At 62.4% G+C, this 57671-nt stretch carries 41 protein-coding genes (2 of these 41 only partly in view); 20 read left to right on the top strand and 21 right to left on the bottom strand.

Features of this window, described 5'->3' with window-relative positions; genetic code table 11:
* From gspD to AACU78_RS28610, 8 genes are all read left to right on the top strand, one after another.
* Positions 1 to 1817 carry the 3' portion of a type II secretion system secretin GspD gene (gene gspD / locus AACU78_RS28645; protein ID WP_106578955.1) on the top strand. It extends 307 nt beyond the left edge of the window, so the window shows 1817 of its 2124 coding nt (coding positions 308-2124); its start codon lies beyond the left edge, outside the window; the stop codon is at positions 1815 to 1817.
* A 1053-nt stretch (positions 1818 to 2870) separates the two neighbouring features.
* On the top strand, positions 2871 to 5264 hold the full coding sequence (locus AACU78_RS28640; RefSeq protein ID WP_106578953.1) for a TonB-dependent receptor plug domain-containing protein: 2394 nt from the start codon (positions 2871 to 2873) through the stop codon (positions 5262 to 5264).
* A gap of 25 nt (positions 5265 to 5289) precedes the next feature.
* Positions 5290 to 6261, top strand: coding sequence for an amino acid ABC transporter permease (locus tag AACU78_RS28635; protein ID WP_106578952.1), 972 nt, complete (start codon positions 5290 to 5292; stop codon positions 6259 to 6261).
* The gene (locus AACU78_RS28630; protein ID WP_106578951.1) at positions 6254 to 7027 is read left to right on the top strand and encodes an amino acid ABC transporter ATP-binding protein; all 774 of its coding nucleotides are present in this window, start codon (positions 6254 to 6256) and stop codon (positions 7025 to 7027) included. The genes AACU78_RS28635 and AACU78_RS28630 overlap by 8 nt, the downstream gene beginning before the upstream one ends.
* Before the next feature lie 17 nt (positions 7028 to 7044).
* Positions 7045 to 7968, top strand: a complete 924-nt coding sequence (locus AACU78_RS28625) for an ABC transporter substrate-binding protein (RefSeq protein WP_106578950.1) — start codon at positions 7045 to 7047, stop codon at positions 7966 to 7968.
* Between the two features lie 11 nt (positions 7969 to 7979).
* Positions 7980 to 9563, top strand: a complete 1584-nt coding sequence (locus tag AACU78_RS28620; protein ID WP_106578949.1) for a flavin monoamine oxidase family protein — start codon at positions 7980 to 7982, stop codon at positions 9561 to 9563.
* A gap of 11 nt (positions 9564 to 9574) precedes the next feature.
* Positions 9575 to 10009 (top strand): RidA family protein, encoded by a 435-nt coding sequence (locus tag AACU78_RS28615; protein ID WP_106578948.1) that lies wholly within the window; start codon positions 9575 to 9577, stop codon positions 10007 to 10009.
* Positions 10010 to 10234: 225 nt separating this feature from the next.
* Positions 10235 to 11593 carry an LLM class flavin-dependent oxidoreductase gene (locus AACU78_RS28610; protein ID WP_106578947.1) on the top strand — a complete coding sequence of 453 codons (1359 nt, stop codon included), beginning with the start codon at positions 10235 to 10237 and terminating at the stop codon, positions 11591 to 11593.
* A gap of 4 nt (positions 11594 to 11597) precedes the next feature.
* On the opposite strand, the gene AACU78_RS28605 is transcribed toward AACU78_RS28610, so the two are convergent.
* Both AACU78_RS28605 and AACU78_RS28600 read right to left on the bottom strand, forming a co-directional pair.
* Complete coding sequence (locus tag AACU78_RS28605; RefSeq protein ID WP_256586995.1) at positions 11598 to 12167, bottom strand: hypothetical protein; 570 nt, start codon at positions 12165 to 12167, stop codon at positions 11598 to 11600.
* On the bottom strand, positions 12164 to 13078 hold the full coding sequence (locus AACU78_RS28600) for an NAD synthetase (RefSeq protein ID WP_106578946.1): 915 nt from the start codon (positions 13076 to 13078) through the stop codon (positions 12164 to 12166). Before AACU78_RS28600 ends, AACU78_RS28605 begins: the two co-directional genes overlap by 4 nt.
* A 185-nt stretch (positions 13079 to 13263) precedes the next feature.
* On the opposite strand from AACU78_RS28600, the gene AACU78_RS28595 reads away from it, so the two are divergent.
* The gene (locus tag AACU78_RS28595) at positions 13264 to 13752 is read left to right on the top strand and encodes an Hcp family type VI secretion system effector (RefSeq protein WP_106578945.1); all 489 of its coding nucleotides are present in this window, start codon (positions 13264 to 13266) and stop codon (positions 13750 to 13752) included.
* Between the two features lie 21 nt (positions 13753 to 13773).
* On the opposite strand, the gene AACU78_RS28590 is transcribed toward AACU78_RS28595, so the two are convergent.
* The 10 genes from AACU78_RS28590 to AACU78_RS28545 all read right to left on the bottom strand — a co-directional run bounded on the left by AACU78_RS28590 (position 13774) and on the right by AACU78_RS28545 (position 28662).
* On the bottom strand, positions 13774 to 14604 hold the full coding sequence (locus tag AACU78_RS28590) for a 5'-nucleotidase, lipoprotein e(P4) family (RefSeq protein WP_106578944.1): 831 nt from the start codon (positions 14602 to 14604) through the stop codon (positions 13774 to 13776).
* A gap of 210 nt (positions 14605 to 14814) precedes the next feature.
* Entirely contained in the window at positions 14815 to 17325 is a 2511-nt protein-coding gene (locus AACU78_RS28585; protein ID WP_106578942.1) for a fimbria/pilus outer membrane usher protein, read from the bottom strand.
* 85 nt (positions 17326 to 17410) lie between these two features.
* Entirely contained in the window at positions 17411 to 18142 is a 732-nt protein-coding gene (locus AACU78_RS28580; RefSeq protein WP_106578941.1) for a fimbrial biogenesis chaperone, read from the bottom strand.
* A 78-nt stretch (positions 18143 to 18220) separates the two neighbouring features.
* Positions 18221 to 18823, bottom strand: coding sequence for a fimbrial protein (locus tag AACU78_RS28575; RefSeq protein ID WP_106578940.1), 603 nt, complete (start codon positions 18821 to 18823; stop codon positions 18221 to 18223).
* Positions 18824 to 19017: 194 nt separating this feature from the next.
* Positions 19018 to 19665 (bottom strand): response regulator, encoded by a 648-nt coding sequence (locus tag AACU78_RS28570; RefSeq protein WP_053257033.1) that lies wholly within the window; start codon positions 19663 to 19665, stop codon positions 19018 to 19020.
* A gap of 23 nt (positions 19666 to 19688) precedes the next feature.
* Complete coding sequence (locus AACU78_RS28565; protein ID WP_106578939.1) at positions 19689 to 22862, bottom strand: hybrid sensor histidine kinase/response regulator; 3174 nt, start codon at positions 22860 to 22862, stop codon at positions 19689 to 19691.
* 83 nt (positions 22863 to 22945) lie between these two features.
* On the bottom strand, positions 22946 to 24139 hold the full coding sequence (locus tag AACU78_RS28560) for an EAL domain-containing response regulator (RefSeq protein ID WP_106578938.1): 1194 nt from the start codon (positions 24137 to 24139) through the stop codon (positions 22946 to 22948).
* Positions 24126 to 26924 carry an ATP-binding protein gene (locus tag AACU78_RS28555; protein ID WP_106578937.1) on the bottom strand — a complete coding sequence of 933 codons (2799 nt, stop codon included), beginning with the start codon at positions 26922 to 26924 and terminating at the stop codon, positions 24126 to 24128. The genes AACU78_RS28560 and AACU78_RS28555 overlap by 14 nt, the downstream gene beginning before the upstream one ends.
* A 59-nt stretch (positions 26925 to 26983) precedes the next feature.
* Positions 26984 to 27940: a fimbrial protein gene (locus tag AACU78_RS28550; RefSeq protein WP_256586994.1), complete on the bottom strand. Its 957-nt coding sequence runs from the start codon at positions 27938 to 27940 to the stop codon at positions 26984 to 26986.
* 50 nt (positions 27941 to 27990) lie between these two features.
* Complete coding sequence (locus AACU78_RS28545) at positions 27991 to 28662, bottom strand: fimbrial biogenesis chaperone (RefSeq protein ID WP_218876596.1); 672 nt, start codon at positions 28660 to 28662, stop codon at positions 27991 to 27993.
* Between the two features lie 221 nt (positions 28663 to 28883).
* On the opposite strand from AACU78_RS28545, the gene AACU78_RS28540 reads away from it, so the two are divergent.
* Positions 28884 to 29405 (top strand): chemotaxis protein CheY, encoded by a 522-nt coding sequence (locus tag AACU78_RS28540; protein WP_106578968.1) that lies wholly within the window; start codon positions 28884 to 28886, stop codon positions 29403 to 29405.
* On the opposite strand, the gene AACU78_RS28535 is transcribed toward AACU78_RS28540, so the two are convergent.
* Entirely contained in the window at positions 29351 to 31705 is a 2355-nt protein-coding gene (locus AACU78_RS28535; RefSeq protein ID WP_106578934.1) for an FdhF/YdeP family oxidoreductase, read from the bottom strand. The genes AACU78_RS28540 and AACU78_RS28535 overlap by 55 nt on opposite strands.
* Positions 31706 to 31939: 234 nt before the next feature.
* On the opposite strand from AACU78_RS28535, the gene AACU78_RS28530 reads away from it, so the two are divergent.
* Complete coding sequence (locus AACU78_RS28530) at positions 31940 to 33055, top strand: catalase family protein (protein ID WP_371924161.1); 1116 nt, start codon at positions 31940 to 31942, stop codon at positions 33053 to 33055.
* Here AACU78_RS28530 and AACU78_RS28525 read toward each other — a convergent pair.
* Together AACU78_RS28525 and AACU78_RS28520 are read right to left on the bottom strand one after the other, a co-directional pair.
* A complete protein-coding gene (locus tag AACU78_RS28525) occupies positions 33041 to 34246 on the bottom strand; it encodes a DUF1835 domain-containing protein (RefSeq protein ID WP_106578932.1) in 1206 nt (401 codons plus the stop codon). The genes AACU78_RS28530 and AACU78_RS28525 overlap by 15 nt on opposite strands.
* Positions 34247 to 34512: 266 nt before the next feature.
* Entirely contained in the window at positions 34513 to 35589 is a 1077-nt protein-coding gene (locus AACU78_RS28520) for an aldo/keto reductase (RefSeq protein WP_106578931.1), read from the bottom strand.
* 132 nt (positions 35590 to 35721) lie between these two features.
* Here AACU78_RS28520 and AACU78_RS28515 point away from each other — a divergent pair, with 132 nt between their 5' ends.
* A complete protein-coding gene (locus AACU78_RS28515) occupies positions 35722 to 36399 on the top strand; it encodes an ABC transporter ATP-binding protein (RefSeq protein WP_106578930.1) in 678 nt (225 codons plus the stop codon).
* A complete protein-coding gene (locus tag AACU78_RS28510; RefSeq protein ID WP_106578929.1) occupies positions 36396 to 37190 on the top strand; it encodes an ABC transporter permease in 795 nt (264 codons plus the stop codon). The genes AACU78_RS28515 and AACU78_RS28510 overlap by 4 nt, the downstream gene beginning before the upstream one ends.
* Positions 37191 to 37446: 256 nt before the next feature.
* Here AACU78_RS28510 and AACU78_RS28505 read toward each other — a convergent pair whose 3' ends face one another.
* Genes AACU78_RS28505 through AACU78_RS28495 form a run of 3 tightly spaced genes read right to left on the bottom strand, consistent with a single transcriptional unit; the run spans position 37447 to position 40660 of the window.
* Complete coding sequence (locus tag AACU78_RS28505; protein WP_106578928.1) at positions 37447 to 38499, bottom strand: L-idonate 5-dehydrogenase; 1053 nt, start codon at positions 38497 to 38499, stop codon at positions 37447 to 37449.
* A gap of 14 nt (positions 38500 to 38513) precedes the next feature.
* Positions 38514 to 39287, bottom strand: coding sequence for a glucose 1-dehydrogenase (locus AACU78_RS28500; protein ID WP_106578927.1), 774 nt, complete (start codon positions 39285 to 39287; stop codon positions 38514 to 38516).
* A 20-nt stretch (positions 39288 to 39307) separates the two neighbouring features.
* On the bottom strand, positions 39308 to 40660 hold the full coding sequence (locus AACU78_RS28495) for a GntP family permease (RefSeq protein ID WP_106578926.1): 1353 nt from the start codon (positions 40658 to 40660) through the stop codon (positions 39308 to 39310).
* Positions 40661 to 40801: 141 nt separating this feature from the next.
* Between AACU78_RS28495 and AACU78_RS28490 the strand changes: the two genes are divergently transcribed.
* From AACU78_RS28490 to AACU78_RS28465, 6 genes are all read left to right on the top strand, one after another.
* Positions 40802 to 41674, top strand: a complete 873-nt coding sequence (locus tag AACU78_RS28490; protein ID WP_106578925.1) for a LysR family transcriptional regulator — start codon at positions 40802 to 40804, stop codon at positions 41672 to 41674.
* Positions 41675 to 41777: 103 nt separating this feature from the next.
* Positions 41778 to 42410, top strand: a complete 633-nt coding sequence (locus AACU78_RS28485; RefSeq protein ID WP_106578924.1) for a glutathione S-transferase family protein — start codon at positions 41778 to 41780, stop codon at positions 42408 to 42410.
* Between the two features lie 29 nt (positions 42411 to 42439).
* Positions 42440 to 43360 carry a LysR family transcriptional regulator gene (locus AACU78_RS28480; RefSeq protein ID WP_106578923.1) on the top strand — a complete coding sequence of 307 codons (921 nt, stop codon included), beginning with the start codon at positions 42440 to 42442 and terminating at the stop codon, positions 43358 to 43360.
* Positions 43360 to 44244 (top strand): LysR family transcriptional regulator, encoded by an 885-nt coding sequence (locus AACU78_RS28475; RefSeq protein WP_106578922.1) that lies wholly within the window; start codon positions 43360 to 43362, stop codon positions 44242 to 44244. Before AACU78_RS28480 ends, AACU78_RS28475 begins: the two co-directional genes overlap by 1 nt.
* A 79-nt stretch (positions 44245 to 44323) precedes the next feature.
* Positions 44324 to 45259 (top strand): pyridoxamine 5'-phosphate oxidase family protein, encoded by a 936-nt coding sequence (locus tag AACU78_RS28470; protein ID WP_106578921.1) that lies wholly within the window; start codon positions 44324 to 44326, stop codon positions 45257 to 45259.
* Between the two features lie 153 nt (positions 45260 to 45412).
* On the top strand, positions 45413 to 46753 hold the full coding sequence (locus AACU78_RS28465; RefSeq protein ID WP_106578920.1) for a PQQ-dependent sugar dehydrogenase: 1341 nt from the start codon (positions 45413 to 45415) through the stop codon (positions 46751 to 46753).
* Between the two features lie 42 nt (positions 46754 to 46795).
* On the opposite strand, the gene AACU78_RS28460 is transcribed toward AACU78_RS28465, so the two are convergent.
* Both AACU78_RS28460 and AACU78_RS28455 read right to left on the bottom strand, forming a co-directional pair.
* Positions 46796 to 48220 (bottom strand): efflux transporter outer membrane subunit, encoded by a 1425-nt coding sequence (locus AACU78_RS28460; RefSeq protein WP_106578967.1) that lies wholly within the window; start codon positions 48218 to 48220, stop codon positions 46796 to 46798.
* Positions 48220 to 49014, bottom strand: coding sequence for a helix-turn-helix transcriptional regulator (locus tag AACU78_RS28455; RefSeq protein ID WP_106578919.1), 795 nt, complete (start codon positions 49012 to 49014; stop codon positions 48220 to 48222). The genes AACU78_RS28460 and AACU78_RS28455 overlap by 1 nt, the downstream gene beginning before the upstream one ends.
* 490 nt (positions 49015 to 49504) lie before the next feature.
* Here AACU78_RS28455 and AACU78_RS28450 point away from each other — a divergent pair, with 490 nt between their 5' ends.
* Entirely contained in the window at positions 49505 to 55774 is a 6270-nt protein-coding gene (locus AACU78_RS28450) for a non-ribosomal peptide synthetase (RefSeq protein WP_106578918.1), read from the top strand.
* A gap of 1398 nt (positions 55775 to 57172) precedes the next feature.
* On the opposite strand, the gene AACU78_RS28445 is transcribed toward AACU78_RS28450, so the two are convergent.
* On the bottom strand, positions 57173 to 57671 hold the end of the coding sequence (locus AACU78_RS28445; protein WP_106578917.1) for an LLM class flavin-dependent oxidoreductase. 674 nt of this gene lie beyond the right edge of the window; only the last 499 of its 1173 coding nucleotides appear in the window; its start codon lies off the right edge, out of view; the stop codon is at positions 57173 to 57175.

Below are 57671 nucleotides of genomic sequence, written 5' to 3'. Positions count from 1 at the left end.
ACAGCGTGATGGGCGACCTGCTGCACGAAAACTACAGCATCGCCCAGGGCGTGAAGGGCAACGTCAGCTTCTCCACCTCCAAACCGGTGGATAAGCAGCAGGCGTTGTCGATTCTGGAAACCCTGCTGTCCTGGACCGACAACGCGATGATCCGCCAGGGCCAGCGCTATGTGATCCTGCCCGCCGACCAGGCCGTGGCCGGTAAGCTGGTGCCGCAAATGCACGTGGCGGCGCCGTCCAGCGGCCTCTCTGCGCGGTTGTTCCCACTGCGGTATATCTCCGCCACCGAGATGCAGAAGCTGCTCAAGCCGTTTGCGCGCGAGAACGCGTTTTTGCTGGTGGACCCGGCGCGCAATATCCTCAGCCTGGCCGGCACCCCGGAGGAGCTGGCCAACTATCAGGAGACCATCGACACCTTTGATGTGGACTGGCTCAGGGGCATGTCGGTGGGCGTGTTCGGCCTGCAACGCGCGTCAGTCGCCGAATTGATGCCCGAGCTGCAAGCCATGTTCGGCCCGGACAGTGGCATGCCGTTGGCGGGCATGCTGCGGTTTTTGCCGATTGAGCGCACCAATTCGGTGGTGGCGATTTCTTCACAGCCGCAGTACCTCAGCGAGGTGGGTGACTGGATCCGCACCATCGATGAGGGCGGCGGTAACGAGCCGCAGATGTATGTCTACGATGTGCGCAATATGAAGGCGTCGGACCTGGCCAAGTACCTGCGCCAGATCTATGGCAATGACGCGATCAAGGACGACGCGCCGGCGAAGGTTGCGCCGGGCTTGCGCACGGCGACGTTGTCGTCGCTCAACAGCAATGCCGGCGGGTTGCAAGATGCGCCGCCGCCCGCCGACGAGCCTGAGCAAGCACCGGACGTTGCTGCGCCTGCGCCGGATAAAAGTCTTGAAGCCGGTACTCGGATTACGGCGCAGAAGAGCAGTAATCAGCTGTTGGTGCGCACGCGTCCGGCGCAGTGGAAGGAGATCGAAGCGGCGATCAAACGCCTCGACAATCCGCCGCTTCAGGTGCAGATCGAGACGCGCATTCTTGAGGTCAAGTTGACCGGGGGGCTGGACCTTGGGGTGCAGTGGTATCTGGGACGCCTGGCGGGGAATTCGGGAAGCAAGACGGTGGCGAATGCCTCGGGTAGCCAGGGGGCGCTAGGGGGCGGCGGCGCAGGGCTGGGGGCGTCGGATTCGTTGTTTTACTCGTTTGTCAGCGCCAATTTGCAGGTGGCGTTGCATGCATTGGAGACCAATGGGCGCACTCAGGTGCTGTCGGCGCCGTCGTTGGTGGTGATGAATAACCAGCCGGCGCAGATTCAGGTGGGGGATAACATTCCTATCAGTCAGACCACGGTGAATACCGGCAACGCCGATTCCACTTTGAGCAGCGTCGAATACGTGCAGACCGGGGTGATTCTGGATGTGGTGCCGCGCATTAATCCGGGCGGGTTGGTGTACATGGATATTCAGCAGCAGGTCAGTGATGCCCAGACTCAGAGTGGTACCAGTGATACGCCGGTGAATCCGCGGATATCGACGCGGTCGGTGTCGACGCAGGTGGCGGTGCAAAGTGGGCAGACGGTGTTGCTGGGCGGGTTGATCAAGCAGGACAACGCGCAGAGTGTCAGTGCTGTGCCGTATTTGGGCAAGATTCCTGGGTTGCGGTGGTTGTTTGGTAACACCAGCAAATCCAAGGATCGCACGGAGTTGATTGTGTTGATTACGCCTCGGGTGATTACCAGCAGCAGCCAGGCGCGGCAGGTGACGGATGATTATCGCCAGCAGATGCAGTTGCTGCGGCCGGCGAGATGAAGTGAGGGGGGCGGTAGAGAATGTGGGAGCAGGGTCGCCTGCGATGGCGGTCTTTGGGCTTGCGCTTTTTTAGGTCGATTGGGTGCATATCCGTTGCTGTGGTAACGGCTGCTATTGGTTCCGCTCTTACAGCGGGTCACTTTTGGAGGGACCCAAAAGTAACCAAAAGGTCCTCGCCCCACCACTCGGCACCTCGCCTGGGCTCGGTGTGCCCTCACGCAGGCTTTGGAGCGTGGGCCGCCGCGATGGGCCATCCATGGCCCAACACGGCTAAACCGGCGTCCTGCCGGTTTACCCACGCTCCAAAACCTGCGTTCGGCCAGCGTGGTTTAACGGGGCGCCTGAGATCGAAGTCAAAAGCAGATCAAGATCAAGATCAAAAGCAGATCAAGATCAAGATCAAAAGCAGATCAAGATCAAAAGCAGAGCACGGCGGCCTGGTAGCCGACCTGAGTGGTAGAAGCAAAAGCATAGCAACCCATCTTTGTCTGATGCACAGAGATCCAAGTGTGGGAGCTGGCTTGCCTGCGATGGCATCAACCGGGTATGGCTGATACACCGGGTTGTCTGCATCGCAGGCCAGCCAGGTCCCACATTTGATCGAGTGCAGCCTCCAGGGTCAGGTCGGCTGTCAGGTTGCCGTGCTGTAGATTTTGATCTTGGGCGCTCCGTTAAACCACGCTGGCAACCTGCGCCTGATCTCAAGAAGACATTACCAATACGAATAAAATTATTAATAAATAATGAAAGTAGAGAATATTAGCTTATACCCAAATAGCATTATATTTTTGAAATCCATTCCGTTATGTTTGATCGCAACAGCCTACCCCTGACCTCGGATGGTACCCAGCGTGATTCAGATTCTGCGCGCCATAACCGGGTAAAGACCCTGCGGCAGAATCGTTGGAACGGAGTTCAACGTATGTTGCCCATTCAAACCCCTCGCTCGCCCCACACCTAGTTTCCAATCGCCGAAACACCCTCGAAAAATCCGAGCACCGCGCACGACCGCGCGAGCGCCCGACTTCGCGATCTGGAAAGTCTGGAGTGGCCATGAAGCACGTTTTACACCCCACCGCTGCACTGGCGCTGGCCTTACTGACACACACGGCCCAGGCCCAGGACGACAGCACCCTGTCCACCGTGGTGGTCACCGGCAACCGTGGCGCCGAGCAGCGCACCGTCACCAGCAGCCCGGTGCCAATCGATGTCGTCAGCGCCAAGCAACTGCAAGGCACCGGCAAGCCCGGTTTGATGGAAGCCCTGAGCGCGGTGATCCCGTCGCTGACCCTGCCGGAAAAAACCGGTTGGGACGCCAGCGGCATTGCCCGCGCTCCGAACCTGCGCGGCCTGAGTGCCGCCGAAGTGCTGGTGCTGGTCAACGGCAAACGCCGTCACACCAGCGCCACCTTGAACATCAACGGCATCAACACCGGCGCCGCACCGGCCGACCTCGACCTGATCCCGATCAGCGCCATCGACCACGTTGAAGTGCTGCGTGACGGCGCTGCCGCCCAATACGGCTCGGACGCCATCGCCGGGGTGATCAACGTGATCCTCAAGGCCGACACCAGCGGCACCGCTGTGACCAACATCGGCCAGGGCTACGACGGCAAAAAACAGACCGTGCAGCAAAGCCTCAACAAGGGTTTCGAAATCGGCGACGGCGGCATCGTGCAGTTGGCCCTGGATGCACGCAGCCAGAATGACGACAACAAGGCCAGCGCCAACGGCTACACCTACGAGCAAGCCTACGGCCTGGCGGGCACGTCCACTTATGGCGGCTACGGCACGCCCAAGACCAACCTGCTGACCCTGGGCTACAACGCCGAGCTGCCGATTGATGACAGTTTGAGCCTGTATTCCTTCACCACTTACTCGCGACGCAAGGCCGAGCAAGGCCAGAACTTCCGCTTGCCGACCATCACCAACACCATCACCACCGGGCCAAATGGTTACCCGGCCGGCTACACGCCGACCTGGTACATCGACGAGGATGATTTCCAGGCCGCGTTCGGCGGCAAGGGCACGGTCGGCGCGTGGGACTGGGATTTGTCCACCACCTACGGGCGCAACGAAGCGGAGCAGGGCACCACCCACAACCAGAACCCGTCGCTGGGCGAGTACACGCCCAACAGCTTCACCTCCGGCACCTGGATTTCCACCGAGCTGACCACCAACCTCGACTTCAAGCGCGGCTTCGACATTGGCCTGCAAAAGCCGCTGGACCTGTCTTATGGCTTCGAGCATCGGCGCGACACCTATGAGGTGCAGGCCGGTGACTACGCCTCGTATGCCAATGGTGGCTACTGCGTGGCGCCGGGCAATTGCGCGTCGTCCGGGGCGCAGGTCACCAACGGCATTTCACCGGCTGAAGAAAGCAGTGCCTCGCGCAACAGCCTCGCCAGCTATGTGGATGTTGGGTTCAACCCGCTGCCGGACTGGTACGTGGGCACCGCGTTTCGCTATGAGCATTACAACGAAGGCGTCGGCGCGACCCGCAGCGGCAAGCTGACCACGCGCTACGATTTCACCCCGCAGTTCGCCGTGCGCGCTACGGTCAGCAATGGCTTTCGCGCGCCGTCCCTGGCCAACAGCCTGTTCAGCGCGCGCTCCACGACCTATGGCGTGGTCGACGGCGTGTATCAATCGATCAACTACGGCGTGTTGCCCGTGGGGTCGGCGGCGGCCAAGGCCTTGGGCGCCGAGGGCTTGAAACCCGAGCGCTCGACCAACTTCAGCCTCGGTTTCACCCTCACGCCCACCGACCGCTTGAAACTCACCGCCGACGCCTACGTGATCAACCTGCGTGACCGCATCACCCTGACCGGCACCCTGCTGGGCCCGGAAGTCACCCAGGTCTTGCAGAACAACGGCATCAACTCCACCTCCGGCGGCCAGTACTTCATCAACGGCGCCGACACCCGCACCAAAGGCGTGGACCTGGTCAGCAACTACAACCAGGACATCGGCCCGTACGGCTCGCTGAAGTGGACGGCGGCGTTCAACTGGAACCAGACCAAGATCCTCAACTACAAGGCGTCCACCGACATCCTTGGCACCTCCTATGACCTGATGGACCGCCAGGCCCGCGGCCTGATCACCGATGTGCAGCCCAAGACCAAGCTGATCCTGGGCGGTGACTGGAGCATCGACCGCTTCAACCTCAACCTGGCCCTGACCCGTTACGGCTCGTACAAAGAGGTCAACGTCTCCGCCGACCGCAGCCTCGACCGGGTCTACAGCGCCAAGTGGATCACCGACCTCGACCTTGGCTACAACCTCACCAAAGACCTGAACGTCGCCGTCGGCGCCAAGAACCTGTTCGACCAATACCCCAAAAAACAAGGCGTGCCGAGCAGCACCATGCTCGCCAGCTACGGCACGTATTCGCCCTACGGTTTTACCGGCGGGTACTACTACACCCGGCTGACTTACGCCTTCTAAGGCCGCAACTCGCGAGGAATAGACCATGCCCATTGTCGCCAAAACCTATGACCTGATCGATGAGGTCACCGACTACCCGGTTCGCCAGGCGCGTGTCGCAACGCCGATCAAAGCCTTGCACGTAGTGCCGGCCCGACACCCGTGGCGTTGGGCCGGGTCGATTTTCGCCGCGCTGGTGCTGCTCGCCATCGTGCATTCGCTGGCCACCAACCCGCGTTGGGAGTGGGGCGTATTCGGCCAGTGGTTCTTCTCGCCGTCGGTGCTGCGCGGCCTGGGCCAGACGCTGTTGCTGACATTGCTCAGCACCGTGTTCAGCATCATCCTCGGCACTGCGTTGGCCCTGGCGCGGCTGTCGGGCTCGCCGCTGCTGGCGGCGTTGGCCTGGGGCTATATCTGGTTTTTCCGCTCGATGCCGGCGCTGTTGGTGCTGATCATCCTCTACAACTTTGCCTACCTGTATGACCACATCGTGCTCGGCGTGCCGTTCACCGGCGTGGTGTTTGCCGAATGGTCGACGGTGGATGTGCTCAGTCAATTCACCGTGGCGGTGTTGGGCCTGAGCCTGATGCAAGCGGCCTACGCGGCAGAGATCATTCGCGGCGGCCTGATCGGCGTAGATGCCGGCCAGCATGAAGCGGCGGCGGCCTTGGGCTTGCCGGCCTCGCGCCGTATCTTCCGCATCATTCTGCCCCAGGCCTTGCGCTCGATTCTGCCCTCGGGTTTCAACGAAATCATCGGCCTGGTCAAGGGCACCTCAATCGTCTACGTGCTGGCCTTGCCGGAGCTGTTCTACACCGTGCAGGTCATCTACAACCGCACCCAGGCGGTGATCCCGCTGCTGATCGTGGCCACCGTGTGGTACCTGATCATCACCACCGTGCTGACCAGCGCCCAGTACTACGTCGAGCGCCACTTCGCGCGTGGCACCGCACGCGTGTTGCCGCCGACACCGCTGCAACGCATCCGCCGCTGGCTCAAGGAGAAAACCCATGAGTGACGCACGCGCGGGGCGCATCCAGATCCAGGGCGTGGGCAAGCGCTTTGGCAACCAGCAGGTGCTCAAAGACATCGACCTGACCATCGACCCGGGCAAGGTCACGGTGATTCTCGGGCCGTCCGGCTCGGGCAAATCCACCTTGCTGCGCACCATCAACCACCTGGAGAAGATCGACAGCGGGCACATCACCATCGACGGTGAATACGTCGGTTACCGCCGCAAGGGTGACCTGCTCTACGAATTGAAAGAGCGCGAGATTCTTAAACGCCGTATCGACGTGGGCTTCGTGTTCCAGAACTTCAACCTGTTCCCGCACCTCACCGCCTGGGAAAACATCGCCGAAGCGCCGCTGGCGCACAAGCGCTGGAGCAGGGCCGAGGCGCAGGCCAAGGCGTCCGAGCTGCTGGCCAAGGTCGGCCTGGCAGACAAGGTCGATGCCTACCCACGCCAGCTCTCCGGCGGCCAGCAACAGCGCGTGGCCATCGCCCGTGCCCTGGCGCTGGACCCCAAGGTGCTGCTGTTTGACGAACCCACTTCAGCCCTCGACCCGGAACTGGTGGGCGAGGTGCTCGATGTGATCAAGGGCCTGACCCAACTGGGCGTGACCCTGGTGATCGTCACCCACGAGATCGGTTTCGCCCGCGAGGTGGCCGACCACGTGGTGTTTCTGTGCGACGGCCAATTGATCGAAGAGGGCCCGCCCGAACAGATTTTCCGCCAACCCCGACATCCCCGCACCGTGGCCTTTCTCGGCAAGGTGCTTTAGTTCAAGGAGTGACTGCCATGTTCATCCATACCGCTCGCGTGGCCTTGCTGGCGCTAGCCGTCAGCACCGCGCAAACCGCTTTCGCCGTGCAACAGGTCGACCTCAGCCCCGACCGCGTGCGCATTCATGTGCCGCGCAACGAAGCGGCCATCGCGCAGATTCCGCCGGGCTTCAAGTTTGCCCAGCCGGGCAAGTTCACCGTGGCCGTGTCCGGCGTGGCCGGACCACCGCTGGCGCTGCTGGCCAATGACGACAAGACCACCATCGGCAGCGAGGCCGACACCGCACAGCTGGTCGCCGACAGTCTTGGCCTGCAACTCAACGTGGTGCAGACCAGCTGGGAAGATTGGCCGCTGGGTGTCAGCTCGGGCAAATACGACGCGGTGATCAGCAACGTCACCGTGACCGAAGCACGCAAGAAGCGTTTTGACTTCGCCACGTATCGCCAGGATGTGCTGGGGTTTTACGTCAAGAGCACCAGCAAGATCACCGAGATCAAACAAGCCTCCGACATTGCCGGGCTGAAGATCATCGTCGGCTCCGGCACCAACCAGGAAAAAGTCCTGCTGGCGTGGAACGAGGCGAATGAAAAGGCTGGCATCAAGCCTGCGCTGTTGCAGTACTTCGACGACCAGGCCGCCGCGCAGCTGGCGGTGCAATCGGGGCGCAGCGATGCGCTGTTCGGGCCCAACTCGGTGTACGCCTATTCGGCGGCCATCACCGGCGGCATCAAGCTGGTCGGCACGGTGAATGGTGGCTGGCCGTTGAAGGCGGATATCGCCGTGACCACGCGCAAGGACAACGGCCTGGTCCAGCCGATTCACACGGCACTTGAAGGCGCGATTGCCGGTGGCCAATACGAACAGGTGCTGCAGCGTTGGGGCCTGGACATCGAGCGCGTCGACACGTCGCTGATCAACCCACCGGGCCTGCCGGACTAGGAGCATCGATCATGGGACTGACACGACGTGAAGCGCTGTCGAGCATCGCCGCAGTCGGCGGCGAGCCGGCCGTCAAGGATGCACTCGCGGCATTGGGCCTGGGGCCGTCGTCGCACCGGCGCCCACAGCCGCTGAAACTCAAGCCCGGCCTGGGGCAGGGCACCCGCGTGCTGGTGCTGGGCGCCGGCATTGCCGGGCTGGTCACTGCGTTGGAACTGACCCGCGCCGGGTTCAGTGTGCAAGTGCTGGAGGCGCGCGATCGCGTCGGCGGGCGCACCTGGACCCTGCGCCATGGCGACCGCGTGGACTACAAGGACGGCCGCACGCAAACCGTGGCATTCGATCAGGGCCTGTATTTCAACGCCGGCCCGGCCAGGATTCCCAGCCAGCACCGTACGATTCTCGACTATTGCAGCGAGCTGGGCGTACGGCTCGAAGTGCTGGTCAACAGCAGCCATGGCGCCCAGGTGCGCCCGGACCTGCAACAGCCGGCATTCACCGTTGGCCAGGCGATCAACGATACGCGCGGGCACTTGTCCGGCTTGCTGGCCAAGGCCGTGCAGCGCGATGCGCTCGATGATGTGTTGAGCAGCGAAGAGCGCACGCGCTTGCTGGCGTTTTTGCAGGTGTACGGCGACCTGTCGCAAGCGCTGGCCTATGAAGGCAGCCTGCGCGCCGGTCACCTGGAATCGCCTGCGCACCCCGGCGCATTGCCCGCCACGCGAAGCCCGCTGGCACTGGATCGGCTGCTGCATCCCGAGCTGTGGGGCGCGTTATTGCACACGGAATTCCCTGAGTTTTCGGCGACCATGTTCCAACCGGTGGGCGGCATGGACCGCATCACCGATGCCTTTTACCAGCGCGTCAGCGAACACGTGCAATTGGGCGCGCAGGTCAGGCAGATCCGCCAGCTGGAACACGGCGTGGCAGTGACTTATCACGACCAGCACAGTGGCCGCGAACAGGTGGTGCGCGCCGACTATCTGGTCTCGACGTTGCCGCTGCCGCTGCTGGCCAAACTCGATACTGATTTCAGCGACCCGATCAAGGCCGCGTTGCTCAGCACGCGCAGCGACCAGGCCACCAAAGTGGCGTGGCAATCGCCGCGCTTCTGGGAAACCGACTACCGCACCTACGGCGGCCTGTCCTGGATCGAACACCCGGCGCGCCTGCTCTGGTACCCGAGCAACGACCTCAACACCCGCGAAGGGTTGCTGGTGGCCGGTTACGTGACCGGGGAGGGCGCCGACGTGTTTGGCGCGCAGCCGTTCGATCAGCAGTACGCCACCTCCAGTGAGGCCGTGGAGCTGTTGCATCCGGGTTACTCAAAACACCTGCGCAACCCGCTGGCCGTGTCCTGGGAACAAATCCCCTACAGCGAAGGCCCGTGGCTGCAACGCGAACACTTCCCCGCCGACGCCAGCGCCTTGCTCGAACAGGCCCATGGCCGCGTGTATTTCGCCGGGGACGGTCTGGTGCAAAGCGGCGTGGGTATCTGGCAGGAATCGGCGGCCAACTCGGCGCGCCATGTGGTTGCGCAACTGGCGGACCGCGTGACGCAACAAACACAGCGTGCGGCATTGGCCGCGTCTTAAGGAGCCTCCTCATGAGCGACAGCATCCAACGTACCAGCGTCGGTGATTTTCCGATCTCGCAAACCGTGACTGTGCCGGCGTCTGCCGGCCTGATTTTCGTCAGCGGCACCTTGCCGGATCTTGCCGACGCCCAGGCCCCGGCGGGCACGTCAGCCGCGTACGGCAGCACCGAAGTGCAGACGGTGTCGGTGTTCAACAAACTGCGCAAGATCCTTCAACAACAAGACCTGGACCTGGGCGATATCGTGCAGTTGCGGGTTTTTCTGGTCGGTGCTGAAGAAACCGGTGGCAAGCTCGACTTTGCCGGGTTGCAGCGTGGTTATACGCAGTTCTTTGGCACGACCGAACAGCCGAACAAGCCGGCTCGCACTGCGTTGCAAGTGGTGGCGTTGCCCTTGCCGGGAGCGCTGGTGGAAGTTGAAGCCATTGCCGCCCGTACGGCCTGATTTTTGGGGTCTGCGCGGGTGTCGTGGCGAGCGCGCTGGCCACGCGTTGGGCTGCGTAGCGGCCCACTACAGGCACCGAGTTCATCCAGAAAGAACTGGGGCGTGAGGTGTTGGGGCCGCTTCGCAGCCCAACGCGGGGCAAGCCCGCTCGCCACAACAAGCCTGTTCGTCACAACAAGCGCGCTCGCCACAGTGATTCATGTTTATCCACGGAGGAGCATCAAAATGTCCACATCCCCCCGGCAACTCAAGTTCGGCGCCATTCTCACGGGCGTCGGCACGGCGCAAAACGAATGGCTGCACCCGCAAATCCCCGGCGATGCCAGTGTCGACATCGACTGGTATCGCGCCCAGGCGCAGCAGGCCGAAGCGGCGAAGTTCGACCTGGTGTTCATCGTCGACAGCCCCTACATCACCGCGGATTCGGCGCCGCACTTTCTCAACCGCCTGGAGCCGTTGACCCTGCTTTCGGCGGTGGCCGGTGCCACCTCGAAAATCGGCTTGGTCGCCACACTGACCACGTCCTACACCGAACCTTTCAACGTGGCGCGGCAGTTCGCCTCCCTGGACTTGATCAGTGGCGGCCGCGCCGGCTGGAACGTGGTGACCACCGGCCTGGAGGGCGCTGCCGGTAACTTTGGCCGTGAGCAGCATATCGACCACACCGAGCGCTATCGCCGTGCGGCTGAGCACTTGGAAGTGGTGCAAGGGCTGTGGGATTCCTACGAGGACGACGCCTTCGTGCGCGACAAAATCAGCAAGGTGTTCCTCGACCCCCAACGTCAGCATCGCCTGGACCACCACGGTGAGTTTTTCTCAGTCACCGGGCCGCTGAATATTGCCCGTTCGGCCCAAGGCCAACCGGTGATCTTCCAGGCCGGGATCTCCGAGTCCGGGCGCAGCCTGGCGGCGAACTACGCCGAAGGAGTTTTCGCCGGCGTGGGCAATTTTGAAGACGCCCAGGCCTACTACCGCGACATCAAACAACGCACTGCCGCCGCCGGGCGCAACCCCGACCACGTGACCATCCTGCCCGGCATCTCGCCGATCATTGCCGACACCGACGAACAGGCCCAGGCCATCGACCGTGAGCGCAACGGCGAGCTGGACTTGCACAAGGCGCTGGTGCAACTGGGTCGGCCGTTCAACTACCACGACTTCACCCAGTACGCACTGGATGAGCCGTTCCCTGACCTGGGTGACCTGGGCAGCAATGGCTATCGCGGGCATGCCGAGAACATCAAGCAAGTCGCCCGCGATCAAGGGCTGACCTTGCGCCAGGCGGCGCTGCGCTTCGCCAAGCCGTTCTCCAGTTTTGTCGGTTCACCCAAAACCGTGGCGGACGAGATCGAACGCTGGTTTGTCGAAGAGGCGGTGGACGGTTTTAATATCCACGTGGGCGCGCCGGAGGACTTTGCGCGCTTCACCGATCAAGTGTTGCCGTTGTTGCGTGATCGCGGGTTGTTTCGCACTGAGTACCGCCACAGCACCTTGCGCGGGCACTTGGGCTTGCCGGTGCCGGTAAATCGGCACACCGCGGCGCGCGCCAAGCCTGCGCCTGAGGTGTTGCAGGCAGTCGGATAGGGGATTACCACCATTTCCAGCGACCCTGTTTTTTCAGGGTCGCGATGATGGCTTCGCGTTTATGGCGGAGTTCTACCATCTTGTGACGGAGTTCGCGGCAGCGGTGGCTGTTGAGGATCAGTAGGCCGATCAAGGGGCAGAGGAGGGCTGTGGAGTAGAGGTAAATATTGGGGGCGTAGATGATTGAGGCCAGTGAGACCATAAAACAGATGCTGTATACGCCGACATGAATCCAGATCCAATGAATGTGACCGTACAACACTCGAGCTTTGGCGATACCAAACACTACAGTGATTGCCAGCCAGGAAAAAAACCAATTTCGCAACGTTGTATCGTCCGGTGCACCGGAAAGATAGGTGACCAATACCAGCAAACCGGTCAGTGCAATTGAGAATCCGCCGGCAAGCATCCATCCAGCAATGACGGGTGTGTAGCGTTTGCGCAGTAAACGAGGGTCTTCTAAGTAGAAAACTGAACAATAGAAGTTTTCTGCGCTCATGTTTTTCCAGTCAAGAGCGGGTTGATTGCTGTAACCCATTTTTTCCAGGGCTTTTTGAGCTCGCTGCTTTTTCACGGTCTGACTTCCTCGTAGATACCAATAGCGAGGGTCTTGACGTTCCCTGACATTGCGCTGCTGGTTATCCCCAGTATTCCCGCGCATGCATCCCTTATGTGAGTGGCTGTGGCACGTTGCATGTGTGTCGCACTGATGCGCTTGGAAGCGGTGCCAGCAGCTTGTTTCAATTTGAGTAGTTTCGTCGTCAATCGCGGGTCGTTGATTCTGAGCAATTCATCGTTGAGTTTTACCCGCTCTTGTCGCGTAAGCCCTTTGAGTATTTGTCTGAGGGGTTTACCCGTTACCCTGGTAGTCACATTAATGGCTTTGACTGTCGTCAGGGCTGATATTCCAATTCCAAGTAAAGCGACGCCATCCAGCACAGAGGTAGCGGCCTCATACCAAACCTCGTTGTCGAGACGATCAAGAATTTGCGGAGCAATCAACTCAGCGCCGGTTCTACCAACGCCGATAAAACATTGGGCAAGACTGGCTGCCAAGGCAGCCTGGCCAATAAACGTAATAGCCGTACTCGCTCCCGCTGAAAACGGTATTAACGCAATTCCACTCGAAACTACCATCCAGCTCAACAACGCACCCGTACAAGTGACTGCCGTATTCAGCGCCTCCGCCACCAACCTCGACTCCCGAGGTTCATGCTCCAACATCCGCTTGAACTCCGCAGGCCCGACATAGCGAGGCGCCTCGCGCAACACCAGCTTCTTCGGCACCACGCTGCATACCGCCTGAAACTCACGCAGTGTCACCACGTTGTACGCCTCATCGATGTACACCACGCCCGCGCCAATCAGCCCCGGGTCGGTATCAATGGCAAAAAACAGCCGACGCAAATCAATACTGCTTTCAATCCGCTGACGCGTGGTGCGGTGAGCCGAGGGGAAACCGTCTTTCAACAGGGACGCAGTCATCCTGAACGCCTGGTTTTTGTGGGAGTCGAGAGCGTAAAGACCAGCAGGCACCTATGAATGTCGGAAGGTTCGCCAATTCAAGTGGGGTGCGTCTCTATCCCGCTTTGGCGTCTTGCGTGCAGCGTGGTGGCTAAGAAAAAGTGCGCCCACGTCACTACCAACGCACACCAAGGCAGGGAGCAAACATGGCCGTCGATATGTTTTTGAAGCTGGGCGACATCAAGGGTGAGTCAAGGGATCAAGCCCATCGCGACGAGATCGATATCACCCACTGGGCGTGGGGAATGTCGCAGTCAGGTTCGATGCACAGCGGTACGGGCGGCGGTGCGGGCAAGGTCACTATTGCCAACTTGAACCTGACAAAGCCGCTGGATAAATCCAGCCCTAACCTGATGATGGCCTGCGCCAGCGGCAAGCATTATCCGGAGGCGAAACTGGTGGTGCGCAAGGCGGGAGGCGCGAGCCCGGTGGCGTATCTGGTGATCACCCTGAAGGAGGTCATGGTGGTGTCCTACAGCACGAGTGCTGAAAACGGCGCCGATGTACTGCACGACAGTTTCGCCTTGAATTTCGCCACCGTCGACGTCAGTTACCAACCGCAGAAAGCCGATGGCGGCAAGGACGGTGGGCCGGTGAAGTTTGGCTGGAACATCCGGCAGAACGTGAAGGCCTGAGGCCCAGCCAGCCCTTTATTCCTACAACTGCAACGCCTGCTGCTTAAGTTGGCGTTTACGTTCAAACGGCAACTTCTCATCATCGCCATACGGCGCGCTGTACCAGTTGCCATAGCTCGGGTTCGGCAGCAAAAACCAGCGCTGCCCCAGCCAATTCACATACGGTGCGACGGCCTTGCGCTGGTCCGCGAGGGTGTTGTGTTCGGCCTGCACGAAGTCCCCCAGCGAATCGCCCGCCATCAATAAAACGCGGGCGTGGCTGGCGACCCACTGGCGGCGGCAATTTTTGCCATAACCGGCGCTTTCGCAATGGCCGGTCGGCGTGCTGGCGGCCAGCACTTGCTCGTCGCTGTCCACCGGGAAGCCGCGCAGGCGCAGGTTGGCGACCGTGGCCGCGACCTGGCTGTGTTCGCGGTTGGTGAGGTAGTAAACCTTGATGCCTTTTTGCTCGGCCGCTTGCAGGAACGCCACTGCACCCGGCAATGCCTGGGCTTTGGCCTGGTCTACCCAGGTGTTCCAGCGGTCGTAGGAGTAGACCTGATTATTGATGATGTCGCGGGCGTTGAGTGGCACGTTGTCGAGCAGGGTTTCGTCGATATCGACGACCACGGCCGGGGGCAGACCAGTCAGGTTGCGCGGCGGGAACGGCAGGGCGTCCCAGGTAGGGTCGGCAAGGGCCACGTCGAGCTGACGGGTGGCGTTGGCGAACAGCTGGCGGTAGATCAACTCGTGCTCGATGGAGGTCTGGGTCCAGAGCACGGCGTCGAGTTGGTCGTTGGCCGGTGGGGTTTGCTGGCAGCCCGCCAGGGCGGTGGTCAGCAGGCAAACGCCGGCGAAAATCAGGTTACGCATGGGCAAGTCTCGAAGAGGAGGGCGCATCGGCAGCACCTTAGCCTAAACACTGACCTTAAGCTGTACCTCACCCAAATGTGGGAGCGCGCTTGCCCGCGAAGGCGGAGTGTCAGTTGATGTATCTGGTGACTGACGCACTGCGTTCGCGCGCAAGCCCGCTCCCACATTTGGATCTTCGTGAATCAGACAGCAAGGATGTGGATTGCCCCTTTAAGGCCCACACACCAACGCCTGGCGCTCATAGTTCAGCGCCTTGTTCTGCGGCGCCAACGCATAGCTTGCGCTGCATTGCTGATCGCCCCACTTGATGACCAGCGTGCCTTGATCCTTTTCCACCAACGCCAGCGCATTGCCATTCGGGTCCGCAATCGCCAGTTGCTTGCCGGCCGAGTCTTCCAGCGAAGCGCCGAACGACAGAGGCTTGTGCTGCGCATCAAACAACTCGAACAACACCCGGCGCCCGGTGGTGCCGCTGTAGTGCGCCACCACGATCGCGCCACGGCGCGGCACCACTTGCTGGGTGGCGTTGGTGATTTCCACATTGCCGCCCAGGTCGCGGGTGTCCAGGCTCACCCAGTTCACGCGGTAAGGCTGGGCATTCGGGATCACTGCGTAGCCGTTGTAGCCGGTCTCGACGCCGCTGTAGCTGCTGATTTTCGCCCCGGAGATGCCGGGCACTTCGGCTAAGGCGAAGGTCTCGCTGACGGTCTGGCCCAAGTTGATGCCACCGGCGTGCGCCACCACGGAGCCGGCGAGGTTGAGGTTTTGCGAGTTGTAACCCTGGCCCTGGCTGTAGCCGAGGCTGACGTCCGCCACCGACGTCCGGCTGTTGATGTTCACCGAACCGGAATCCCCGCTGGTGTCGCTGTGGCCGGCCTGCACCGAATAGAACGTGTCGCTGGTATCGGCGACGTAGCCATTGATGCCCGCCTGCGTGGTGGTGTCGCCGTGCTGCCGGCTGGTGGTGACAAACGCACGCGGCGCGCGGGCCTGGCTGCCCAGAGGGAACGAAATCGACAGGTTCAACTGCGTGTCGCTGCTCGGCTGGCCCCAGGTGACGATCTGCTTGGTGCGCGTTACGCCGAGGTTGTAGCTCAGCTCGCCCCAGTTGCTGGTGTAGCCGGCCGAAAAGCTCTGCGAGCCGCCGCGGTTCCAGTAGCGCTGGTCACTGGCATTCACGTACACGCTGCCAAATTCGTTGTTGCGCCCGATGCTCTGGTTGATGGTCAGGTCGGTGCGGGTTTTTGAGTGGCCGGTGCGCACACGCACATCCTGGCTGCTGTCTTCGACATGGTCGCTGAGGGTGCGATAGCCCTCGGTGGAGTAGCGGTAGGCGGCCAGGGTGAAGTTGGTGTCGGTGCCGGTGAAGGTTTTTGCATACAGCGCCCGCACGCTGCTGCCCTGGGTGGTTTTCCCCAGGGCCTTGCTGGAGGAGTGCGTCGTGTCCAGCGAGAAGGCGCCGAACGAGGTGTTCCTGCCGGCGCCAATGGACAGTGCGTTGTAGTCCTCGCTGGCCTGCAACCCGACAATCCCGCTGAGGTTGCTGGTCAGGCCGTACGCCAGGGTGCCGCTGAGAAAACGCGGGCTCGCCAGGCCATCGGCGTTGCTCTTGAAGGTACCCGCCGAGAGGCTGTACTTGACCTGGCCTTCCCGCACCATGATCGGCAAGCTGGAAAACGCCTGCATCGTCACGCGGCGCGTCCCGTCGGCTTCGATCACGGTGATTTGCAGGTCGCCGTTGGAGCCGCTGGGGTAGATGTCGCTGATCTCGAACGGCCCCGGCGCAACGTTGGCGGTGTAGAGGATGTAGTCGTTCTGGCGGATTTCCACCGTCGCATTGGTCTGCGCCACGCCACGGATCACCGGTGCATAACCGCGCTCGCTGTCGGCACGCATGCCGTCATCGGATGCCAGCTTGAGGCCGCGATAACGCACGCTGTCGAACAGGTCGGTGTCGGAGAAGATCTCACCGGCGCTGAACTGGCCCTTGATCGCGGTCACGTCGTGCTGCAGGTAAGTACGGTTGCTGGTGTAGGTGTTCGAGCGCCCGGTGCCGCCGCTCAGGTTCGATTCATTGCGCAGGCGCCACGCGCCCAGGTTGATGCCGTTGCGCAGGCCGAGGTTATTCGAGACGCGCGTTTTGTAGTCGCCGGCGGTGCGGCTGCTGTTGAGCTGGTAGTTGATAAACGCTGCGGGCACGCCGTCATCCCATAATTGCGGGTCGACGTAACCGCGCATGCCGCGCTGCATGGCCACCTGCGGAATGCTCGCCATCAGGCGCAGGCGGCTGCTGTCGTAACGCACGCTGGCCTCCTCGATCATCTCGGCCAGGGCGTAGCATTCCTGCGGGTGCTGCGGGTCGATTTTGCCCTCGGCCTGGAGGCGATGCATGTCGATGCCCAGCTGCTTGAGCAGATCGAGGGTCAGGCAGGCTTCGACTCGGTCGTTTTTCGGGTTGCGCTTGAAGTCGATGTCGCGCCGGCCCACCAGCACTTCGTTGCTGTACAGGTCGACGCGGTAATTGCCCGGCAGCACGCTGTTGGCCGAGAGCAATTGCTGCAGGTCGACCGTCGACTGCGAGCCTTGCAGGAACGTGGTGTTGAAGGTTTGCGCAGTGTCCTCGGCCATCGCCCAGGCCGGCAGGCTGGCGGCAATCGCGAACGACAGCGTCTTCAACTTCAGTGCGCCACGCGCGGGCCTGTTACTGGAAAGAAAAGACATGCGAAGACCTGTGACATCCCTGATTGGCGAACAGGCGGGCACGCGAACACGCACGCAACGTGAGCCTGTGGGTTAGAGAAAGTGCTTAGGGGTTGAGGCGTGATTCGGTCGCGTGTGCAGCGATGCCCGAAAGTGGCGCGGTGTAATGATTCTGTGCGCCGTAGTCATTGATGCTGGAAAACGACAGTTGCACCGGGCCGGGCGCTGGCGCCGTCTTGAGCGCGAACTGTCTTTGCTCGCCGGGCGCGATCATGGTCGAGTCGCTCGCCAGTTGTGCCTGCACTTTAACGTCGGCCATGGACACGTGGTACAGCGTCGGGTTTTTTACCTGCAACAGCGTTTGCGCGCCGTGGTTGACCAATGCCCACTCCAGCTGCGCAGGCGCCTGCAACGCACTGCCGGTCAGGCCGGCAGGGCGGAAAAAAATCTTGATGCGTTGGCGAATCGCCAACTGCAAGGTGTTCTCGGTCTCGCTGGCCTTGGGAATTTCCTGCACGTTCAACCACACCACCGACTCGCGGTCCGTGGGCATGCCCGTGCCTTCATACAGGATGCGCAGCAGTTGCTGTTCCTTGGCGAACACCCGGGCCAGTGGCGGGGTGACGGCAAACGGAGCACGGCTGCCGCTGGAATCATTCATGTCGACCCAGGACTGAATCAACACATCCTGGTTACCGTTGCGCACGGTGATATTGGCTTCTTTATGGTCGCCATCGAACACGATACGGGTGGCATTCAATGAAATGCTGGCGGCGGCCTGGGTAGCCATAAGCATGCCCAGCAGCCCCAGGCATGCGGCAATAGAACGAGGCAGCATGAGGGTTATCCGGTGTAATCAAAAAAGAGAATGGCGAGGCCGTGTGGCCTCGCGCGTTCGGTGCACGGGGCGCCGGGGTTACTCGTATTGCAGGATGAACGGCAGGGTGGCATCACCGCGACCGGCGGTGGATGCGCCAGCGGCACCGGTGGTGACGTAGGCAGCTGCAAAGCTCAGGGTGGCGTCGCCGCCGGCAGTGCCGGTGCCGTGCATGGTGCTTTCGATGCGCGCAGTGGCCTGCGAGCTGAGGTCGATCAAGCTGCCATTGCTGTCGAGCAGGGCGATACCGACGTTTTTAGCCGAAGCGGAACCGGCGTTCAGCGCCAGTACGTTCTTGCCGGTCACCAGGCCCGAACCGCCGTTGTTGGCGTCAAAGATCATCGCGACTTTGGTGCCCTGGTTGCAGTTGACGTTCAGGTTGAAGTCTTTGGCAGTCACGCGGCCGGCGGTTGGGTTTTCCGCGGTGCCCATGTCTTTGATCGAAACGTTGCCCATGTCCACCGAAATAGTGCGATCGGAGTTGGCGCCGTCTACCGAGCAGGCGTCGTTGTTGATCACGCCGGTGAAGGTAATTTTACCGCTGCCGCCCAGGGTAGGCGTCGGTGCCGGATCATCGGCAAATGCACTGCCGGAGGCGGCGATAATGGCCGAGGCGATAACAGCCAGGGAAAACTTCTTCATGATGATGTCCGTAAGTGTTAGTTGGAAAATGCGGTTGTTGAACTGCGAGGAAAGAATAAGAGGGCAGGCGCTGCGAGCGAATAAGACGATTCTTATAAGCCGCGCAATAGACGGGTTAGTTGCACCGCAAGGCAGTTGTTGAGCCCGCAAACAGGGGGCCAAGCCATCGCCTGGGAATGGCTTGCACGGTGTGCTTAGTTGAAGATATTGCGCGCCAGGCAATAGGCGAGAAGGTCCTGGTCGCTGCTCACTTCAAGTTTGCGCATGGCCGATATTTTTTGTGCACTGATGGTCTTTGAACTACGGTTCTGGCTGCGCGCAATATCACTCACGCTCATGCCGGAAATAAACAACCGCAAGATCTCGAACTCTTTGGGCGACAAGCTGGTAAAGCGCTCGTCGATGGCCGTGAGGGTCTCGATCACCGAGGTCTTGGGCGGCTCCAGGCTGCGGTAGGCGCTCTGTTGCGCAATCGCCTTGAGCGCCAGTTGAATCTCGGTGTGCAACTGGCTTTTCTGGATGATGCCGACCACGCCCAGCTCCTGCAGACGCGTGAGGATCAGGTGGTTGGAAATCATGGTCAGGATCAAAATCTGCACCTGCGGAAAATGCCGCTTCAGGTATTCCACCAACTTCAGGCCATCGCCGTAGGGCGAGTCGCCGGGCATGTTGTAATCGGTGATCACGATATCGGCGCCCTGGCGCTGCAACAGTTCGATCAGGCCCGCCGAACACACCGCTTCACCCACGACTTGAAAGCGCGTGTCGCGCTCCACCAGTTCGCGTACCCCGAGCAGCACGATCGGGTGATCGTCCGCGATAACCACGTTGAATTTTTTCATAAAGGGCCGTCCGTAGTGCCAGTTCAAGTGAGGGAAGTGTGCCCGGGCTGGAGAGTGTCCAGGACGGCCGACAGTCGTTGCATCACCGCCTTCACCTTGAGCTCAAGCGTCGTGTCGAGGCTGCCGCGGTTCAGTGCGTTTTCCAGTTCGATGCAGGCCTGGGCCAGGGGAAGCGCCTGCACGGCGCCTAGCGCGCCTGAGGCCGAATGCAGCAGTTGGGCGAGCGCGCGCGCATCACGCTGCGCCAGTGCCGCGCCGAGTCGCTGCAAATCTTGCTGCACGCTGCTGATGAACAGCGGGCGCATCTTGTCCGACAGCTGCACGTGGTCGTCGAACGGCTCGGGCGGCGGTTCGACCGGCGCCTTGACCTTGCATAGCTTGACCAACTGCGCGCGCAGGGTTTGCAGGCTCAGGGGTTTGACGATCCAGGCGTTCATGCCGACCGCCAGACAGCGCACGCCTTCCTCGCGCATGGCGTTGGCGGTCACGCCGATGATCGGCAATTGCGGGTCATGCGCCCTGAGCGTGCGGGCCAGCTCATAACCATTCATCAAGGGCATGTTCACGTCGGTCAACACCAGGTCGAAGGCTTGCGGTTGCCACAACTGCAGCGCCTGCTCGCCATTGGCAGCCAAGGTCACCGAGCAGCCGAGCGCCTCCAGTTGTTCCTTGATGATCGCCTGATTGATCGGGTTGTCCTCGGCCACCAGGATGCGCAACCCAAGCTGCCCGGCACTTTGTGGCAGGGCCGCCGGCGGTTGCTCATGCTTGCCGTGCTGGGCCAGCGACACGGTGGTGGCGATAGCCCGTACGTCGTGCATGTCCACGACCCAGCCCTGTGCCGTGTGCAGCGGCGGGCTGTGCGCGCCGGGCAGGCACAGCACGCGTTGCCCGGCCCAGTGGCGGGCCGGCTCGCTGGGCAGCAGATCGACCAGCACCGCCTGGCGGCTGTCCTGTTCCGGCGTGGGCGCCGCCAGGGCCGCGGCAATGCCCAGGCGATTGAGCCAGTCACACAGCGACTGCGCCAGCTCGCGTACCGGCGCCTGCACATACACAGGCGTCGCGCTGGGTTCGATCAGCGGCGGGTTGGTCAACGCACCGCTGCACAGCGGCAGGCGTATTTTCAGGGTGAAGCTGCTGCCCAGGCCGGGCTCGCTGACCACTTTGATCTCGCCGTCCATCATTTGCGCCAGCCAGCGGCAAATCGGCAGCCCCAGCCCGGCGCCGCCTTCGCTGGCGGTGTCGGGTGCCTGGTAAAACACATCGAACAGCTTGGCCTGCTGCGCCTCGGGGATGCCCACGCCAGAGTCGGTGACCTGCCATTCCAGGTTGACGTACTCGGCGTCGTGCGCCGTGACCCGGGCGCGGATCACCACGCGCCCGATGTCGGTGAATTTGAGCGCGTTGCTCACCAGGTTGTTGAGAATCTGGCGAATGCGCATCGGGTCGCCCAGTACGCTGTCGGGCAGCTGCGGGTCGATGCAACTGTAAAGCTGCAAGCCCTTGCGCTGGGCGAAGGCGGCGTACGTGTGCAGGGTGTCTTCGAGCATGTCCAGCGGGCAGAACTCCACGGCTTCAATTGCCATTTGCCCGGACTCGATTTTCGACACGTCGAGCACGTCGCTGATCAGCTGGAACAGCGTCGCGGATGAGCGCTGTATGGTCTGCAGGTAGGTTTTCTGGTGCGGGTCCAGGTCGGTCAGGCCGAGCAGTTCCAGAGTGCCGAGCACGCCATACAACGGCGTGCGAATTTCATGGCTCATGGTCGCCAGGAACAGCGTCTTGGCCTCGTTGGCGGCATCGGCGGCGTGACGGGCGTCCTCCAACGCCTGGGCATCTTCGATATGCCGGGTGATGTCGTTGAATGCATACAGGCGTACGTCTTCGGCCTGGTAACGGGTGGAGACGAAGCCGATCTGCAGGTGGCGGCCTTCGATCTCCAGGTGCGTCTCGCCGCTCTCGGCGCTGTCATGCACACCGGCCAGCGCGGATACCAGCCGCGCGGTGCCTGGCCATTGCTGGGCACGCTGGTTTTCGATCAACACCTTAGCGTCACTGCGCCGCACCACGCACAGGCCGGTGGGCGCGGTGTCGATGATCACGCGGCTGAACGCCACGCTTTCGGCGATGCGTTCGTGCGCCAGGCGTGCGGGGTTGATCACCTGGCGTCGGTACCAGCGGCTACCGCCCCAGCACAGCGTAATCAGGGTGCCCAGCAACAGGGCCAGGCTGCTCAGCGGCCACAAGGCCGAATGGAAAAAGTGTGAGTAGTTCAGCCCATAGATTGCGCTCCAGGGCTGGTCGCCGCGTTGGGTGATCTTGAATTCGAAGCCGTCGGCCCTGAAGTGCACGCCATCGCTGAGCGGCACACCGACGTCTGGCCCGACCAGTCGGCTGCCGTCGGGGCCAATCAGGGTGAAACGGTCAAAGGCCGAGTGGTCCAGGGCGCGCTGCACATCGTCGACCTGCGCCACGTCGAGCAAGGTACCGACCACCGCCTGGCCCTGGCCGTCGAGGGGCAGGCCGATATAAGCCAGCAGGTGCGCAGGCGCAGGACCGGCCTGCCAGTACACGCGGTTCTGTTCCAGCGGCTGCGGCGTCTGGTCGAGGGTCTGTTGCACCGCGTTGACCAGCGCCACCAGGTTGCCAGTTTCCTCGGTACTTTCTCGACGCTGGTAGCCCACCGACGGAACGGTGATGGTGTAAGGCGTCTGGCGATTGAGCAGAAAGGTTTGTGGCGCTTCATAGGGCGAGGACGACCAGAAGGCGCTGTAATAGCTGGTGAGATGCGCGCCCAGGGCAAAAATCTGCGGGCGCGCGGCAGCGCTGATCTGCTGCTCGTCAAACTTGACGCTGAACGGCACCGAAAACGAATATTTCTGGCCTTCGTACAGCGTGCGGTGGTTGTCGACCATGCGGCTTTTGAGGCTGACCTGAACGTTGGTGGCACGCAACAGTTCGGCCTGGATGCCAGGGTGCGTCAGACTCTTGAGGTACGACTCCTGCTCCGCCAGGTTCTCCATCAGGCGCGCAAAATGAAAGCGCGTGGCGCCGTAACGGGTTTCGACCCCGCGCTGCAGTGACCAGTAATTGGTCAGCACCAACAGCAACGCGATCCCGAGCAGCACCATCAGGCCTTTGTTCAGGCGCGACGAGCTGCGGGTGAAGGCTTCGAGGACCGCGTTGTTGTGCTTCATCAGAGGTTTCCGCAGACGCAGGATAAATCGGCACAGGATGGAGCTTACTCCTTACTATCGAACAGATAATCCGCGGCCGCCAGCTAGTGAGATGTCGCGGGGCCATCATTGTTCAGAAGTTGTTGAAATTGTTCGGAAGAGACCGCGTGAGAAATCAGGAAACCCTGCACCTGATTGCAGTCGACCTTGCGCAGCAGCGCCAGTTGCTGCGGGGTTTCCACCCCTTCGGCCACCACGGTGAGACCCAGTTTGCGGCCCAGCGCGATGATGCTTGCCAGGGCCTGGGCCATGCCTTCGTTGTCGTGGCAGCCCTGCACCAGTGCCTGATCGATCTTCAATTCGGTAAACGGTGTGGAGACCAGGTTCAGGTACGAGCTGTAGCCCTTGCCGAAATCGTCCTGGGACAGGCCGAAGCCCTTGATGCGCAGGCGGCAGGCGCCGGCGTAGAAGTTGCTGATGTCCTGGGGCACCGAGCATTCCATCAGCTCGAAGCAGATCATTCCGGGAATGCCGTCGTGGTGCAGCACGAATTCCAGCAAGCGGTCGGCCAGGTCATGGCTATTGAGCAGGTGCGTGGGCAAGTTGATCGACACCGGTATTTCGTAGCCACGCTGGCGCCAGCGTTCCTGGGCGTGGATCGCCTGTTTGAGCACCACCCACAACAATCGCTCCTCCAGCTCGAATGCCTTGATCGCCGGCAGGAACGCGGCGGGCAGCATCACGCCTTGCTCGGGATGCATCCAGCGCACCAGGGCTTCGGCGGCGACGATGCGGCCGTTGGCGAGGGATTTTTTCGGTTGGAACCAGGCCTGCAGTTGGCCGCTGCTCATGGCGTGCACCAGGGTGTGGCGGTCGATGTCCAGGTGTTCGGGCAATTCGGGGGAGGGCTTGCGCACGGTGTTCCTGAGTTGGTCGACGAGGCTGCGCAGGGCGTCGGCGGCGACCGGTTTGGAGATCAGCCCGATCACTTCCACATCGAGGTTTTTCGCCACCAGGCTGGCCGCCATCAGCATGCGCCGCGACGCCGCGCTCATGATCGCCAGCGCCGGCTTGCAGCGCAGGCTGGCCAGGCACTGGATAAACTGCACGCCGTCCATGCCGGGCATCAGCAGGTCGGTCAGTACCAGGTCGAAATCGCGCTGGCGCAGACGCTCCAGCGCTTCTTTACCGTCCTCGGCGGTTTCGAGCATGAAATCCCCCAACTCACTGAGCAGGTGCTGCAGGTAGATGTGCTGCAGGGGATGGTCCTCAACAATCAAAATACTAAGGGGCTTCATGGGTGATCCGTGCATAAGGCGCCAGGGAGTTGAATAGAGCCCGCAACGCAAAGGGTTTGACCAGGCAATGGTTCATGCCGGCGGCCAGGCACAGGTCGGCCTCGCCGCGCATGGCGTTGGCGGTGGCCCCGATAATCGGCAACGGGCAGCCCTGACGACGCAGTTCGCGCGCCAGTTCGTAGCCGTTGATGTGGGGCATGTTCACATCCGTCAGCACCACGTCGAAGTTGCCGGCGGTGTACAGCTGCAACGCTTCCTGACCATCGGCCGCCAGCTCCACGGTGCAGCCGAGCTCTTCGAGTTGGTCACGCAAAATCAGCTGGTTGATGATGTTGTCCTCGGCCACCAGCAGGTGCAGGTTGAGTTTGTTCAAGTCACGCTGACGCGTCTGCTCACCGGCGCGGGCCACCCACAGCCCCTGGGCCTGGCTCACGGCCTGATGAACAGCGCCCAAGTGGTTGAGGTTGACGTGCCAGGCGCCGGCCTCGGCCTCCAGCGCGGTGCAGGCATGGCTGCTGACGTGAATCACCGGGCCCGGCCACTCGGGCGCCAGCAATGGATCGACGCTGCCGGGATGCACTTGCAGCAGCAGATGGCTTTCCGGCAGCGTCGGCAGCCCGGTCTGAGCGCGTGCACCCCAGCGGCGCAGCCAGCCGCTGATCGAGTGCGCCAGTTCCGGGATGGGCGACACCACGTAGATCGTCTCGGCCAGCAACGGTGTCATCGGTGGCGTCGGCGCTTCTTCCAGCGGCAGGATCAGGCTGAAGCTGCTGCCCAGGCCCAGTTCGCTGACCATGCGGATATTGCCGTTCATCAATTCGGTGAGGCGCTGGCAGATCGGCAGGCCCAGGCCGGTGCCGGCAACCACGTTAGTGTTGCCTTCGCTCTGGTAGAAGGGCTCGAAAATCAACGCCTGGTCTTCCTGGGCGATGCCTTTGCCGGTGTCCGAGACTTGCCACAACACACTGGAGCGCTCGCCATCACGGCCAAGCACTTTGACGCGCAGCACCACGCGCCCGTAGTCGGTGAACTTCACGGCGTTGTTGAGCAGGTTGTTGAGGATCTGGCGGATGCGTGTCACGTCGCCGATCAGCCGTTCCGGCAACTTCGGGTCGAAGCAGGCATACAGCTGCAAACCTTTGCCCTGGGCGGCCGCGGCGTAGCCCTGGATGATTTCGTGGACCAGGTCCAGCGGCGAAAACTCGCTCATTTCCAAAGCCAGCTGCCCGGCCTCGATCTTCGACACGTCGAGCACGTCGCAGATCAGTTGCAGCAAGGTCGAAGACGAACCTTCGATGGCGTGCAGATAGTCTTTCTGCTGGGCGTCCAGTTGTGTGCGCGCCAGCAATTCCAGGGTGCCGAGCACGCCGTACAGCGGCGTGCGGATTTCATGGCTCATGGTCGCCAGGAACAAGGTCTTGGCGGCGTTGGCGGCGTCCGCCGACTGCCGCGCTTCTTCCAGCGCCGCTTCCACTTGTTTGCGTGCGCTGATATCGCTGAAGGCGCAAAACAACACGTCCTCGCCCCTGTAACGGGTCGGCGCGCTGCTCAGGTACAGGTGACGGCCGTCGATGGTTTCAAAGTAATCGCTGCGTTCGGACGGTTCACCGGCGTAGGCCTGCGCGATCCAACCGGCGCGCAACGCCTCGCGCTCCGGGCCGTGGCCCAGCCATTGCTGGGCGAGGGTGTTTTCCAGCACCACCTGGCCGTCGGTGCGGCGCAGTACGCACAGGGCGACAGGCGCGGTCTGGATTACGTCGCGGCCAAACGCCTCGCTTTCGATCAGTGCCTGGATGCGGTGAATCGAGGGAATGATGAAGCGCTGGTCGACGCGGCGCATCACCAGCCAGATCAGCGTCAGACTGAACAGGCAGAACAGCAGCGAACCCAGTAGCTGTTTCCACAAGCCGGTGACCACGGCGCGCAAGTCGATGGAATACATCAACTGCCAGTCCGAGGATTTCAGGTGCTTGCGAATCACCAGGTGATCGGGCAGCAAGCCGTTGCCGACAAAGCCGAAGAAGCTGTCTTCCTTGGGCTTGAGGTGTTGCTGGCGCATCTGCGTGTCGTCGCTGTTGGTAAATACCAGCATGCCCTGGGAGTTGAGCATCATGAACTCGCCGGCGCTCTGGTCGCTGAGAGCCTGGGACACTTCTCGGCTTTCCATTTCCAGTCCCAGCCAGCCGGAAGTGGGGTCTTGGCGATCCAGACGGATGAATATGTAAAGGTGCGAATGGTGTTCGGTGCGGTCGCTCAGCCACAACTCGTTGAGGGTGGACGGGTCGCTGTGCTGCAAGGCCTTGAGGCGGGTGAGCATGCACTTGGAAATCGGCAGGACTTGCGCGGTCGCGTCATATACCCGTGTCACCTGCGGGGTAGGGCCGGCGTTTACATACAGCAGGTTGAGTTGCTTGGCCTTGAGGTAGTCGCGCAGGCGTGCCGTCAGCCAGATGCTCCACTGGTTGCCCGGCGTGTCGCCCAGCTGCACATGCTCTTCTTCGGGAGAGGAGGGGTAAATCCTTGACTGCTTGCGCACCGCCGAGAGGCTGAGACTTTCAAGCAGCGCCTCGCGGTTGGTGAAAAACGTATGGGCTTCGGCGATGGCGCTGCTCATGTATCCACGGCGCTGGGAAATATCGTTATTGAAGGTGGACAGCAGAAAGGTGTACACGCCGCTGAGGATGCCGATGAGCAGCACGGTCGCGAAAATACGAAGCAGCCTTCTGGCTGCTTCGGGTCGGGAGAGGACGGGGTTGATCTGGAGCAGATAACTTTTCAATCGCATCGGCGGACTTTAAGCGTCGGCCGTGCCGCGTGGCATAAGACGATCCTTAAAAAAATCAGCTATTTGTAATACATATCCACCACCACTGCGGCGTCGAATGCGCCGGGAATCGGCAGGGTGCGCCATTTCAAATCGGCGCGGAATTCGTCGTGGCTCTGGCCCAGGCCCATCAGTTCCTGCAGCGTGAACCAATTGTCGAACGGCAATTGCTGTTGGCTTTCGGCGCGGGACAGGGCGATGCCCACCGATTTATTGTTGTCCGGTACCAGTAACCCGTTAATCACACTGCCGCCACCCGGCGTGGTGGCGAAGCGAGCGCTGACGGTATAAGGCGTGTCGCAACCTTTGCGCAGGTTCAAGCTGAAGTTTGCGGTGCTGGCGACTTCGCCGATGGCAAATTTGCGCGAGGGCATCGGGAAGCTGACCACGCTGGGGCTGATGGTCAGCTCGGGGGTACAGGGCACAAAGCGGATGCCGTTCATGCCGGTGACCACGTAGTTGAAGTTGCTGTTGGGCCTTGAGTTCAGCCCGCGTACGCCGTCCAGCTGGAACACCCGATACTCGGTCAGGGTACTGGCCTGGCCACTGGGAGGCGTAGGGTCGTATTTCTCGATGAACACGCTGAAGTTGAGGGTGAAGCGCGCCTTGTCCCAGCCCTTGCAGTTGGCCAGGTTGCAGCCGCGGTCGGAAAAGAACCCGGTGCCGACCTTGCCGGTACTTTGGGTGATCGGCTGGTTGTTATAGCGAATACCCACGCGGATGCCCGTGCCAATGCTGACGTTGGCCGGGTTGACGTAGAAGTAGATTTCCTCGCGGCCGTAGTAGTAGTCATCTTTGCAAATCACATCGGTGGAGCGTGGGCCGGACTCCCAGATAATGCTGCCGTTTGGCGCGTCGGCCGCCACCGCCAGGGCGGTGCCCAAGGCTTCCTTGGTAATGATCGAGTCGCTGCCATCCTCACGGCAGGCCAGCGCATGGCCGGTGGCGGGCAGGACTGCGCAAGCCCACAGCAGCATGGGTAGAAATCGTTTGGTGAGTGACATTGGTGCAAATACCCCGCGAACCATCAGTTGAGCGCCGCGCTGTGGCGGGCCTGCAAACCGATATCGGTGATTTCGGTGAAGTGGAGGGTGGTGCCTTTGGGCAACGGGCCGGGCGCGGTCAGGGTTTTGTGCTCAAAAGGCTTGAGCAGCAGGTAATCACTGAGCACCTGGCCGTCGGTTTGCAGGTTCACCAGCGACAGGTGAAAGGCGCTGGGGTTGCTGACCGTGACGGTGCGCCCATCGTTGCTGCGCCATTGCAGTTGCTGCACCGCGTCGGCCGAGCCGCCTTTGAGCGCGGGTGGCCGATAGAACAGCTTGAGCCGCTGGCGTATCGCAAATTGCACGCTGTTGGGGTCTTCCGGCTTGAGCGGGATCTCCATGATATTCAGCCAGAACAGCGATTCACGGTCGCTGGGCAACCCTTCACCGGCATACAGGATGCGCAACTGATGATGCTCGCCGGCGCCCAGCTGCACCAACGGCTCGGTGGCGGCAAACGGCACGCTGTGGCTGCTGGCTTCGTCCTGGCCGCTGATCCAGGTTTGCACCACCACTTCCCGTGCAGCCTGGTTGACCACACTGATGTTGGCTTCGCGGTCATGGCCGAAATAGATCAGGCGCGTGCCTTCGACCTTCAGCGCGGCGCTGGCGGGCGGCGGTGCAAGGGCCAGCAATCCGCAGGCTAAAATCATCATTCTGAGTAAAAACATGAGCACAGACGAATCCATGGGAGCGTGTGGGAACGCGGCCCATGGTAGGGGCAGGGCACAGTGGGGGCTTTCAGGCGATTCTTAAAAGTGCGGGGCTGTACCCGGTTACCGTTTCAGAATCGCCTTAAAGTCAGGTTTCACCCCCGACGGGTAACGTGGTCAGCGTTGAATGATCGACGCGGATGCCCACCTGCCAGGTTTACCCTATGTCCAATAAAGCGTTACGCCTTCTGATTGCCGATGCAGACCTTCTGCAACGGATCAAGATCGAGAAAATGCTCAACCAGCTGGGCTATCACCGTATCGTCCCCTTGAGCTCGTTCGACGAGCTGCAGGCACTGACACGTTCAGGCGTTGTGGCGTTCGACCTGTTGATCATCAACACGGCGCTGGTGCACTCGCGGCAGGTCAACCTGTTGAAGTATTGCCATGACAACCCGCTGATTCGCCACACGCTGATCTATGACGGGCAATGTGCGCAGAGCTCGGTGGTGTCGGTGTCGGTCAGCCAGACCCTGCATTTGTCGCTGTCGCAATCGCCGGATTTCAACTCGCTGCGTCGCTGCATGGAAGTGGTCGATCCCGACCATAGCCTGCCCACGGTCGAACGCCCGGTGCTGCGCGCCGTTGACAGCCGGACCAGCGTGCCGTCAGCGGCGCCACGCGCGATCTATCAGGGCGATCCGGCGGTGGTGGCCTGCGCGGTCGGGCTCTCGCCCAAGCGTTGATCAACCGGCACGCTCAAGCGTATCGGCACCGATTTGGCCGCCGGCACCTTGCTGCGTTCGGCGTGGTGCCAGAGCGGCACCAGTGGGTTGCATTCAGGGTAATACGCCGCGGCGCAGCCTTCGGGGATGTCATACGCAACGATTTCCAGCGGACCGACCTGGCGCTTGACCTCAGGCTCTATGGCGGTGGTCAACATCACCCCCTGACCGTTCTCGAAACCCAGCCGCGCGATATCGTTGCGGTGCATGAAGATCACCTCGCGCGTGCCACTGATGCCGCGAAAGCGATCCTCGTAGCCGTAGATCGTGGTATTGAACTGGTCGTTGCTGCGCAGCGTCATCAGTTGCAGCACATCACGCGCCAGCACCTGGGTGTTGACGTCATCGTCTTCATTGAGCGTGGCGGGCAGCACGAACTGTGCCTTGCCGCTGTCGGTCAGCCATTCGCGGTGCGCAACGGCGATGGGGCGGTGAAATCCTCCCGGTTCGGCCATGCGGGTTTCCATGTCGTGGAAGATCTGCGGGTAGATGCGGCTGATGGCGCTGCGCACTTTTGAGTAGTCCGCGCTCCAGCCCTGCCAATCAATCGAGCCGCCCGCTGGCAACGTGGCCTGGGCCAGGCCGGCGACGATGCTGGCCTCGGCGCGCACGTGGGCGCTGACCGGTTCGGCGCTGCCATGCCAGCCGTGGATGCAGCCGGTGCTGTCCTCGGTGGCCCAGGTTTGCTCGACCCCCTGCTGCCGGTCGATTTCGATACGCCCCAGGCACGGCAGCAGCCATTGGTGTTGCGCGGGCAACAAGTGCGTGCGATTGAGTTTGGTCGCGATCTGCACGTTGAGTTGCAAGGTTTGCCAGGCCGGCTCCATGCGCGACGTGTCGGGAATCGCACGCAGGAAGTTGCCGCCCAAGCCGATAAAGCCGCGCACGCGCCCGGCCAGAATGCCTTCGCAGGCGTCCACCGTGCACAGGCCCATTTGCTCCGGCACCTTGAAGCCGAACTGCTGCTCGATCAGTTCGACCGGGACTTTTTTCGGGTCTTCGGTAATGCCCACCGTGCGCTGGCCCTGCACATTGGAGTGGCCGCGCACCGGGCAGATACCTGCACCCGGCTTGCCGAAATTGCCGCGCATCAACAACAGGTTCACCAGCATTTGCACGTTTTGCACCCCGTGCCGATGCTGAGTCAGGCCCATGCCGTAGATCATCATGACCCGGTTACTGCGCGCGTACACCTGCGCGGCCGCCTCCAGGGCGCTGCGGCTCAGGCCGGAGCGGCGCTCGATGGTCGGCCACTGCGCGGCGCGAACCATCGCCGCAAACGCGTCGAAGCCTTCGGTGTGTTCGGCGATAAAGGCGTAGTCGAGTACCGGCGCACGCCCGTCGCGCTGTGCCTGGTCGTCCAGCTCCAGCAGCACTTTAGCCAGGCCGAGCACGGCGGCCGTGTCGCCACCGATCGCCACCTGGTGATACTGGGTACTGATCACGGTGGATTCGGGGGTGAGCATTTCCACCGGTGATTGCGGATTGACGAAGCGTTCCAACCCACGTTCGCGCAAGGGGTTGAAGGTGATGATCGGCACGTCGCGTTTGCGCGCATCCTGCAACTGGTGAAGCATGCGCGGGGCATTACTGCCGACATTCTGGCCGAAGAAAAACAGGCAGTCGGTGTGCTCGAAATCTTCCAGCGTCACGCTCCCGACGGGGATGCCGATACTCTCCTGCAAGCCGACCGAGGTGCTTTCGTGGCACATGTTCGAACTGTCGGGCAGGTTGTTGGTGCCATAGGCCCGGGCGAACAGCTGGTACATGAACGAAGTTTCCAGCGAGGCGCGGCCCGAGGCGTAAAACACCACGCTGTCGGGTTGCAGCGTTTGCAATTGCGCGCCGATCTCGCGGTAAGCCTCCTCCCATGACGTTTCGCGGTAGCGGTCGGTGGCCGCGTCGTAGCGCATCGGATGGGTCAGTCGCCCGTGTTGCTCCAGTGCGTAGTCCGACCATTGGCGCAGTTCACTGAGCGAGTGTTCGGCGAAGAACGCAGGTGAGGTCTTGAGCGAGGTCAGTTCCCAGGCCGTGGCCTTGGCGCCGTTTTCACAGAATTCCAGAGCATGCGGCTTGCCGGGTTTGGCCCAGGCGCAACTGACGCAGGCGAAGCCATCGGGCTTGTTCTGTTTGAGCAGCGCTTTGGTGGCCTTGGCAAAGGCCTGTTCGCGCCAGAGAATTTTCATCACCGACTGCGCCGAGCCCCAGCCGCCGCTCGCGTGGGTGTAGGGGTGAAAGTGGGCTTTTGGATAGATGAGCATGGGCTGCACCTGAGGGCTTTATCGGTGAGGGATAACGTTACGACGAGTACGCTTGGCAAAAGGTTCGAGCGGGCTTCCGGGCGGCAGGCTAACCGCTCGTCCGACGCCGTGCGGATTTGTTGAACATCCGTTTCTCTGCCTCGGCCCTATCAATCAAGACGGCCGCATTTATTCAGTCGTCGCTGCCTATTAGAAAAAAGCCTGCCGTGAATACCTTGCCGAGCGGAGAGACGCCTGATGAACGACCTACCTGCAGTCAACCCATCGATTCAACCTTTGGCTTTTGAGCCGTCATTCGAACAGATTCCCGATGATGAAGCGCAGACCAGCAAGGAGCTGGCTGAAGCGCTGCACGGCATCATGGAAACTACCTTTCGCGACAATGGCCACGCCACTCGCAGCGTCCACGCCAAGGCCCATGGCTTGCTGCGCGGGCACATCAGCGTGCTGGAAAACCTGCCCGCCACACTGGCCCAGGGCGCCTTCGCCAAACCGGTGCGCTTGCCGGTGTACCTGCGCTTTTCGACCAACCCAGGCGATATTCTCGATGACAAGGTGTCCACGCCCCGCGGGTTGGCAATCAAGATCGTCGGCGTGGACGGCCCGCGATTGCCGGGCAGTGAGGGCGAGGTCACCCAGGATTTCGTCATGCAAAACGCCAAGGCCTTCACGGCCGCGACGCCCAAGGCTTTTTTGAAGACGCTGAAATTGTTGGCCAAGACCACTGACAAGGCGCCGGGCATGAAAAAAGCCTTCTCGGCGCTGTTGCGAGGCGTGGAAGCCACACTCGAATCCATGGGCGGCGAAAGCGGCACGCTGAAGAGCCTCGGCGGCCATCCGCAGACCCATATCCTCGGCGAGAGCTTTTCCAGCGTGGTGCCGATGCTCTATGGCCCTTACTACGCCAAAATCGCTGTGGTGCCGGTGTCGTCCAACCTGACGGCATTGACCGACTTGCACGTGGACTTTGGCGATAACCCCGACGGCCTGCGCGCAGCCGTTGAGGCTTACTTTGCCCAGAGCGGCGGCACTTGGGAGGTGCGCGTGCAATTGGCCACTGACCTGGAAAAAATGCCCATCGAGGATGCTTCCGTGCAATGGCCCGAGGACCTCAGCCCGTACGTGACCGTGGCGCGCATTGACCTTGAGCCCCAAGCGGCCTGGAGCCCTGAAAACGTCCAGAAAATCGACGACGGCATGGCCTTCAGCCCGTGGCACGGGCTGGCGGCGCATCGCCCGTTGGGCGGAGTAATGCGCGTGCGTAAACCGGCTTACGAGATGTCGTCGGGGTTCAGGGCCGAGCACAACGGGTGCCCGATCCACGAACCGCGGCCGTCAATCACGCCATAAAGGCTGGTGGTCGTCATCCAGCGTCCAGTGGGGTTGGCGGGGTTCCAGGCACACCCCGCCAACCCAACGCACCTGGTTGGCGTGGTCCAGCCAATAAGCGTCGGCGTTCAGCACCGCGTGCCCCAGGGGGGTCAGCGCGAGTAAGCGACGTGGCCATTCGGGCTCGGTTGCAGTCTCGACCAGTAACGGCTCGTCACCATCGATCAACGGCCGCAACAACGCATGAAACGTCATGTCGCCCAGAAACGGCAGCGGCTCGCGCTTGCCCATCAGTTCTGCGAACACTCGACCAAACGGCACGGGCCCGGCTTCGGCGATGTACTGCAGGGACAAGCGTTCGGTGAGTGACAAACCATCGCGCCTGCCTGGCAATTCCTGCAATTGACGCGTCAGCGCGGGCGCGAGCAAGGGCAGGGCGCGGTGGTTGCCCTGCGCCAGTTGCGCCCAGTTGACCGGCGAGGGGTTGCAGTAAGCTGACCAGGCCTGCTTGGCCAGTTGCACGGCCTCATCGTCGATCAACCGGCGCTGTGGCCATAACCACGCGAGGACATCGGGTGCCAGTTGGCCAATGCCGATAAACCGCTCGACGCCGGGAATGCGGTCCACTTCGATCAGCTCAAGCTTGCGCGGTGCCTGCTCAAGCCCGGCCAGCGCGCGGATCAGGAACAGTTGGTCGTAGGCATCCGCCTCGCACCACAGCACGCTGTGATCGGCGTCGGCCAAGGCTCCAAGCTGGTGGTATTCATCGTTGATGCGCCGCGCGACTTCGGTGGGGTCCAGGGCGAAGGCCTGGCTGATAAACGCGCTGCGCATCGCGCGGAATGCGTCGCCGGGAAGGTCACGCACCGGCCCCATGCACAGCGGATCGGTGAGCATCTGGAACCGGCCTTTGAACCCAGCCACCTGCAGGCTATGGGCAATGTCGCTGCCGCAACGCCAGTGGCTGGTACGGGCTTCATCGCTGGCCTCAAACGCGGGATGGCGGGCGGCGAAGTCGAGGGCGTCGACGTGCGCCTTGAGCTTGGGCCAACTGCTGAACCCCAGTTGCCGGGCGACGTGCCATTGGGCCTGGGACAACGTGGCGGTGGGGTCCTGGCTTTTCAGGCGCGGCAACAGTTCCTTGGCGCGCTTGCGCTGCTGCTCAAGGTTAAGACGGCCATCGGTGTTGGAGGATAAAGGGCGTTGCGACATACGATCTCCTTGCACAGACCTTTTCCGCTTTAAGGTTGGGAGTCGTAAAAATGAAATGCAGCTTGAGTGTCTTGGGCGCAGCCCTTTCCGCGGAAGGTGGCGTAGAGAGCGCCAGGCGGGAAATATAGGCAGCATTGGCGCTCAGTGCAACCCTGCCAGTGTGGGAACGGGCCTGGCCGCGATGGCGCGGTGTCAGTCAGCCAATGCGCTGACGGAACCATCGCCTCCGCGGGCAGGCCCGCTCCCACCTTTTTGTCGTGTTGCTCTTACTTGTCCTTGCGCGCATCCATGGTCTTTTGATGCTCGGCCAGGAACGGCTGCTCCGCCGGATCAAAACGGTCAATCCCGGCAGTGAAGCGATGCCAGTACGGGTACAACGGCTGGCGCCGTGTCACCGCCTCGATGCGTGAAGACTGTTCTTCGGTGAGTTTGAGTTCGGTCGCCGCAAGGTTGTCGCGCAAGTGTGCTTCGGTGCGGGCGCCGACGATCAGCGAGGTAATGCCCGGGCGATCCTTGAGCCACGCCAGGCAAGTGCGCGCCACCGACACACCGTGTTCGTCGCCCACGGCGGCGAGGGTTTCGATGATGTCCAGCGCGCGTTCCTGGTCATGCACATAGGGTTCCGGCCAGCCACTGCCTTGGCGGGTAGTGGCCGGTGGTGTGTGCCCGCGCCGCGTCGAACCGGTCAGCAGGCCTTCGCCCATCGGGCCCCACACCAGCGTGCCGACGGACTGGTCGAGTGCCAGCGGCAGCAGTTCATATTCGGCTTCGCGCGATTCCGGCGTGTAGTAAATCTGCTGGGTGATGGGCTTGAGCATGCCGTGCAGCTCGGCCTTGCCCAGGGTTTTCATCATTTGCCAGGCTGTGAAGTTGCTGGTGCCGAAGTAGCGGATCTTCCCCGAACCGACCAACAGTCGCAGCGCTTCGAGGGTTTCCTCGATGGGCGTCATGCCGTCCCAATTGTGCAATTGGTACAGGTCGATGTGGTCGGTGCCCAGGCGCTTCAAGCTGGCTTCGCAGGCGCGAATCAAGTGGTAGCGCGAGGACCCGGAGTTGTTCGGGTTCTTGTCCACCGGGCTGCGGCCCTTGGTGGCCAGCAGGATGTCGTGACGCTTGGCGCCCAAGGCCTTGCCCACCACTTCTTCGGCCAGGCCGTGGGAGTAGAGGTCGGCGGTGTCGACCATATTCACGCCGGCGTCGAACGCGATGTCGAACATGCGCTTGGCCTGAGGTACGTCCACCGCGCCGCACTTTTCAAACTCGGCGCGACCGCCGAAGGGCACGGTGCCCAGGATGATTTCGGATACCAGCAGGCCTGAATGGCCCAGTTGTCGGTATTGCATGTCGCCTCCTGTTTTACGTTGCACGTGAAGGTGTGAACGACATGAATGGCGATAGTTTGAATTTTTTCATGAAATCTTCGTGCACCTGCCGCACCATTGCGCCCAACAGGATTTAAGAGGAACACCGCGTCCATGAGCGCACTGATAGAAACCCGCGCCCTCACGCGCGTGGACGAGCGTCGCCAAGTGACCTTGCTTGAACCGACGGACTTCACCCTCAACAGCGCCGATCGCGTGTCGATCACCGGTTCTTCCGGCTCCGGCAAAAGCGTGTTCCTGCGCGCGCTGGCGCTGCTGGATGCGCCCACCTCGGGGCAGATTCTGTGGAACGACCAGCCGGTTGCCAATGCCGACATTCCCCATTACCGCAGCCACATCAGCTACCTGTCGCAACGCCCTGCGCTGCTTGAGGGCACGGTGCAGGACAACCTGCGTTTTCCGTTCAGCCTCAAGACGTTGCGCAAGCGCCGCTTTGACCAGCAGGCGGTCACCACGCTGCTGGGGCATGCCGGGAAAACTGCGGACTTTCTGCACAAAAATGCCGGTGACCTGTCGGGCGGTGAAGCCCAGGTGGTCGCGCTGATCCGCACGCTGCAACTCAACCCCGAAGTGCTGTTGCTCGACGAACCCACAGCGGCCCTCGATCCCACGTGCTCCCGTGATGTGGAAGCGCTGATCGACGCCTGGTTTGCCGGCGACAACTCGCGTGCTTTCATCTGGGTGTCCCACGACCTCGACCAGGCCCAACGCATGAGCGCCATCCACCTGCAGATGAGCGCCGGCGTGCTGAGCGCAGTGGCCCAACCATGAATTATCAAAACCTCACAGCGCTGGACATGGGCATCGCCGCCTCGCTGATCCTGATCAACGGCGCGCTGTCGTTGCTCTTGCGCCTGGGCCTGGGTCGCCAGTTGCTGTGGGCGGCGGTGCGCACGGTGGTGCAATTGTTGGCCATTGGTTATCTGCTGGGCTGGGTGTTCGAGTTTGCCTACTGGTACGTGGTGCTGCCGCTGATGTGCGCGATGACTTTGATCGCCGGCCTGTCGGCGGCCGGACGTGGGCGCAGGACCTATCGCGGGCAACGGGCCGACAGCATCCTGTCGGTGTGGGGCAGCTCCTGGCTGGTCACGGCGGTGGGGTTGTTTGCGGTGATCCGCATCCACCCGTGGTACGAGCCGCAGTATGCGATTCCGATTCTGGGGATGATCCTTGGCAATACCCTGACCGGCGTGTCACTGGGCATCGAGCGCATGACCCAGGAATTGACCTCGGGGCGCAACACCATCGAGATGATCCTGGCGTTGGGCGGTTCGCGCTGGGAAGCCGCGCAGGAAGCCATCCGCCAGGCAGTACGCGCCGGGATGATCCCGACGCTGAACCAGATGACCGTGGTTGGCATCGTCAGCCTGCCCGGCATGATGACCGGCCAGGTGCTTGCGGGAGAGAGCCCGGTGGACGCGGTGCGGTATCAGATCGTGATCATGTTTCTGATCGCCGCCTCGTCGGCGTTGGGCACGGTAGGTGCGGTACTGCTCACCTACCGGCGGTTGTTTTCCAAGAGCCATCGTTTTTTGCGCTTCAGGCTTGAAGAGCGCGCCTGAGCCTTACGTGTTGTTGCAACCCTTGGCGATGGAGGGTTCCACTCGGTGGTGAGCGTAGACAGACACTCGGCACTGGTCCAGTCGGCCCAGCGACCTGCGCAGCCTTCAGCACTGATGTCGATCAAATGTGGGAGCGGGCTTGCTCGCGAATGCGGTGGGGCAGCCAGCTCATGTGTAACTGAGCCACCGCTTTCGCAGGCAAGCCCGCTCCCACAGGGATCAACTTTGCTGGGGAGATTGCATTCCAGGCCAGGCGTCAATCCAGATCCGGCACACCAAAATCCAACACCACTTTCATCGCCTGGGTCTTGTCCGCCGCCAGTTCAAATGCCTGCACCGCATCACCGAACGGCACGGTGTGAGAGATCACCGGGCGTACATCGACGATCTGGCGATTGAGCAAATCCACCGCCTGGGCAAACTCCGCGTGGAACCGGAAGGTGCCGCGCAAGTCGATCTCACGACTGACCAGCAAATTCAGCGGCAGCGATACATCACCGCCCAGGCCCACCGTCACCAACACCCCGCGCGGGGCGATGCAATCCAGGCCGCTGCGCAGGGCCTGGGCGCTGCCGGAGACTTCGAACATCACTTCGAAGTAGCCCTTTTCGGCGGTGTAGCGCTTGAGCGCATCGGCGCCGTCGGCGATGTTGTGGGTGCGTGTGGCGCCCATCTTTTCGGCGCAGGCGAGGGCGCTGGCGGACACGTCCACGGCCACGATTTCACCGGCACCGGCAGCACGCAGGCTGCCGATCAGCAAGTTGCCAATCGGGCCGCAGCCGGTCACCAGCACGCGTTTACCGAACACCGCGCCAGCACGCTGAATCGCATGCAAGCCTACTGACAACGGCTCGGCCAGTGCGCCCTCGGCGAGGCTGACGTGGTCGGCCAGGCGATGCGCCTGATGGGCCTCGATCACCAGGCTCTGGCGAAACGCACCCTGGATGTGGGGAAAGGGCATTGCGCTGCCGTAGAAGCGCATGTTCAGGCAGTGATTGGGCAAGCCCTGATGGCAATAGCGGCAGCCGCCGCAGGGGCGCGATGGCGACACCGCAATGCGCTCGCCAACCTTGAATACCCCGGCGTCGCTGCCTACCGCGTCGATCACCGCCGACACTTCGTGGCCGAGCACCATCGGCTCGCGCAGCCGCACGGTGCCGAAGCCGCCGTGCTGGTAGTAGTGCAAATCCGAACCGCAGATACCGCCCCGCGCGATGCGCACGCGCAGCTGGTCGGGGGCGAGGGTTTGCGGTTCATCCTGGGGATCGACCCGCAGGTCCTTTGAAGCGTGACAGACGATAGCGTGCATAAAATTCTCCAGGATTACAGCGACGCGGTGATGCCACCGTCGACGTAGAGGATATGGCCGTTGACGAAGCTGGCGGCGTCGCTGGCGAGGAATACCGCGGCACCGGCCAGCTCGGCCACGTCGCCCCAACGGCGGCTCGGCGTGCGCTGCACCAGCCAGTCGCTGAAGTCGGGGTTGGCCACCAGGTTGGCGTTCAGTTCGGTCTTGAAGTAGCCGGGCCCGATGCCGTTGACGGTCAGCCCGTGCGGGCCCCAGTCGATGGCCATGCCCTTGGTGAGCATTTTCAACGCGCCCTTGCTCGCCGCGTACGGCGCGATGCCAGGGCGGCCCAGCTCGCTTTGTACCGAGCAGATATTGATGATGCGCCCACGCTTGCGCGGGATCATCGCTCGGGCCACGGCCTGGCCGACCAGGAAGGCGCTGTCGAGGTTGGTGCTGATCAGCTCGCGCCAGTGTTGCTCGCTGTAGTCTTCCAGCGGGCCACGGCGTTGCATGCCGGCGTTGTTGACGAGGATTTCCAGTGGCCCCAGGCGCGCCTCGATGTCGGCCACGGCGGCCTGGATCGCCGCGCTGTCGGTCACGTCGAATGCCTGGGTGTGCACCTCCAGGCCCTCGAGCGTCAGCAGTGCGGCCGCATCGCGCAAGGTGGCGCGGTTGCGCCCGTTGAGCACCACCCGCGCACCGGCCTGGGCCAGACCACGGGCAATCGCCAGGCCGATACCGGCACTGGAACCGGTGACCAGCGCGAGCCGGCCATCGAGGCGGAAGTTGTCTAAAACGCTTTGCATGGGCTACCTCTCCTAACGCTTCACACCACCAACGACAGCAGCATGATGAACCCCAGGGCGGCGAAGGAGAGCACGGTCTCCATCAGCGTCCAGGTCTTGAAAGTTTCGACGACGGTCATGTTGAAATACTGCTTCACCAACCAGAACCCGGCATCGTTGACATGTGACAGCACCAGCGAACCGGCACCGGTGGCGAGCACCAGCAGCTCACGGTTCACGCCGGGCATCAGCCCGATCACTGGCGCGACAATCCCCGCCCCGGTGATCGTCGCCACGGTGGCGGAACCGGTGGCCACGCGAATCACCGCCGCCACCAGCCACGCCAGCAGGATCGGCGAGATCTCGGCGCGCACCGCCATGTGCCCGATCACGTCGCCGACGCCGCTGGCCACCAGCATCTGCTTGAAGCCGCCGCCCGCGCCGACGATCAGCACAATCGCGGCAGTCGGGGCCAAGCTTGAATCCAATAGCTTGCTCAGCTGTTCACGCGAGAAACCGCGGGCCGCCCCAAAGGTATAGAACGCCAGCAGCAGCGCCGCGAGCAACGCGGTGATCGGGTGGCCGATAAAGTCCATCCACACGCGGAACACGCTGTCGGCAGCGAAGGCCACGTCGGCGAAAGTCTTGAGCAACATGAGCACCACCGGCAACAGGATGGTGGTGACCGTGATGCCAAAGCCCGGCAGGTTTTCCCCCGTGGACTCTTTCGCCAGTTGCTCCATCAGTTCCGGCGATGCGTGGCCGGGGACGTAGCGTGAAATCAGGTTGCCGAACAGCGGGCCTGCGATCACCGCCGTGGGCAGGCCGACAATCAGCCCGTAGAAAATCGTTTTGCCGATGTCCGCGCCAAAAATCCCGATGGCCAGCAGCGGCCCCGGGTGCGGCGGCACCAGCCCGTGCACCACCGACAACCCGGCGAGCAGCGGCATGCCGACCTTGATCAGCGACAGCCCGGTGCGGCGTGCCACGATGAACACCAGAGGGATCAGCAGCACAAACCCGATCTCGAAAAACAGCGGAATGCCCACCAGGAACGCCGAGAACATCATTGCCCAGTGCACGCGCTGTTTGCCAAATGCGCGAATCAACGTGCGCGCGATCTGATCGGCGCCGCCGGAGTCGGCCATCAGTTTGCCGAGCATGGTGCCCAGGCCAAGAATGATGCCGACAAACCCGAGTACGCCGCCAAAACCGTCCTGGAAAGACTTCATCACCTTGTCCACCGGCATGCCGGAGGTCAGGCCAAGAAAGCCTGCGGCGACGGTGAGCGCGACAAACGGATGGACCTTCAAATGGGTGATCAACAATATCAATCCGATAATCGTGACCAGCGCATCCACCAGCAGATAAGTGTCGTTAGCCATGCCGAGCATGGTGCCTCCTTGTTCTCATTGTTATAGGCCAAGCCCTGTCATATCGTGTATGACGGTGTGTTACTTCACCGCAGGCGCGGGTCAGCGTCCAATTTTCATTTGTGATCGGTTGATCATGGTTTTTGATAACCGGGAGATTTTGTGGAGTTAAAGCACTTGCGCGCCTTCGTGGTGCTTGCCCAGCAACTGCACTTCGGCCGGGCGGCGGCGCAGTTATCGATTGTGCAGCCGGCGCTGAGCATGCAGATCAAGTTGCTGGAAAGCGGCCTGGGTGTGCGCCTGCTGGATCGCAATCGCCACGCGGTGACGCTGACCGAAGCAGGGCGCGCATTTTTGCCCGAAGCCCAGGCCACCTTGCACCAGGCCGCGCGCGCCGCAGACGCCGCGCGGGCGTCTCATCGTGGCGAAATCGGCCGAGTGCGTCTGGGGTTTGTGTCGTCGGTATTGCCGCAATTGTTGCCGCAGCTGATCCGCGCCGTGCACCTGCGCTACCCGCGTATCGAGCTGGAACTCAAGGACATGCCCGGCCCCGATCAAGCCGCCGCCTTGAAAAACGGCCTGTTGGATTTCGGCCTGATGCGCCTGCCGGCCGCCCATCCCGGCGTGCAGACTCGCGCGGTATTGCATGAAAGTTTTTGCGTGGCATTGCCGGTCGATCATCCTTTGGCGGCCCAGACCACCCTCCAGCCCCAGGACTTGCTCAACGTGCCGGTGTACATCCTCGCGCGTCGTTATGCGCCGGGGTTCTACGACGAGTTCATCAATGCCTTGGGCATCACGCTGGACATCGCCTCGGAACTGGGTGAGTTCACCACCATGCTCGCGCTGGTGTCTGCCGGGTTGGGCGTCGGGGTGTTGCCGCAACAGGCGGCGCGCGCGCTGCCGGCCAATTGCGTGTCGCGTCACCTTGAGCTGGGGGCGTATGAGGCCAGTACCGGACTGGCCTGGACCGAGCTGGACAGCGCGGTGAAGATCACCCTGTTCAGCCTGATCATGGAATTATTCGCGCAGTGATTGTTTCGTCCGGTGAAATGCTCGATTGTAAATCCTGATGATTCTCTCGATCAGTGCAGCGGCGGAAGATGCGGGCGTCGATCCCCCATCCTTGGAGCCTTTCATGTCTCAGTCTGCGATCAAACTGTATGGTTTCCCACTGTCTGGCCACTCTCACCGCGTGGAGCTGATGTTGTCGCTGTTGCGGCTGCCCCGCGAATTTATTCTGGTTGACCTCAAGCACGGCGCGCAGAAAGCCCCGGACTTTATGGCCCGCCTCAACCCCTTCGGCCAGGTGCCGGTGATCGATGACAACGGCACGGTGTTGGCCGATTCCAATGCGATCCTGGTCTACCTCGCGAACACCTACGGCGACGGCCAATGGCTGCCGAGTGATCCTGTCGGCCAGGCGCGCGTGCAGCGCTGGCTGTCGGCCGCTGCCGGTCAACTTCACGCCGGGCCGGCGGCCGCGCGACTGGCCGTGGTGTTTGGCGCCGAGGTCGATACCGTCACCGCCATCAGTCGCTCGCACGCGCTGCTGACGCTGGTGGAGCAGCAACTGGGCCAAAGCCGCTTCCTGGCCAGCGAACAGCCGAGTATTGCCGATATTGCCTTTTACACCTACGTCGCCCACGCGCCGGAAGGCAATGTGTCGCTGGCCGACTACCCTCAGGTGCGGGCCTGGCTTGCCAGCATCGAGGCCTTGCCGGGCTTTGTCGGCATGCCGCGCACGGCAGTGGGGCTGCAAGCGCAATAAATGATCTGTGGCTAGAAGAGTGAGCGCCGATGGACCGATTTCATGAAATGCAGGTATTTCTCGCGGTCGCCGAGGAGGCGGGCTTCGCCGCTGCCGCACGCCGCCTGAAAACCTCGCCGCCCAGCGTGACCCGGGCCATTGCCGCCATGGAGCAACGCATCGGCACGCAACTGCTGTCGCGCACCACGCGCAGCCTGCACCTGACCGAAGCCGGCCAGCGTTACCTGGAAGATTGCCGACGCATCCTCGCCGAACTGAACGAGGCCGAGGCAGCGGCGGCAGGCAGTTATTCCATCCCGAGCGGTCAACTGACGCTGACCGCGCCCGTGCTGTTTGGCGAGTTGTATGTGGCGCCGGTGCTGGGCGATTACCTGGACCGCTTTCCGCGGGTGAGCATCAACGCCTTGCTGGTCGATCGCGTGGTGAACATGGTCGATGAAGGCGTGGAGGTGGCCGTGCGCATCGGCCATCTGCAAGAGCCGGGGCAGCAGGCGATCAAGGTGGGTGAAGTGCGCCGCGTAGTGTGTGCTGCGCCAGGGTATCTCGACCAGCACGCAAGGCCGGCGCGGCCAGAGCAACTGCGTGAAGCGAAGATCGTCACGTCGTCCTCCAGCCAGTTGGTGAGCGAGTGGCGGTTTGTCGACGGCGGCCAGCCGCTGACCGTGCCTATCGAGCCGCGTCTGGTGGTCACGGCCAATAACGCGGCGATCCACCTGGCGCGGTTGGGCTGGGGCATGACGCGGGTGCTGTCCTATCAAGTCGCAGCGGCGGTGGCGGCGGGCGAGCTGGAGATTGTGCTGGAGAATTTCGAGCCGGCGCCACTGCCGATCCAGGTGGTGTTCCAGAAGAGCGGCCGGGTACCGGCCAAAATCCATACCTTTGTCGACTTTCTCACCCATCGCCTCGGACAGGACGCGGCCCTGAACCCGGCGTTGAAGCGGCGCAGTTGATGGAACGTTATCGCGACATGCAGCTGTTTACGGCGCTCGCCGGGCAACCGAGCCTGGCCTCGGCGGCCCGTCACGCACACGTCTCCAGCCCGACCCTGATGCGTGCGATTGCGCGTGTGGAGGCGCGCCTGCACGCGCAGTTGCTGCAACGCAGTACGCGAGGTGTGAGCCTGACCGACGCGGGCAGCGTCTACCTGGCCGACTGCCTACGCCTGCTGGCCGCGGTGGACGCCGCCGAAGCCTCGGCCCAGGGTTTGCACGCGCAGCCTCAGGGTAACCTGCAAGTCTTTCTGCCGTTTCTGTTCAGCCGCTACGTCATGGCGCCGGTGTTGGCTGGCTATATGGAGCGCTACCCCGACGTGCGTCTCGTCGCCCGCTATCACGACCATTACCCCAACCTGCATGAAGAGGGGTTGGACGTGGCAATCCTGGTCGGTGAACTGCCCAGTTCGTCACTGATCGCCCGGAGGGTGGGGCAAGTACGCCCGATTCTCTGCGCCAGCCCCGACTACCTGGCCGCTCACGGCGAGCCGGCGCATCCCGACGACCTCAAGCAGCATCGCCTGATCGCCAGTGCCGATCAGGTTGACTGGGGCTTCAAAGGCGGCTCATTAAAGGCGCGCGCACGCTTGAGTTGCACCACGGTGCAGGGCGCGATCAATGCCGCTGTGCACGGTGCGGGGCTGATTCGCTGCCTCAGCTACCCGGTGCATGAACAGTTGGCGAGCGGCCAGTTGCGTCGCCTGCTACCGGCCTTTGAACTGCCGGCGCTGGCGGTGCACGTGGTGTACCGCGAAGGCCGCAACGCGCCGATGCGCGTGCGCAGTTTTGTCGATCACTGCGTGGCAGCGCTGCGGGATCATCCGGCGTTTCAGTTGGCGTAATGCTGGATTGCCAAGCGTGGGCATTCTCTTGATGGGTGACAGGGCGCAGCATTCACTCATCGAACCTGAGGTGTGTGCCATGAACCAGATCGAACCCTCCCCCTGGCATGCCGGCGAACGGCAGATGCAGCAAAGCGCCGGCGTTGCCGAGCGCATGGCAGTCGTGGGGCCCAAGGTGATCCGCGACCATTTGCCGGAGCAGCATCGGGATTTTTATCCGCTGTTGCCCTACTTGATGCTCGCGGTAGTGGATGCGCAGGGCATCCCTTGGGCGACGCTGCTCGAAGGTGCGCCGGGGTTTGCCCATTCACCCGACCCGCACAGGTTGCAGATCGACAGCGTGCCGTCCAAAGGCGATCCGGCGCTGGCTGCGCTACACCACGGTGCGTCCGTGGGCCTGCTGGGCATCGACCTCACTACCCGCCGCCGCAACCGCATGAATGGGCGCGTGGGCAGCCTTGGTCACGCTGGCTTTTCGGTTGATGTGGTGCACACGTTCGGCAACTGCCCCAAGTACATTCAACGGCGCCCGGTCGAGGGGATCGCGCGCAAACCCGGCACCTTGGTCGAGCCCTTGAACTGCCTGGATGACGCCGCGCAAGACTTGATCCGCAACGCTGACACCTTCTTTGTCGCAAGCTACGTGGACGAGGAGGGCGCACGCTCGGTAGACGTCTCCCATCGCGGCGGCAACACTGGCTTCGTGCGCGTCGACGGCAATGTGCTGACCATTCCCGACTTCGCCGGCAATCTGTTCTTCAACACCCTGGGCAACCTGTCGGCCAACCCGGTGGCGGGGCTGTTGTTTATCGACTTCGAATCGGGCGATGTGCTGCAGATTGCCGGGCGCACCGCGCTGATCCTCAGCGGCCCAGAGGTGGCCATGTTCGACGGTGCCCAGCGGCTATGGACGCTGACCGTGGAGCATGCGGTACGGCGCCCGGCAGCGCTGGCGTTGCGTTGGCAGTTTGCCGAGTTCTCGCCGTTCAGCCTGGCGATGGGCCGTTGGCTGTGACTTGCAGCGCGGCCGGAGCGGTTGCCGCAAGCCGGCCAGGCGCATCCCTTGGCATTCGTGCCCGCCGGTTAATATTCAATTGCGCCACTGCCGGTGTTTACCCGCGCCCCATCACGCAATACTCCGTCGGGATTTTGCCCCGAGGTTTCAACCATGAATGTACCGAGCCGCCTTGCGCTCCTGATCTGCGCTGCCACTGCTCTCACCGCCTGTGGTGAATCGTCCAAGTTGCCGTTCCAGGCCAGCGTTGGCCCCACCCCGCAATTACCGGAACCCAGCACGTCGCTGATCCCCACACTCAAGGTCTCAAAGGCCGTGGGTTGGCCCGGCAACGCCCAGCCCACGGCGCCTGAAGGTTTCACCGTAACGGCGCTGGCCGACAATCTCGACCACCCGCGCTGGGTCTACACCTTGCCCAATGGCGATGTGCTGGTCGCCGAAAGCAATCACCCCCCGATGCCCGAAGGCGCCACTGACGGCGGCACGGGCTTGATCGCCTGGGCACGCCGTACCGCGATGGGGTTTGTGATGGGCCGGGTTGGCGCCGATACACCCAGCGCCAACCGCATCACCCTGCTGCGCGACGCCGATCACGATGGTCACGCCGAAGTACGCACTGAGTTCCTTGCCGGCCTGACATCACCCTTCGGCATGGCGCTGGTGGGCGATGAGCTGTACATCGGCAACGCCGACGCGGTGGTCAAGGTGCCGTATACCTCGGGCCAGACCCATATAGACGCCACGCCGGTAAAGGTCACCGAGCTGCCGGCCGGGATCAACCATCACTGGACCAAAAACCTGCTGGCCAACCCGGACGGCACGCGGCTCTATGTGACCGTGGGTTCCAACAGCAATGTCGGTGAAAACGGCCTCGACGCCGAAGAAGGCCGCGCCGCCATCTGGGAACTGGACCTCGCCAGCGGTAAGAAGCGCCTGTTCGCCAGTGGCTTGCGCAACCCCAATGGCCTGGCCTGGAAGCCCGGCTCCACACAACTGTGGACAGTGGTCAACGAGCGTGACGAAATCGGCAGCGACCTGGTGCCCGATTACCTGACCTCGGTGCAGGACGGCGCGTTCTACGGCTGGCCGTGGAGCTACTACGGCGCCCACGTCGATGTGCGCATGCAACCGCCGCGTCCGGACAAAGTGGCCCAGGCCATTGCCCCCGACTACGCCCTTGGCACGCACGTCGCGCCGTTGGGCCTGACCTTCTCGGACGCGCGGGGCATGCCGACGGCGTTCGCCGATGGCGTGTTTGTCGGTGAGCACGGTTCGTGGAACCGCAACCCGCAGGCCGGTTACAAGGTGGTGTTCATTGCCTTCAAGGAGGGCAAACCCGCTGGCACGCCGGTCGACTTCCTGACCGGTTTTCTGAATGCCGCGGGCCAGGCCCAAGGCCGGCCGGTGGGTGTGACCCTCGACGCGCAAGGCGCGTTACTGGTGGCAGACGATGTGGGCAACAAGGTGTGGCGGGTGGCACAGCGCAACCCTTGAACGCTGCACAAGGGATGTGGCTAGCCCACATCCAAACCCGCTTTATTTTGCCGTCGCCAGCACTGGCGTATCCCCCCACGCGCCCCCCAGCGCGGTATACAGGTTCACCTCCGCCACCAACTGTGCCAGCCGGTCGACAATCAGCGCTTGTTGCGAACTGAACAACGAGCGCTGTGCATCGAGAAACGTCAGGTTGCTATCCACGCCGCTGCGATAGCGGTGTTGGGCCAGGTCGTAATAGGCCTGGTTGGCCGCGACGAAATCGCGTTGTGCATCCAGCTGGTCATTAAAGGTCTGGCGGGCGGCGAGGCCGTCGGCGACTTCCTGAAAAGCCGTCTGGATCGACTTTTCATACTGGGCCACGGTGATGTCCTTTTGCAGTTTGGCGTAGTCGAGACTCGCGCGCAGGCTGCCGGCGTTGAAAATCGGCAGGTTGATCTGCGGCTGGAAGGTCCAGGTGCCCGAGCCGCCCTTGAACAACCCCGACAGCTGCGTGCTGGTGCTGCCGGCGTTGGCCGTGAGGGTCACGGATGGAAAGAACGCCGCGCGCGCCGCGCCGATATTGGCGTTGGCGGCCTGTAACTGATATTCGGCCTGGAGAATATCCGGGCGCCGTTGCAGCACGTCGGACGGCAGACCTGCGGGCACGCGCGCCACCAGCTCATCGGCGAGCGGTCGCGCGGGCAAACGCTCATCCACCGGCGCGCCCACCAGCAGGGCGAGGTTGTTCAGGTCCTGGGCGACCTGGCGTTCATAACGGGCCACGCTCGCACGCGTGCTTTCCACTGCGGTGCGCGCTTGCACCACGTCCAGCGCCGAGGCCTTGCCCGCGCTTTTGCTGCGGCTGGTGAGCTGCCAGCTGTGGTCGTCGGCTTCCAGGGTTTGCTGGGCCAGGGCCAGCAGTTCCTGGTCGGCGCGCCAGGTCAGGTACGCATTGGCGACGTTGGCCACCAGGCTCAACTGCGCGCTGCGTCGCGCCTCTTCGGTGCCCAGGTACGTGAGCATCGCCTGTTCGCTGAGGCTGCGCACACGGCCGAACAAATCCAGTTCATAAGCGCTGAGCCCCAACGTGGCGGAATAATTGGAAGTAATCGCAGACTTGCCGGTGCCGGTCACATCGCCTGGCAACTTTTGGCGTTTGCCGGCGCCTGTGGCGGACAGGGCCGGGAACAGGTCCGCACGCTGGATGCGGTACTGCGCCTGGAACGCCTGCACATTCAGCGCCGCAACGCGCAGGTCGCGGTTGTTGAGCAGCGCATTGGCGATCAACTGCTGCAAGGCAGGGTCGTGGAACACATGCTGCCAGTCCTGTGTTATCGCCACGGTGCCCGATTGCGCCAGGCGGTAAACCCCGCTTTGCGGGTACTGCGCAGGCACAGGCGGCGCTGGCCGCTGGTACTCGGGGATCAGCGAGCAACCGCCGAGCAGCCAGGCCATGCCTACCGTTGTGAGCATCGCTTTGTTCATCAGGCGCCAACCATCCATTTGGCCAGGCCATGTCGGCCACTGACGCCCAACTTGGCAGCGGCGCGTTTGAGGTAGGTTTCGATCGAGCTGTTTTTCACGCTGAGTTTTTCCGCCATTTGCGGCACGGTGCCGCCGGTCAACAGGCCCAGGCACACTTCCTGCTCACGCGCCGAGAGGGTGATATCGCTTAACGACAAACGCTTGTAGAACTCGCGCTGCAGCTGCGATTGCTCCAGCGGGTTGTGCGCCGGCTCGATCTCGGTGTGCGGTGCCTGGCGCAGGATCTGCGCGTGCCGTTCCATCAACGGCAGCAGGGTGTCCGACAGGCACTTGAGAAACGATAACTGCGCCAGCGAAAACCCTGGCTGGGTTGGCGGGCGATAGAACGAAATCACGCAGCGTCGATTGCCCTGGCGCGACACCAGGTTGCACTGGTGTGAGCTGCCGCGCGGGTGCGCACTGTTGGCCTTGGCCTTCATCTGAATCAGCAGCGGGTCCTGCATGCGCAGCATTTGCCGCAGCAGCGGGTGATCCTTGATGGGGTGCAGGGTCTGCGGCGCAGACAGGTCATTTTTAACGCCGGCGCTGCCCAGGAGCTTGATCTCGCGCACGCTGTCGCGCAGCTCGTCGAGCGTCCATTCACTGAGGTCCACCAGATGAATCGGCACCCACTTGTCCACGAGGTGCAACATGTTGGCGGCGAAGTGCTGGTGGCCACTGCTTGAAATCAACTCACCCATTTCGGCGTAGAAATGCGGGCTCTGTGTGTCGCCAATACTGCGGGTCAGACTCATAGCCATCTCATCCTTGATGTCGAAAACCGTCGACGGGGCGCCCTGGGTTTGTGAGGCGCGGTCCGTGCTCCTTGAACGTAATTCGGCGTTCGAGATTTTATTTAGCCATAGGGATTTGTCCTACGTATGCAGCGGAAACGAGGGACACAACCTGCCATAAAAACCACGTCATTAATTCGACGTTTCTGACGGCTTATTCCGCCCACGAAAAAACGCCTATCGTTTTTAGATTTAATTAAATTATTGATTTATATGGAAAATATAATTTTTTAAACGAGTCCTTTAAGCATTGATAGCGGCCACAAATAGCCGATTTCCTACAAACGTTTAATCGATTCAGCAATGAACCCTCAGCCAAGGCCGTTTTGCGCCTTTCTGATGTCCGGGTTTCGGGTGACAGACAGCCCCGAACCCCCATGCTCAAATCCGGCAATTTCGGCGAAATGGGCCCTCGCGCGGCCAGTGCCTGACCTCCCATGAGAAGGATCTTATGACGCATCTCACCCGCCAGCCGGCCAGCTTCCCCCTCACCGCTGCCCAACAGGACATCTGGCTCGACCAACTGCGTGTGGGCGACTCACCGTTGTACAACATCGGCGGCTATGTCGATTTTGCCGGGCCGGTGGTCCCCGATTTGATCCAGCGCGCGGTCGAGCGGCTGGTGGCCAAACACGATGCGTTGCGCACCCAGCTGCATAGCGACGACCAGGGTCTGCCTCGGCAAACCTTCGTCCCTGCCATGGCGGTGGAAGTGGGGCAGTACGATTTCTCTGCGCTGCCCGACCCGCAGGTCGCGACCCAGGCATTGATGCAGGCGCAAATGGCCCGCCCGTACGCCATGAGCGGTGAACCGCTGTTTCGGTTTTTCCTGGTCAAACTCGACGATGACCACTACCGCCTCGGTACCCAGGCTCACCACCTGATCCTCGACGGCTGGGGCTTTGGCCAGATGCTGCAATCCCTGGCTCGGCTGTACAGCGACCTGGAGCAAGGTCGGCAACCCGAGCCACTGGCGCCGTCCTATATCGACTTCATCGACACCGACCAGCGCTACTTGCAATCGGCGCGTTACGCCCGTGACCGCGCCTATTGGCTGGACAAATACCAGGTGCTGCCCGCGCCGCTGTTGACGCCTCGGCACAACGCGCAGGCGCCGAGCAATACGCTGGTGCAAGCGTTCCCGGTGGCGCTGCTCAACCGCATGGAACAAGTGGCCAACCGGTATCAGGCCTCGGCCTTTCATGTGTTGCTGGCGGCGATGTACGTGTATTTCACCCGCACCAGTCAACGCGATGAATGGGTGGTGGGGTTGCCGATCCTCAACCGCTCCAACGCGCGTTTTCGTTCTACCGTGGGTTTGTTCACCCAGGTGAGTGCGGTGCGTTTTCAGTTCAGCCAGCACTTGCCCTTCAGCGCCTTGGTGCGTGGCATACGTGACCAGCTCAAGCAGGATTTCCGTCATCAACGCTTCCCGTTGAGCGAGATGAACCGTGAGCTGGGCCTGCGGCGTACAGATCGCGGTCAGTTGTTCGACCTGTCGGTGTCCTTCGAGCAGGACGACCACGACCTGCGTTACGGTCAGGTCCAGGCCCGCGCGATCAAGGTTTCCAACCATCATGAGCCGCTGCCGATCGCCATCCACCTGCGCAGCAACCGTTACCAGGACACCGCGTGCCTGCATTGCGTGTACAACGAGGCGTATTTCCAGCACGACGACGTGAAAGCGATGGCGCAGCGCTTTACCTGGCTGCTGGAGCAGGGCCTGGAAGACACCGCGCTGAGCGTGGGTGAGTTGTCCCTGGTCACGCCCGCCGAACAGGCCCAATTGCTGCGTTGGAATGCCACCGCACAACCCGCCACCGAGCCGCAAACCCTGCACGCGCGCATAGAAGCGCAAGCCGCACGCACGCCGCAGGCCATCGCGGCGGTGCACCAGGGCCGGCAACTGACCTACGCCCAGCTCGATCAACAGGCCAATGCGCTGGCCTGGCAGTTGCTCGAACACGGCGTGCAGCTGGACGATCGCGTGGCGATTGTGGCCCGGCGTGGCCTGGACACCTTGGTGGGGTTGTTGGCGATCCTCAAATCCGGCGCCTGTTATGTCCCCGTGGACCCGGCCCATCCTGCCGAACGCCTGAACTACCTGTTGCACGACAGTGCGCCCGTGGCGGTGCTGACCCAGCAGGATTTGCTGCATCGCCTGCCTTTGCTGGACGTGCCGGTCATCCGCCTGGAGCACCCGGCCGGGCACCTGGGCGAGAGTCCGCGGGTCGCCGTCACGCCGTCGAACCTTGCCTATGTGATCTACACCTCCGGCTCCACCGGGCAGCCCAAGGGCGTGATGGTCGAGCACCATACGGTGGCGAACCTGGTGGACTGGCATTGTCGGGCGTTCGACCTGCGCGCCGGCAGCCACACGGCCAGCGTGGCCGGCTTCGGGTTTGATGCGATGGCCTGGGAAGTGTGGCCGGCGCTGTGTGTGGGCGCGACGCTGCACCTGCCGCCGGCACAGGATGACGCGCAGGACGTCGATGCATTGCTCAGTTGGTGGCGCGCGCAGCCGTTGCAGGTGTGCTTTTTGCCGACGCCGGTGGCCGAGTACGCCTTCAGTCAGCGCCTGGAACACCCTACATTGCGTACACTGCTGATCGGCGGCGACCGTCTGCGCTCGTTCAGCCGAACGCAGACCTTCGACGTGATCAACAACTACGGCCCCACCGAAGCCACGGTGGTCGCCACCTCCGGGCTTGTCGAGGTGGGCGGGCCGCTGCATATCGGCGCACCGGTCGCCAACGCCTGCGTTTACTTGCTTGATGAGCAGCAACGGCCGGTGCCCATCGGTGTGGCGGGGGAGCTGTACGTCGGCGGCAAGGGCGTGGCACGCGGTTATCTCAACCGTCCGGAACTGACTGGCGAACGCTTTCTCGATGACCCCTTCAGCGACGGCCGGATGTACCGCACCGGCGACCTGGCCCGTTGGCTGCCCGACGGTAATCTCGAGTACCTGGGCCGCAATGACGATCAGGTGAAAATCCGCGGCGTGCGTATCGAGCTGGGGGAAATCGAATCTGCGCTGGCCACGCACCCGGCCGTCATGGAAGCCGCCGTGCTGTTTCGTGAGGGGCAATTGCTGGCGTGGTATGTCGAACGCGCCAGCGTCACTGTCGAATCGCTGCGTGCCCATCTGCAAGCCTCGCTGCCTGACTACATGCTGCCGGCGGCCTACGTGAAGCTGGCGGCTTTCCCGCTCACCGCCAACGGCAAGCTCGACCGCAAGGCCTTGCCGGCGCCCACACAAGCGGCTTTCGTGACGCGGTTGTTTGAGGCGCCACGCGAAGGCGTGGAAACCACCCTGGCGCAGATCTGGACGCAATTGCTGCACGTGCAGCAGGTAGGGCGCCATGATCATTTCTTCGAGTTGGGCGGGCACTCGCTGCTGGCGGTGCAACTGGTGCAACGCATGCGTGATGCCGGGTTGCGCGCCGACGTGCAGGTGTTGTTCGGCCAGCCCACCCTGGCAGCGTTGGCGGCGGCCAGTGCAGGCAGCGACAAACAGGTGCCGGCTAACCGCATCCCATCGGGTTGCACGCACATCACGCCAGACATGCTCGCACTGGCCGACCTGGATCAGCCCGGCATTGATCGCATCGTCGCCGGCATTCCCGGAGGGGCGGCCAATGTGCAGGAAATCTACCCGCTGGCGCCGTTGCAGGAGGGCTTGCTTTACCACCACCTCACCGACGAGCGCGACCCCTACCAGCAACATGCGCTGTTCAGTTTCGCCAGTCGCGCGCAGCTCGACGCGTTTGCCCAGGCGTTGCAACAGGTGATCAACCGTCACGATATCCTGCGTACCAGCCTGGTTTGGGATGCCCTGGACCAGCCCATGCAAGTGGTGTGGCGCGACGCACAATTGCGGGTTCAACCCCTGCGCGAACAACATCAGCCGCTGGACTTGCGCCAGGCGCCGCTGATGGCCCTGGATTACGCCGAAGAACCGCACAACCGGCGCTGGGTTGCCAAACTGCGTTTCCATCACCTGGTCAACGACGCCACCTCAACCACCGTGCTGGTGGACGAAATTCGCGCGCACCTGCTTGGGCAGCAGGCGCAACTGCCGGTGCCGGTGCCGTATCGCAATGTGGTCGCACAGACCCGGGCGCCGGAACGACAGGCCGCCCACGAGGCGTTCTTCCGCGAGCGCCTGGCGGATGTCGACGAGCCGACCCTGGGGTTCGGCTTGCAGGAGCGGCAGGCGGATCGCGCAGAAATCGAGGAGTCCGAACAGCCCCTCGGCGACGTGCTCAACCAACGCCTGCGGGCCCAGGCGCGTGCCCTTGGCGTCAGCGCTGCCAGCCTGTTTCATCTGGCCTGGGCGCACGTGCTCAGCCGTGTTGCGGGCCGCGATGACGTGGTGTTCGGCACCGTGCTGCTCGGCCGTTTGCAAGCCGGCGAAGGCGCTGATCGCGCGCTGGGCATGTTCATCAATACCTTGCCGTTGCGCGTGCGCCTGGCCGGGCAAACCGTGCTCGATGCGCTCAACGACACCCACACCCAGCTCAGTGCCTTGTTGGCCCATGAACAGGCCTCGCTCGCATTGGCCCAGCGTTGCAGCAGTGCGTCGCCGCTGTTCAACAGCCTGCTCAACTACCGTCACACCGACGCCGACCCACGCCTGAACCTGGTGCCGGGCATTGCGTTGCTCAGCAGTGAAGATATCGTCAGTTACCCGTTGATGCTCACCGTTGACGACGTTGCCAGCGGCTTTCGGCTCAAGGCCAAGGCGCCGCGCAAGGTTGGCGCCGAGCGACTGTTGGCGTACCTGGACACGACCCTGCATGGCCTGGCCCATGCCCTTGAACACGCACCGGCCACGCCATTGCGCACGGTGCCGGTGCTGCCTGCCAGCGAGCTTAATCGGCTGTTGGTGGACCTCAACGCCACTGAAACCGACTACCCCGAAACCCTTACCGTGCAGGCGCTGTTTGAAGCCCACGCGCGGCACATTCCCCATGCCATTGCGGTACAGGCCGGCGAACGGCAACTGACTTACCGCGAGCTTAATGAGCGCGCGAATCAGCTGGCCTTTCACCTGCGTGAACGCGGGGTTGAGCCGGATTCGCGGGTGGCGCTGTGTGTCGAACGCGGGCTGGACCTGGTGGTGGGTTTGCTGGCGATTCTCAAGGCGGGCGGCGCCTATGTGCCGCTCGACCCTGGCTATCCGCGCGAGCGCCTGGCCTACATGCTCAACGACAGCCAACCGGTGGCCCTGTTGGTGCACGCCGCCACCCGCGACGTGCCGGGCGCCGTGTCTGTCCCGGTGATCGACTTTGACCAGAACGCCTGGAGCCAGGCGCCCATCGGCAATCCGTCGGTGCCCGGCTTGAGCGTCGCCAACCTGGCCTACGTGATGTACACCTCGGGCTCCACCGGCACGCCAAAAGGCGTGATGATCGAGCATCGCGGCCTGGGCAACCTGATGCACTGGGGCTCCCGGCTGTGCCCGAATGCCGAAGGCGGCGCGTTGTTGCAACGTGCGCCGTTCAGTTTCGACGGCTCGGTGTGGGAGTTGTTCTGGCCGCTGGCCAACGGCATGCGCCTGGTCCTTGCGCGGCCCGACGGCCACCGTGAACCGGCTTATCTGGCGCAAGTGATCCGCGAGCAGCAGATCACGGTCATCAAGTTCGTGCCGGCAATGTTGCAGCAGTTTCTCGAGCTGGAAGAGTCGGCGTTGTGCACCTGCCTCACCGACGTGCTCTGCGGCGGCGGCGAACTCACCGAAGCCCTGGCCCGTGGCGTGCAGGCGCGCTTGCCCAAGGTGCGTTTGCATAACGTCTACGGGCCCACCGAAGCCACGGTGGACAGCAGCGCGTGGACGTTGGAACCCGGCGATCCGGTGCCGGCCTTACAGTTGCCGATTGGCCGTGCGATCAACAACACGCGTCTGTATGTGCTGGACGAACACGATGCGCCGGTGCCGATGGGCGTCAGCGGCCAGTTGCATATCGGCGGCGTTGGCGTAGCGCGGGGTTATCTGGGGCTGGAGCAGATGACGGCCGAGCGCTTTATCGACAGCCCGTTCGTGGCGGGTGACCGGCTGTACCGCACGGGCGATCTGGTGCGTTACTTGCCGGACGGTAATCTGGAATTTCTGGGGCGCAATGACTTTCAGGTCAAGCTGCGCGGGGTGCGCCTGGAGCTGGGGGAGATCGAGTCACGCCTGGCGGCGCATCCGGCGTTGCGCGAAGTGGCGGTGCTGATTCGCGATGAGCGGCTGGTGGCCTACTTCACCCTGCGCGCTCAGGCGCCGAGCCTGGAGGCCTTGCGTGCGTATGTGCTGGAGCAATTGCCGGAGTACATGGTGCCGGCGGCTTTTGTGCAGCTTGAGGTATTGCCGCTTAATCCTGCCGGTAAGCTTGATCGCAAGGCGCTGCCTGAGCCGGGGTTGGAGGCGGTGGTCAGCCGTGCGTATGAAGCGCCGGTTGGTGAGGTGGAAACCTTGATGGCGGGGATTTGGGCGCAGGTCTTGAAGTTGGAGCGGGTAGGGCGGCATGACCATTTCTTCGAGCTGGGCGGGCATTCGTTGCTGGCGGTGAGTTTGGTGGCGCGTATGCGCAAGGCGGGGTTGGATGTGGATGCGCGGATGTTGTTCAGTCAGCCGACCTTGGCGCAGCTTGCAGCCTGCACTGCGACACGGGTGGAGGGTGTGGATGTTGTGCAGACGGCTATTCCGCAGCTTGGTCGGCGTCGGCGGATTTGAGTGGGGGGGCTTTTGGGGGAGTGCATATCCGTTGCTGCGGTAACGGCGGCTGGCGGTTCCGCTCTTACAGCGGGTCACTTTTGGCAAACGCCCCAAAAGTAACCAAAAGGTCTTTGCCCCACCACTCGGCACCTCGCTTAGGCTCGGTGTGCCCTCACTCCGGCTTGAATCCGTGGGCCGCCGCGACGGGCCATCCATGGCCCAACGCGGCTAACCCGGCGTCCTGCCGGGTTACCCACGGATTCAAGCCTGCGTTCGGCCAGCGTGGTTGACGGGGCCTGTCAGATCAAAGTCAAAAGCAAGATCAAGAGCAGAGCACGGCGGCCTGGTAGCCGACCTGAGTGGTTGAAGCAAAAGCGGATCAAGAGCACAGCAACACACTTCTATCTAATGCACAGAGATCCAAATGTGGGAGCGGGCTTGCCCGCGAATGCGGTGGGTCAGTCAACTCATGTGTCACTGACCCACCGCCTTCGCGAGCAAGCCCGCTCCCACAAGTTGACCGAGCTCAGCCTCCACCACTGCACTGCTTTGCTTTTCTGTGGGAGCTGGCTTGCCTGCGATGCAGACACCTCGGTGTATCAGGCATAACCAGTAGATGCCATCGCAGGCAAGCCAGCTCCCACAATTTGACCGAATCCCGCCTCCACCATCGCACTGCTTTGCTTTTTTGTGGGAGCTGGCTTGCCTGCGATGCAGACACCTCGGTGTATCAGGCATAACCATTAGATGCCATCGCGGGCAAGCCAGCTCCCACCTTTGACCGAGTGCAAACGACACCCATCTATCTGATTCACAGAAATCCAAATGTGGGAGCGGGCTTGCTCGCGAATGCGGTGTTTCAGTCAGCTCATGTGTCACTGACCCACCGCCTTCGCGAGCAAGCCCGCTCCCACAAGTTGACCGAGTTTAGCCGCCAGCACCGCAGTGCTTTGCTTTTCTGTGGGAGCTGGCTTGCCTGCGATGCAGACAACTCGGTCCATCAGGCACACCCAGTCGATGCCTTCGCAGGCAAGCCAGCTCCCACATTGAATTGGGTTCAGCCTTCAAGATCAGGCCGGCTGTCAGGCCGCCGTGCTCTGCTTTTGATCTTGATCTGCTTTTGACTTTGATCTTAGGCGCCCCGTTAAACCACGCTGGCCGAACGCAGGCTTGAATCCGTGGGTAACCCGGCAGGACGCCGGGTTAGCCGTGTTGGGCCATGGATGGCCCGTCACGGCGGCCCACGGATTCAAGCCGGAGTGAGGGCACACCGAGCCTAAGCGAGGTGCCGAGTGGTGGGGCAAGAGCCCTTTGGTTACTTTGGGGCTTTTCCAAAGTGACCCGCCGTAAGGGCGGAACCAAAAGCAGCCATCACCAAATAACGGATATGCCCCCAATCACGCCAGCTCAGCCAACTCATAAACTCACTGACCCACCACCAGGCGCAACAAGCCCGACACCACCACTACCCCCCCGAGCCGAACCAATATTGCGTAACAGTGGCACCACCTGCGCCCCCACATGAATCGCCTCTTCCAAATGAGGAAAACCAGACAAGATAAAACTGTCCACCCCCAGTTGGTGATACTCCTCGATCCGCTCCGCCACCCGCGCATAGCTCCCCACCAACGCCGTGCCCGCACCCCCGCGTACCAAACCCACGCCCGCCCACAGGTTGGCCGACACCTCCAGCTCCCGCGCACCGCGGCCACGGCCTTGCATCAACTGCGTCTGGCGGCTCTGGCCGACAGACTCATAGGCGGCCATCTGCCGTTGCGCCTGGTCGATCGCGTCCTTGGGGATCTCCTCCAGCAACCGCTCAACATGCGCCCACGCCTGCTCATCGGTGGGTGCGGCGAACACATGCAGGCGCAGCCCGAAGCGCAGCGTGCGGCCCTGAGCGGCGGCCAGATCA

This window comes from Pseudomonas sp. R9.37 (assembly GCF_963878885.1).
Lineage (GTDB): Bacteria > Pseudomonadota > Gammaproteobacteria > Pseudomonadales > Pseudomonadaceae > Aquipseudomonas.
Note: the sequence above shows the minus strand (reverse complement) of the source record. Positions and strands in the feature narration are given on the sequence as shown.

Bases quoted from the DNA above. Each gene is read 5' to 3' on its own strand.
- AACU78_RS28475 (WP_106578922.1), top strand. From the start codon at position 43,360: ATGGAACGTTATCGCGACATGCAGCTGTTTACGGCGCTCGCCGGGCAA.
- AACU78_RS28615 (WP_106578948.1), top strand. From the start codon at position 9,575: ATGAGCGACAGCATCCAACGTACCAGCGTCGGTGATTTTCCGATCTCG.
- AACU78_RS28550 (WP_256586994.1), bottom strand. From the start codon at position 27,940: ATGCTGCTGTGGGCTTGCGCAGTCCTGCCCGCCACCGGCCATGCGCTG.
- AACU78_RS28495 (WP_106578926.1), bottom strand. From the start codon at position 40,660: ATGCTCGGCATGGCTAACGACACTTATCTGCTGGTGGATGCGCTGGTC.
- AACU78_RS28620 (WP_106578949.1), top strand. From the start codon at position 7,980: ATGGGACTGACACGACGTGAAGCGCTGTCGAGCATCGCCGCAGTCGGC.
- AACU78_RS28625 (WP_106578950.1), top strand. From the start codon at position 7,045: ATGTTCATCCATACCGCTCGCGTGGCCTTGCTGGCGCTAGCCGTCAGC.
- AACU78_RS28505 (WP_106578928.1), bottom strand. From the start codon at position 38,499: ATGCACGCTATCGTCTGTCACGCTTCAAAGGACCTGCGGGTCGATCCC.
- AACU78_RS28470 (WP_106578921.1), top strand. From the start codon at position 44,324: ATGAACCAGATCGAACCCTCCCCCTGGCATGCCGGCGAACGGCAGATG.
- AACU78_RS28565 (WP_106578939.1), bottom strand. From the start codon at position 22,862: ATGAAGCACAACAACGCGGTCCTCGAAGCCTTCACCCGCAGCTCGTCG.
- AACU78_RS28450 (WP_106578918.1), top strand. From the start codon at position 49,505: ATGACGCATCTCACCCGCCAGCCGGCCAGCTTCCCCCTCACCGCTGCC.
- AACU78_RS28545 (WP_218876596.1), bottom strand. From the start codon at position 28,662: ATGATGATTTTAGCCTGCGGATTGCTGGCCCTTGCACCGCCGCCCGCC.
- AACU78_RS28485 (WP_106578924.1), top strand. From the start codon at position 41,778: ATGTCTCAGTCTGCGATCAAACTGTATGGTTTCCCACTGTCTGGCCAC.
- AACU78_RS28585 (WP_106578942.1), bottom strand. From the start codon at position 17,325: ATGTCTTTTCTTTCCAGTAACAGGCCCGCGCGTGGCGCACTGAAGTTG.
- AACU78_RS28465 (WP_106578920.1), top strand. From the start codon at position 45,413: ATGAATGTACCGAGCCGCCTTGCGCTCCTGATCTGCGCTGCCACTGCT.
- AACU78_RS28455 (WP_106578919.1), bottom strand. From the start codon at position 49,014: ATGAGTCTGACCCGCAGTATTGGCGACACACAGAGCCCGCATTTCTAC.
- AACU78_RS28560 (WP_106578938.1), bottom strand. From the start codon at position 24,139: ATGAAGCCCCTTAGTATTTTGATTGTTGAGGACCATCCCCTGCAGCAC.
- AACU78_RS28630 (WP_106578951.1), top strand. From the start codon at position 6,254: ATGAGTGACGCACGCGCGGGGCGCATCCAGATCCAGGGCGTGGGCAAG.
- AACU78_RS28480 (WP_106578923.1), top strand. From the start codon at position 42,440: ATGGACCGATTTCATGAAATGCAGGTATTTCTCGCGGTCGCCGAGGAG.
- AACU78_RS28555 (WP_106578937.1), bottom strand. From the start codon at position 26,924: ATGCGATTGAAAAGTTATCTGCTCCAGATCAACCCCGTCCTCTCCCGA.
- AACU78_RS28520 (WP_106578931.1), bottom strand. From the start codon at position 35,589: ATGCAATACCGACAACTGGGCCATTCAGGCCTGCTGGTATCCGAAATC.
- AACU78_RS28460 (WP_106578967.1), bottom strand. From the start codon at position 48,220: ATGAACAAAGCGATGCTCACAACGGTAGGCATGGCCTGGCTGCTCGGC.
- AACU78_RS28515 (WP_106578930.1), top strand. From the start codon at position 35,722: ATGAGCGCACTGATAGAAACCCGCGCCCTCACGCGCGTGGACGAGCGT.
- AACU78_RS28570 (WP_053257033.1), bottom strand. From the start codon at position 19,665: ATGAAAAAATTCAACGTGGTTATCGCGGACGATCACCCGATCGTGCTG.
- AACU78_RS28640 (WP_106578953.1), top strand. From the start codon at position 2,871: ATGAAGCACGTTTTACACCCCACCGCTGCACTGGCGCTGGCCTTACTG.
- AACU78_RS28535 (WP_106578934.1), bottom strand. From the start codon at position 31,705: ATGCTCATCTATCCAAAAGCCCACTTTCACCCCTACACCCACGCGAGC.
- AACU78_RS28600 (WP_106578946.1), bottom strand. From the start codon at position 13,078: ATGACTGCGTCCCTGTTGAAAGACGGTTTCCCCTCGGCTCACCGCACC.
- AACU78_RS28635 (WP_106578952.1), top strand. From the start codon at position 5,290: ATGCCCATTGTCGCCAAAACCTATGACCTGATCGATGAGGTCACCGAC.
- AACU78_RS28610 (WP_106578947.1), top strand. From the start codon at position 10,235: ATGTCCACATCCCCCCGGCAACTCAAGTTCGGCGCCATTCTCACGGGC.
- AACU78_RS28510 (WP_106578929.1), top strand. From the start codon at position 36,396: ATGAATTATCAAAACCTCACAGCGCTGGACATGGGCATCGCCGCCTCG.
- AACU78_RS28500 (WP_106578927.1), bottom strand. From the start codon at position 39,287: ATGCAAAGCGTTTTAGACAACTTCCGCCTCGATGGCCGGCTCGCGCTG.
- AACU78_RS28525 (WP_106578932.1), bottom strand. From the start codon at position 34,246: ATGTCGCAACGCCCTTTATCCTCCAACACCGATGGCCGTCTTAACCTT.
- AACU78_RS28575 (WP_106578940.1), bottom strand. From the start codon at position 18,823: ATGAAGAAGTTTTCCCTGGCTGTTATCGCCTCGGCCATTATCGCCGCC.
- AACU78_RS28590 (WP_106578944.1), bottom strand. From the start codon at position 14,604: ATGCGTAACCTGATTTTCGCCGGCGTTTGCCTGCTGACCACCGCCCTG.
- AACU78_RS28540 (WP_106578968.1), top strand. From the start codon at position 28,884: ATGTCCAATAAAGCGTTACGCCTTCTGATTGCCGATGCAGACCTTCTG.
- AACU78_RS28595 (WP_106578945.1), top strand. From the start codon at position 13,264: ATGGCCGTCGATATGTTTTTGAAGCTGGGCGACATCAAGGGTGAGTCA.
- AACU78_RS28580 (WP_106578941.1), bottom strand. From the start codon at position 18,142: ATGCTGCCTCGTTCTATTGCCGCATGCCTGGGGCTGCTGGGCATGCTT.